The organism is Ruegeria sp. CF1 (genome assembly GCF_056537445.1).
The window spans coordinates 225,522-280,488 of record NZ_JBQFRN010000001.1 but is presented as its reverse complement, the minus strand read 5'-3'; the positions used below and the strand labels follow the sequence as shown (position 1 = coordinate 280,488).

The 54,967-nt window shown below is 58.0% G+C and carries 59 protein-coding genes and 1 tRNA gene (2 of these 60 only partly in view); 34 read left to right on the top strand and 26 right to left on the bottom strand.

The window, feature by feature from the left end:
• Nucleotides 1-317: the beginning of an endonuclease/exonuclease/phosphatase family protein gene (locus tag ACRZ96_RS01405; protein ID WP_170396721.1), read on the bottom strand. The gene continues 388 nt to the left of window position 1, outside the view; the window shows 317 of its 705 coding nt (coding positions 1-317); the start codon lies at nucleotides 315-317; the stop codon falls past the left edge of the window.
• A gap of 152 nt (nucleotides 318-469) precedes the next feature.
• Here ACRZ96_RS01405 and ACRZ96_RS01400 point away from each other — a divergent pair, with 152 nt between their 5' ends.
• On the top strand, nucleotides 470-865 hold the full coding sequence (locus tag ACRZ96_RS01400) for a hypothetical protein (protein WP_170636232.1): 396 nt from the start codon (nucleotides 470-472) through the stop codon (nucleotides 863-865).
• A gap of 62 nt (nucleotides 866-927) precedes the next feature.
• Here the strand turns inward: ACRZ96_RS01400 and ACRZ96_RS01395 are convergent, their stop codons facing one another.
• On the bottom strand, nucleotides 928-2,346 hold the full coding sequence (locus ACRZ96_RS01395) for a protein adenylyltransferase SelO (protein ID WP_480771494.1): 1,419 nt from the start codon (nucleotides 2,344-2,346) through the stop codon (nucleotides 928-930).
• Between the two features lie 86 nt (nucleotides 2,347-2,432).
• Here ACRZ96_RS01395 and ACRZ96_RS01390 point away from each other — a divergent pair, with 86 nt between their 5' ends.
• Both ACRZ96_RS01390 and ACRZ96_RS01385 read left to right on the top strand, forming a co-directional pair.
• Nucleotides 2,433-2,852, top strand: a complete 420-nt coding sequence (locus tag ACRZ96_RS01390; protein ID WP_480771495.1) for a cupin domain-containing protein — start codon at nucleotides 2,433-2,435, stop codon at nucleotides 2,850-2,852.
• 4 nt (nucleotides 2,853-2,856) lie between these two features.
• Nucleotides 2,857-3,747: a fatty acid desaturase gene (locus ACRZ96_RS01385; RefSeq protein WP_480771496.1), complete on the top strand. Its 891-nt coding sequence runs from the start codon at nucleotides 2,857-2,859 to the stop codon at nucleotides 3,745-3,747.
• A gap of 64 nt (nucleotides 3,748-3,811) precedes the next feature.
• On the opposite strand, the gene ACRZ96_RS01380 is transcribed toward ACRZ96_RS01385, so the two are convergent.
• A complete protein-coding gene (locus tag ACRZ96_RS01380) occupies nucleotides 3,812-4,891 on the bottom strand; it encodes an anhydro-N-acetylmuramic acid kinase (protein ID WP_480814290.1) in 1,080 nt (359 codons plus the stop codon).
• A gap of 636 nt (nucleotides 4,892-5,527) precedes the next feature.
• On the opposite strand from ACRZ96_RS01380, the gene ACRZ96_RS01375 reads away from it, so the two are divergent.
• The gene (locus ACRZ96_RS01375) at nucleotides 5,528-6,607 is read left to right on the top strand and encodes a Hint domain-containing protein (protein ID WP_170396711.1); all 1,080 of its coding nucleotides are present in this window, start codon (nucleotides 5,528-5,530) and stop codon (nucleotides 6,605-6,607) included.
• A gap of 298 nt (nucleotides 6,608-6,905) precedes the next feature.
• The gene (tyrS, locus tag ACRZ96_RS01370; RefSeq protein ID WP_480585254.1) at nucleotides 6,906-8,156 is read left to right on the top strand and encodes a tyrosine--tRNA ligase; all 1,251 of its coding nucleotides are present in this window, start codon (nucleotides 6,906-6,908) and stop codon (nucleotides 8,154-8,156) included.
• Between the two features lie 180 nt (nucleotides 8,157-8,336).
• On the opposite strand, the gene ACRZ96_RS01365 is transcribed toward tyrS, so the two are convergent.
• The gene (locus ACRZ96_RS01365; RefSeq protein WP_480771497.1) at nucleotides 8,337-8,981 is read right to left on the bottom strand and encodes a hypothetical protein; all 645 of its coding nucleotides are present in this window, start codon (nucleotides 8,979-8,981) and stop codon (nucleotides 8,337-8,339) included.
• Between the two features lie 352 nt (nucleotides 8,982-9,333).
• Between ACRZ96_RS01365 and ACRZ96_RS01360 the strand changes: the two genes are divergently transcribed.
• Genes ACRZ96_RS01360 through ACRZ96_RS01350 form a run of 3 tightly spaced genes read left to right on the top strand, consistent with a single transcriptional unit; the run spans nucleotide 9,334 to nucleotide 12,366 of the window.
• On the top strand, nucleotides 9,334-10,884 hold the full coding sequence (locus ACRZ96_RS01360; protein WP_480814166.1) for a trimethylamine methyltransferase family protein: 1,551 nt from the start codon (nucleotides 9,334-9,336) through the stop codon (nucleotides 10,882-10,884).
• Between the two features lie 19 nt (nucleotides 10,885-10,903).
• On the top strand, nucleotides 10,904-11,635 hold the full coding sequence (locus ACRZ96_RS01355; protein ID WP_480814165.1) for an SDR family NAD(P)-dependent oxidoreductase: 732 nt from the start codon (nucleotides 10,904-10,906) through the stop codon (nucleotides 11,633-11,635).
• A complete protein-coding gene (locus ACRZ96_RS01350) occupies nucleotides 11,632-12,366 on the top strand; it encodes an SDR family oxidoreductase (protein WP_170406318.1) in 735 nt (244 codons plus the stop codon). The genes ACRZ96_RS01355 and ACRZ96_RS01350 overlap by 4 nt, the downstream gene beginning before the upstream one ends.
• A 12-nt stretch (nucleotides 12,367-12,378) precedes the next feature.
• Here the strand turns inward: ACRZ96_RS01350 and ACRZ96_RS01345 are convergent, their stop codons facing one another.
• Genes ACRZ96_RS01345 through ACRZ96_RS01330 form a run of 4 tightly spaced genes read right to left on the bottom strand, consistent with a single transcriptional unit; the run spans nucleotide 12,379 to nucleotide 16,851 of the window.
• Nucleotides 12,379-13,719, bottom strand: coding sequence for an NAD(P)/FAD-dependent oxidoreductase (locus ACRZ96_RS01345; RefSeq protein WP_480814164.1), 1,341 nt, complete (start codon nucleotides 13,717-13,719; stop codon nucleotides 12,379-12,381).
• Entirely contained in the window at nucleotides 13,716-15,212 is a 1,497-nt protein-coding gene (locus ACRZ96_RS01340) for an aldehyde dehydrogenase (RefSeq protein WP_480814163.1), read from the bottom strand. The genes ACRZ96_RS01345 and ACRZ96_RS01340 overlap by 4 nt, the downstream gene beginning before the upstream one ends.
• A 3-nt stretch (nucleotides 15,213-15,215) precedes the next feature.
• Nucleotides 15,216-16,133, bottom strand: coding sequence for a dihydrodipicolinate synthase family protein (locus ACRZ96_RS01335; RefSeq protein ID WP_170406326.1), 918 nt, complete (start codon nucleotides 16,131-16,133; stop codon nucleotides 15,216-15,218).
• Between the two features lie 7 nt (nucleotides 16,134-16,140).
• Nucleotides 16,141-16,851: a GntR family transcriptional regulator gene (locus ACRZ96_RS01330; protein WP_480814162.1), complete on the bottom strand. Its 711-nt coding sequence runs from the start codon at nucleotides 16,849-16,851 to the stop codon at nucleotides 16,141-16,143.
• A 132-nt stretch (nucleotides 16,852-16,983) separates the two neighbouring features.
• Here ACRZ96_RS01330 and ACRZ96_RS01325 point away from each other — a divergent pair, with 132 nt between their 5' ends.
• From ACRZ96_RS01325 to ACRZ96_RS01315, 3 genes are all read left to right on the top strand, one after another.
• Complete coding sequence (locus ACRZ96_RS01325; protein WP_480771502.1) at nucleotides 16,984-17,934, top strand: GlxA family transcriptional regulator; 951 nt, start codon at nucleotides 16,984-16,986, stop codon at nucleotides 17,932-17,934.
• 74 nt (nucleotides 17,935-18,008) lie between these two features.
• Entirely contained in the window at nucleotides 18,009-18,764 is a 756-nt protein-coding gene (locus ACRZ96_RS01320) for an SDR family NAD(P)-dependent oxidoreductase (RefSeq protein ID WP_480771503.1), read from the top strand.
• A 10-nt stretch (nucleotides 18,765-18,774) separates the two neighbouring features.
• Nucleotides 18,775-19,317 carry a sugar O-acetyltransferase gene (locus tag ACRZ96_RS01315; protein ID WP_480771504.1) on the top strand — a complete coding sequence of 181 codons (543 nt, stop codon included), beginning with the start codon at nucleotides 18,775-18,777 and terminating at the stop codon, nucleotides 19,315-19,317.
• Nucleotides 19,318-19,388: 71 nt separating this feature from the next.
• Here the strand turns inward: ACRZ96_RS01315 and ACRZ96_RS01310 are convergent, their stop codons facing one another.
• From ACRZ96_RS01310 to ACRZ96_RS01300, 3 genes are all read right to left on the bottom strand, one after another.
• A complete protein-coding gene (locus tag ACRZ96_RS01310) occupies nucleotides 19,389-21,197 on the bottom strand; it encodes an ABC-F family ATP-binding cassette domain-containing protein (RefSeq protein ID WP_480705041.1) in 1,809 nt (602 codons plus the stop codon).
• Between the two features lie 68 nt (nucleotides 21,198-21,265).
• The gene (locus ACRZ96_RS01305) at nucleotides 21,266-22,000 is read right to left on the bottom strand and encodes a GNAT family N-acetyltransferase (protein WP_480705736.1); all 735 of its coding nucleotides are present in this window, start codon (nucleotides 21,998-22,000) and stop codon (nucleotides 21,266-21,268) included.
• A gap of 98 nt (nucleotides 22,001-22,098) precedes the next feature.
• Nucleotides 22,099-22,575, bottom strand: a complete 477-nt coding sequence (locus ACRZ96_RS01300; RefSeq protein WP_170396685.1) for an outer membrane protein assembly factor BamE — start codon at nucleotides 22,573-22,575, stop codon at nucleotides 22,099-22,101.
• Nucleotides 22,576-22,659: 84 nt separating this feature from the next.
• Between ACRZ96_RS01300 and ACRZ96_RS01295 the strand changes: the two genes are divergently transcribed.
• The 8 genes from ACRZ96_RS01295 to ACRZ96_RS01260 all read left to right on the top strand — a co-directional run bounded on the left by ACRZ96_RS01295 (nucleotide 22,660) and on the right by ACRZ96_RS01260 (nucleotide 28,001).
• Nucleotides 22,660-23,196 carry a YceD family protein gene (locus tag ACRZ96_RS01295; RefSeq protein WP_480814161.1) on the top strand — a complete coding sequence of 179 codons (537 nt, stop codon included), beginning with the start codon at nucleotides 22,660-22,662 and terminating at the stop codon, nucleotides 23,194-23,196.
• Nucleotides 23,197-23,401: 205 nt separating this feature from the next.
• Complete coding sequence (gene rpmF / locus ACRZ96_RS01290; protein ID WP_008756996.1) at nucleotides 23,402-23,608, top strand: 50S ribosomal protein L32; 207 nt, start codon at nucleotides 23,402-23,404, stop codon at nucleotides 23,606-23,608.
• Between the two features lie 24 nt (nucleotides 23,609-23,632).
• Nucleotides 23,633-24,718, top strand: a complete 1,086-nt coding sequence (plsX, locus tag ACRZ96_RS01285) for a phosphate acyltransferase PlsX (protein WP_480705045.1) — start codon at nucleotides 23,633-23,635, stop codon at nucleotides 24,716-24,718.
• A 24-nt stretch (nucleotides 24,719-24,742) separates the two neighbouring features.
• Nucleotides 24,743-25,714, top strand: coding sequence for a beta-ketoacyl-ACP synthase III (locus tag ACRZ96_RS01280; protein ID WP_480705047.1), 972 nt, complete (start codon nucleotides 24,743-24,745; stop codon nucleotides 25,712-25,714).
• A 96-nt stretch (nucleotides 25,715-25,810) separates the two neighbouring features.
• Entirely contained in the window at nucleotides 25,811-26,113 is a 303-nt protein-coding gene (gene ihfA, locus ACRZ96_RS01275) for an integration host factor subunit alpha (protein WP_008755922.1), read from the top strand.
• 18 nt (nucleotides 26,114-26,131) lie between these two features.
• The gene (locus ACRZ96_RS01270; protein ID WP_480705049.1) at nucleotides 26,132-26,722 is read left to right on the top strand and encodes a MerR family transcriptional regulator; all 591 of its coding nucleotides are present in this window, start codon (nucleotides 26,132-26,134) and stop codon (nucleotides 26,720-26,722) included.
• A gap of 61 nt (nucleotides 26,723-26,783) precedes the next feature.
• Nucleotides 26,784-26,860, top strand: a tRNA-Pro gene (locus ACRZ96_RS01265).
• Between the two features lie 61 nt (nucleotides 26,861-26,921).
• Nucleotides 26,922-28,001: a 2'-deoxycytidine 5'-triphosphate deaminase gene (locus tag ACRZ96_RS01260; protein ID WP_170509858.1), complete on the top strand. Its 1,080-nt coding sequence runs from the start codon at nucleotides 26,922-26,924 to the stop codon at nucleotides 27,999-28,001.
• 3 nt (nucleotides 28,002-28,004) lie between these two features.
• Here ACRZ96_RS01260 and ACRZ96_RS01255 read toward each other — a convergent pair whose 3' ends face one another.
• From ACRZ96_RS01255 to argS, 6 genes are all read right to left on the bottom strand, one after another.
• Nucleotides 28,005-28,244, bottom strand: coding sequence for a hypothetical protein (locus ACRZ96_RS01255; RefSeq protein ID WP_170396673.1), 240 nt, complete (start codon nucleotides 28,242-28,244; stop codon nucleotides 28,005-28,007).
• Nucleotides 28,245-28,309: 65 nt separating this feature from the next.
• The gene (gene scpB / locus ACRZ96_RS01250; RefSeq protein WP_170396671.1) at nucleotides 28,310-28,960 is read right to left on the bottom strand and encodes an SMC-Scp complex subunit ScpB; all 651 of its coding nucleotides are present in this window, start codon (nucleotides 28,958-28,960) and stop codon (nucleotides 28,310-28,312) included.
• Nucleotides 28,953-29,747 (bottom strand): segregation and condensation protein A, encoded by a 795-nt coding sequence (locus ACRZ96_RS01245; RefSeq protein WP_170509855.1) that lies wholly within the window; start codon nucleotides 29,745-29,747, stop codon nucleotides 28,953-28,955. Before ACRZ96_RS01245 ends, scpB begins: the two co-directional genes overlap by 8 nt.
• Nucleotides 29,737-30,744 (bottom strand): beta-N-acetylhexosaminidase, encoded by a 1,008-nt coding sequence (gene nagZ, locus ACRZ96_RS01240; protein WP_170396666.1) that lies wholly within the window; start codon nucleotides 30,742-30,744, stop codon nucleotides 29,737-29,739. The genes ACRZ96_RS01245 and nagZ overlap by 11 nt, the downstream gene beginning before the upstream one ends.
• Nucleotides 30,741-31,832, bottom strand: a complete 1,092-nt coding sequence (locus ACRZ96_RS01235) for an SPOR domain-containing protein (RefSeq protein ID WP_480814160.1) — start codon at nucleotides 31,830-31,832, stop codon at nucleotides 30,741-30,743. Before ACRZ96_RS01235 ends, nagZ begins: the two co-directional genes overlap by 4 nt.
• Before the next feature lie 39 nt (nucleotides 31,833-31,871).
• On the bottom strand, nucleotides 31,872-33,617 hold the full coding sequence (argS, locus tag ACRZ96_RS01230) for an arginine--tRNA ligase (RefSeq protein ID WP_480771507.1): 1,746 nt from the start codon (nucleotides 33,615-33,617) through the stop codon (nucleotides 31,872-31,874).
• Nucleotides 33,618-33,747: 130 nt separating this feature from the next.
• Between argS and ACRZ96_RS01225 the strand changes: the two genes are divergently transcribed.
• On the top strand, nucleotides 33,748-34,299 hold the full coding sequence (locus ACRZ96_RS01225; RefSeq protein WP_480705055.1) for a putative pterin-binding protein: 552 nt from the start codon (nucleotides 33,748-33,750) through the stop codon (nucleotides 34,297-34,299).
• On the opposite strand, the gene ACRZ96_RS01220 is transcribed toward ACRZ96_RS01225, so the two are convergent.
• Nucleotides 34,281-35,438, bottom strand: coding sequence for a deoxyguanosinetriphosphate triphosphohydrolase (locus ACRZ96_RS01220; RefSeq protein WP_480705057.1), 1,158 nt, complete (start codon nucleotides 35,436-35,438; stop codon nucleotides 34,281-34,283). The two genes, ACRZ96_RS01225 and ACRZ96_RS01220, sit on opposite strands and share 19 nt — an antisense overlap.
• A 76-nt stretch (nucleotides 35,439-35,514) precedes the next feature.
• Here ACRZ96_RS01220 and ACRZ96_RS01215 point away from each other — a divergent pair, with 76 nt between their 5' ends.
• Both ACRZ96_RS01215 and xth read left to right on the top strand, forming a co-directional pair.
• Nucleotides 35,515-35,838, top strand: a complete 324-nt coding sequence (locus ACRZ96_RS01215) for a HesB/IscA family protein (RefSeq protein WP_170396659.1) — start codon at nucleotides 35,515-35,517, stop codon at nucleotides 35,836-35,838.
• A gap of 280 nt (nucleotides 35,839-36,118) precedes the next feature.
• On the top strand, nucleotides 36,119-36,898 hold the full coding sequence (gene xth / locus ACRZ96_RS01210) for an exodeoxyribonuclease III (protein WP_480705059.1): 780 nt from the start codon (nucleotides 36,119-36,121) through the stop codon (nucleotides 36,896-36,898).
• Nucleotides 36,899-36,902: 4 nt separating this feature from the next.
• Here xth and ACRZ96_RS01205 read toward each other — a convergent pair whose 3' ends face one another.
• Entirely contained in the window at nucleotides 36,903-38,054 is a 1,152-nt protein-coding gene (locus ACRZ96_RS01205) for an FAD-dependent monooxygenase (protein WP_480705061.1), read from the bottom strand.
• Nucleotides 38,055-38,126: 72 nt separating this feature from the next.
• Nucleotides 38,127-38,549 (bottom strand): RNA polymerase-binding protein DksA, encoded by a 423-nt coding sequence (dksA, locus tag ACRZ96_RS01200; RefSeq protein ID WP_074736317.1) that lies wholly within the window; start codon nucleotides 38,547-38,549, stop codon nucleotides 38,127-38,129.
• 385 nt (nucleotides 38,550-38,934) lie between these two features.
• Here dksA and ACRZ96_RS01195 point away from each other — a divergent pair, with 385 nt between their 5' ends.
• From ACRZ96_RS01195 to ACRZ96_RS01165, 7 genes are all read left to right on the top strand, one after another.
• Nucleotides 38,935-39,780 (top strand): AAA family ATPase, encoded by an 846-nt coding sequence (locus ACRZ96_RS01195; protein ID WP_170396653.1) that lies wholly within the window; start codon nucleotides 38,935-38,937, stop codon nucleotides 39,778-39,780.
• A 90-nt stretch (nucleotides 39,781-39,870) separates the two neighbouring features.
• Nucleotides 39,871-40,320 (top strand): GNAT family N-acetyltransferase, encoded by a 450-nt coding sequence (locus ACRZ96_RS01190; RefSeq protein ID WP_170422139.1) that lies wholly within the window; start codon nucleotides 39,871-39,873, stop codon nucleotides 40,318-40,320.
• Nucleotides 40,317-41,681, top strand: coding sequence for a DUF2927 domain-containing protein (locus ACRZ96_RS01185; protein WP_480814159.1), 1,365 nt, complete (start codon nucleotides 40,317-40,319; stop codon nucleotides 41,679-41,681). Before ACRZ96_RS01190 ends, ACRZ96_RS01185 begins: the two co-directional genes overlap by 4 nt.
• Before the next feature lie 6 nt (nucleotides 41,682-41,687).
• A complete protein-coding gene (locus tag ACRZ96_RS01180; RefSeq protein ID WP_170396648.1) occupies nucleotides 41,688-41,855 on the top strand; it encodes a hypothetical protein in 168 nt (55 codons plus the stop codon).
• Between the two features lie 4 nt (nucleotides 41,856-41,859).
• The gene (locus ACRZ96_RS01175) at nucleotides 41,860-43,044 is read left to right on the top strand and encodes a vWA domain-containing protein (protein ID WP_480814158.1); all 1,185 of its coding nucleotides are present in this window, start codon (nucleotides 41,860-41,862) and stop codon (nucleotides 43,042-43,044) included.
• Between the two features lie 161 nt (nucleotides 43,045-43,205).
• Nucleotides 43,206-45,008: a hypothetical protein gene (locus tag ACRZ96_RS01170; protein ID WP_480814157.1), complete on the top strand. Its 1,803-nt coding sequence runs from the start codon at nucleotides 43,206-43,208 to the stop codon at nucleotides 45,006-45,008.
• Nucleotides 45,009-45,092: 84 nt separating this feature from the next.
• Entirely contained in the window at nucleotides 45,093-45,782 is a 690-nt protein-coding gene (locus ACRZ96_RS01165) for a M48 family metallopeptidase (RefSeq protein WP_170396642.1), read from the top strand.
• Between the two features lie 68 nt (nucleotides 45,783-45,850).
• Here ACRZ96_RS01165 and ACRZ96_RS01160 read toward each other — a convergent pair whose 3' ends face one another.
• The 6 genes from ACRZ96_RS01160 to ACRZ96_RS01135 all read right to left on the bottom strand — a co-directional run bounded on the left by ACRZ96_RS01160 (nucleotide 45,851) and on the right by ACRZ96_RS01135 (nucleotide 52,107).
• Nucleotides 45,851-46,393 (bottom strand): RSP_2648 family PIN domain-containing protein, encoded by a 543-nt coding sequence (locus tag ACRZ96_RS01160; protein ID WP_223117920.1) that lies wholly within the window; start codon nucleotides 46,391-46,393, stop codon nucleotides 45,851-45,853.
• Nucleotides 46,390-47,592 (bottom strand): RSP_2647 family RNA methyltransferase, encoded by a 1,203-nt coding sequence (locus ACRZ96_RS01155; protein ID WP_170635195.1) that lies wholly within the window; start codon nucleotides 47,590-47,592, stop codon nucleotides 46,390-46,392. The genes ACRZ96_RS01160 and ACRZ96_RS01155 overlap by 4 nt, the downstream gene beginning before the upstream one ends.
• A gap of 41 nt (nucleotides 47,593-47,633) precedes the next feature.
• Entirely contained in the window at nucleotides 47,634-47,906 is a 273-nt protein-coding gene (locus tag ACRZ96_RS01150) for a hypothetical protein (protein ID WP_170396636.1), read from the bottom strand.
• A complete protein-coding gene (locus ACRZ96_RS01145; protein ID WP_480705075.1) occupies nucleotides 47,893-50,685 on the bottom strand; it encodes a [protein-PII] uridylyltransferase family protein in 2,793 nt (930 codons plus the stop codon). Before ACRZ96_RS01145 ends, ACRZ96_RS01150 begins: the two co-directional genes overlap by 14 nt.
• On the bottom strand, nucleotides 50,682-51,071 hold the full coding sequence (locus ACRZ96_RS01140) for a DUF4440 domain-containing protein (protein ID WP_480705077.1): 390 nt from the start codon (nucleotides 51,069-51,071) through the stop codon (nucleotides 50,682-50,684). The genes ACRZ96_RS01145 and ACRZ96_RS01140 overlap by 4 nt, the downstream gene beginning before the upstream one ends.
• Nucleotides 51,072-51,183: 112 nt before the next feature.
• The gene (locus tag ACRZ96_RS01135; RefSeq protein WP_480814156.1) at nucleotides 51,184-52,107 is read right to left on the bottom strand and encodes a hypothetical protein; all 924 of its coding nucleotides are present in this window, start codon (nucleotides 52,105-52,107) and stop codon (nucleotides 51,184-51,186) included.
• Nucleotides 52,108-52,454: 347 nt separating this feature from the next.
• On the opposite strand from ACRZ96_RS01135, the gene ACRZ96_RS01130 reads away from it, so the two are divergent.
• The 5 genes from ACRZ96_RS01130 to ACRZ96_RS01110 all read left to right on the top strand — a co-directional run.
• Entirely contained in the window at nucleotides 52,455-52,877 is a 423-nt protein-coding gene (locus tag ACRZ96_RS01130) for a DUF2852 domain-containing protein (RefSeq protein ID WP_170396606.1), read from the top strand.
• 65 nt (nucleotides 52,878-52,942) lie between these two features.
• Nucleotides 52,943-53,374: an RDD family protein gene (locus tag ACRZ96_RS01125; protein ID WP_170396604.1), complete on the top strand. Its 432-nt coding sequence runs from the start codon at nucleotides 52,943-52,945 to the stop codon at nucleotides 53,372-53,374.
• A gap of 74 nt (nucleotides 53,375-53,448) precedes the next feature.
• The gene (locus tag ACRZ96_RS01120; RefSeq protein WP_170396602.1) at nucleotides 53,449-54,273 is read left to right on the top strand and encodes an arginyltransferase; all 825 of its coding nucleotides are present in this window, start codon (nucleotides 53,449-53,451) and stop codon (nucleotides 54,271-54,273) included.
• Between the two features lie 6 nt (nucleotides 54,274-54,279).
• Nucleotides 54,280-54,687: a VOC family protein gene (locus ACRZ96_RS01115; RefSeq protein ID WP_170396600.1), complete on the top strand. Its 408-nt coding sequence runs from the start codon at nucleotides 54,280-54,282 to the stop codon at nucleotides 54,685-54,687.
• A 244-nt stretch (nucleotides 54,688-54,931) separates the two neighbouring features.
• On the top strand, nucleotides 54,932-54,967 hold the beginning of the coding sequence (locus tag ACRZ96_RS01110) for a dicarboxylate/amino acid:cation symporter (RefSeq protein WP_480585317.1). It continues 1,323 nt past the right edge of the window; only the first 36 of its 1,359 coding nucleotides appear in the window; it begins with the start codon at nucleotides 54,932-54,934; the stop codon falls past the right edge of the window.

Genomic DNA, 54,967 nt, shown 5'->3' with positions numbered 1-54,967 from the left:
TCCAGACCCGGCAAATCATGATGACCTGCCTGACGCACCTGAATGGCGTCCCCACGCCAGATCACCGCGTTGCCATGCCAACCAAGACTACCGGCACCGCCCAGGTCCACGATCTGCCACCCGGCCTCATCCAACATGAAATGTGGCAAAGCGGCAGGACGGGGCGGCAATCGTTTGTCCGCCTCCTGCAGAACAACGATATCGGCCTGCATGCTTTCGATGACCTGCAATATCCGCTGCGGCTGCCGCCGGAAATCGAGTCCCACGCATTTCTGAATGTTGTAACTGGCAAGGCGCAAGGTCGAGCGGTAGGTCATCGGCACACTTAAACTGATTTAACCCAAGATCGCCAACTGGTCGGACAAGTGCAAGCCGAACTCAGCGCTGAATGGCAACGCGCCGCTTGCTCCGCTAACATTTGTGCAAAACGGCCTTGAGCCCGCGCAGCCCCTCGGCCACCTTCACGATCATGTTCATAAGGTTTGTCCATCCGATCAAGATAGAAGATATGGACGCGCGTCAGGGGTTCTTCTGCGCGGCCTACCACCTGCGCGACACTGCCGCGCTGGATAAATACACATTCGATCGAATTGAGGCGCTACTGGCTTGGTTCCGGGAAAACCTTGAAATCCCCTATCGTTTCAACAGGACAAAATCTAAAGGCGCCTTTCAGCGCAATACCAAAGGCCTCAGCTGGTTCAAACCCGAAGCCAATGAGGTTTTGGGCAAGTCGTATGAGATGGTCGCACTGCTCAAAGAAAACGGATACCAGATCGATACTCTGCGATCAGACCGGATCGGCTACATTGTCTATGAAGATGCGTGTCAGGTGATCGCCGAGCCCTTTGCAGACACGCCCCGATAGCCTCGAAACCTGAAACTTCAAAAGTTTCAGGCTCAGTTTCTTCATAAGAAACCATCTCTTTGTTACGTACCGCAGAATGTCGCGTGTACGACCTCGTTCTTCGCCGGAGGGCGCATCAGGTCAGCTGATTCTGGTTGATCCTCATACGGCCGTGACAGCACTTCATTCAGTCGATTGAACGGTGCGTAATCGCCCTGCACCGCAGCCTGAATCATCTGCTCCACCCGATGATTGCGTGGAATGAAGGCCGGATTGGCCGCAGCCATCACGTCCGAAGGCGCATCCTCACGCGCCAAGCGTTCCTGCCACCCCTTTGCCCATTCGTCAAAAGCCGCCGGGTCGGCAAACTGGTCTCGCGCGCGGTCGCTGCCCAGCGCGCGGAACGTGTTTGTGAAATCCGCCTGATTCTGCGCCATCCGCGTCAACAGGTCCGAGATCATTTCAAGATCCCTCTCCTCTGCCCGAACCAATCCGATCTTGGCCCTGAAACGTTCCAGCCAATGTGCCTGCATCAACGCAGGCATGGCATGGACAATTTCGGTGGCCTCTTCGACAGCTGCGTCCTTGTCCTCAAACTGCTGAATTAGGGCCGTTGCCAGCTGCGCCAGATTCCAAACCGCAATCTCAGGCTGGTTCGAGTAGGCATACCGCCCCATCCGGTCGATCGAGCTATAGACTGTATTCGGGTGATAGCTGTCCATGAACGCACATGGGCCATAGTCGATCGTCTCACCGGCGATCGAGCTGTTGTCAGTATTCATGACCCCGTGAATGAAACCCACGCTCATCCATCGGGCGATCAACCCGGCCTGCGCATCCCGAACCGCGCGCAACAAACCCATAGCCCCGTCCGCCTCAGGATAGTGGCGCTGAATGGCATATTCAGTCAGCCGTTGCAGGCTCTCTATCTGCCCTCGCGCTGCAAACACCTGAAACGTACCCACCCGCAAATGGCTTTGCGCCACACGTGTCAATACCGCCCCGGGCATCGGACCCTCGCGCAGCACGATCTCTCCGGTTTCAACCGCTGCCAAGGCGCGCGTGGTGGGAACGCCCAGCGCATGCATCGCCTCGGAAACCACATATTCGCGCAAAACCGGCCCCAGCCAGGCACGTCCATCTCCCTGGCGCGAGAAAGGTGTCTGCCCTGAGCCCTTCAATTGAATATCCCGCCGAATCCCGTCGACTCCGACCGTCTCACCTAACAAAACCGCGCGCCCATCTCCTAGCTGAGGGTTATAGGTGCCAAACTGATGCCCGGAATATAACTGCGCCAGCGGCTCGGCCCCCTCGGGCACAGTATTGCCCGCAAAAGCCTGCGCCATCTCTTCAACGTCGCCCGGCGCAATCCGCAACAGTCGCGCCAGATCACTGTTGAAGGCAACAAGCTTTGGTGCACGCACAGGCACGGGCCCCTGCCGCGCAAAGAAGGTGTCCGGCAGGCGAACATAGCTGTTGTCAAACGGGATCATCAAAGTCATGCGGCAAACATATGCTCTGCATACACAATTGCCATAGCAGATCGTGCGCGTGCGTGCATAATCCCACAAACAGACCCGAGGCTCCCATGACCGCGCAAGACATCATCCAACACCTGAACCTGCAGCAGCACCCCGAAGGCGGCTGGTTCAAAGAGACCTGGCGCGCCGACAATCCCGGCCGTGCCACCGGCACTTGCATCTACTTCCTACTGGCAGAGGGTGAGCGCAGCCACTGGCACAAGGTAGATGCGACCGAGATCTGGCTCTACCATTCCGGCGCTCCGCTGATCCTCTCGCTCAGCGCCTCCGATACAGGCCCTGCCAAAGACCACATCCTGACACCTGATCTGACCCAAGGCGCACCGCAGCTTATTGTACCCAAGGGCCATTGGCAGGCGGCGCGCAGCAGTGGAGACTACACGCTGGTCAGTTGCACTGTTTCACCGGGATTTGAATTTGACGGGTTTGAACTCGCGCCACCCGGCTTTGATATTCCAAGAGTGTAATTCCATGGACCACCGCGCCCTGATCGCCGCGATCCCGCCCGACACCAAGGACAGGCTGCAACAGCGGTCAGACATGGCAGGTCTCAGACATCTAGCGATCTATTTCGGCGCTTTGACAGCAACCAGCACCGGTATCATCCTACAGGTTCCCCTCTGGCCACTATTGCTCCTGCCGCAAGGCCTATTGCTGGTTTTCCTCTTTACGCTCAGCCACGAATGCACCCACAAGACGCCGTTCAAAACCCCTTGGATCAACGAAGCGGTTGGGCACCTTGTCTCAATTCCCATCTGCCTGCCGTTCACATGGTTTCGCTACTTTCACCTTGCCCATCACAAATGGACAAACCACCCGACCAAAGACCCGGAACTTGGCGGCAAACCCCGCCCCGAAAACTGGCGCAGCCTTGCGATCTATCTCAGCGGCCGGCCATATTGGACGGGTATGGCCCGTGTGTTGACCGACAACGCGCGCGGCAGGATTGACGCCGCTTACCTGCCAACCCGCCAGCACCGCGCCATACGAACCGAAGCCCGAATATTATCTACACTATATGCCCTGGCCGCACTCAGCCTGTTCTTCAGCCCCTTGTTGTTCTGGCTCTGGCTTCTGCCCGCCCTTATCGGCCAGCCTTTCCTGCGCCTATACCTGCTGGCTGAACACGGCCTCTGCCCGCCGGTGGCAAATATGCTCGAAAACTCCCGTACCACCTTTACCAATCGAATGATCCGATTTCTGGCCTGGAACATGCCCTACCACGCGGAACACCACGCCTTTCCAAACGTGCCTTTCCACCACCTTCCAGCCTTCCACCGCTGGACCCAGGCACACCTGCAATCCACCTCGGACGGCTACACCGAATTCACCCTGGATTACGCCCGCGCCCTAAATCGCTAGATCCGTCCCTTCATCTGGCCAAAAATACCTCGGGGGAGTCGCGCAGCGACGGGGGCAGAGCCCCCTACCCGCTCACCACGACACCCCTCGCCGGAGACGACACGACACCGCCCCCGACCAGCGCACTTACCCCGGTGGTACCCGGGCAAGAGGTCGGCAATCCCCGCGCCACACGCACGGCAAGGTAGGCAAAGGCCTGCGCTTCCAGCATGTCTCCGTCCAGCCCAACCGCCTCAACCGGTTCGACCGGGCAATCCAGCGACACGCGCAGCATTTCCATCAGCACTGGGTTGTGACGTCCGCCACCGGTAACCAGCATGCGCACAGGCGGCTTGGGACAATGCTCCATCCCCTGCAGCACACCCGCAGCGCTCATCCCGGTCAACGTGGCCACCGCATCCGCATCGCTCAGCTCGGTCACCAGACCGATCATTTCCGAGAAATCATTCCGGTCCAGCGATTTGGGCGGCATTCGGTTGAAATAGGGCTCGGCCAGAAACAGCTCCAGTGCGCCGGTCTCGACCGTACCCTCTCGGGCCAGCGCGCCGTCCCGATCCATCGGCATCCCCAACCGCGCCTGCATCAGATCGTCAACCGGCGCGTTGGCAGGTCCGGTGTCGAAAGCCAGCAACGCCCCTGGCGCTTCAGGCCCGTCAAAAGACGGGTCAACATAGGTCAGGTTCCCAACACCGCCCAGATTGAGGAAACACAGCGGCTCTTCCGCCCCGATCCATTTGGCGCAGGCGAAATGAAAGAACGGGGCCAGAGGCGCACCCTCTCCGCCCAGCGCCACATCATCGCTGCGAAAATCCCAGACCACCGGCAGCCCCAAAGCCTGCGACAGACCCAGCCCGTCACCCACCTGCAACGTGCCACGCCCACGCGGCTCATGTGCCAATGTTTGACCGTGGAAGCCGATCAGGTCGACCTCTTCGAACTCTGAAAGAACCTCGGCATGTGCCCGGGTCACCAATTCAGCCGAGATATCAACCTTTGGTCCATGCCAAAGCCCCAGCGCCGCGCGCAGTGTGGCACGCTCTTCCTCGGAATAAGCGCGATACCCGCTGGGACCAAAGCCGAATAACTGCTGCCCATCAGTTTCAACGACCGCAGCGTCCACACCGTCCAGCGATGTGCCCGACATGGCCCCCAACGCTCTGATAGCCCCCGATTTGCTGATGACCCTGCCCACGCCGACCTCGTATTGCGTCTCTCCACCCGTTTCGCCGGGTTCTGGGCACAACCTGCACGGTAATGAGAAGCCAAGGCAAGGCACATCAGGCGTGAGCGGCACTTTTCTTGGAAATGTGCCTTTTTCTTGCCCCTGCCCCCGCCTATACAGTGTACCGAAAGGCATGAGACCGCGAATGAAGGCAACAGGGCGTTCTCAAACGCAGCGCAGTTCCGAGTGCTCATGAAAGAGCTGTACAAAGTCCATTACCACATGTTCGCAGATCGCTACAGCAGGTGCCAAGCTCTCCCAAGAATGCCCATCGCCGGTTTCAGTGTTCCACTTGATCTGAAGCACCTACGATCATTCCATATAGCTCAGCTTCGACAGATTTGCATTGAAACAAGGCGACTGAATAATGGCAGGTATTTTGGGATGTTGAGTGCAATAAAAGCGCAGGCTCAAAACCCAGGATATTCGCAAATGTTGCGCCAATGCTTATAGATGAGATATTAATATGCAGCGAAGCACAGACAACAAATTGAGGACGGGTGAGTAGGTTCATACCGCTTAGTAAAAAGCGGCAGTGAATTGGCCTGAACAGGGTTTATGCCAAACATATACGGTGCATTTCGGACGGACACGACTCTGACTACGAACCAGGCCCAATTCGGCGGCGTTGGAACGACATTTCAGATCTCCGCGTACAATACGATCGAAATTACTGATGGTGTTGACCCCAACACCATCGAGGGAGACGGTGTAAACAACGAATTCCCAGACGACCCCACGCAAACCTATCTGGGGAATGCAATTGCCTGGGATTACAATTACATAGTCACGGATGGCACCAATACCTATACGATTGGCGTTTTCGACTATGATTCCAGCGGCAACGGCGCGTTTGGCGGCGGAGCCGAGCAAGGATTCTTCATCGGCTTTTTGGGGGATGTCCCCCCGCTCAACACAACACTGACGATCACGGCGCTGGGTGACGGTGCCTTCGCCAGTCCAGTCGTAAATCTGCCCGTTGACGACTTTGTTCCCTGTTTCACCAGTGGCACGAATATTCGGGTAAGGGGTGGTCATAAGGCGGTCGAGGATCTGAAAGCCAGCGATGAGATCGAAGTGTTTGATCCCACAGGTGATGGGCCCGGATTTGCCACCCTGCTGCGGGTGTTTCGCCGTACGATATCTGCCCCGGAACTGGCCGCAAACCCCAAACTGCGCCCGGTTCGTATCAGCGCCGGAGCGTTAGGTCTGGGCTTGCCTCAGCGTGATCTTGTGGTGTCCCGGCAGCACCGGATGCTGGTGTCTTCGAAGATTGTCGAGCGGATGTTCAGGACTTCCGAAGTTCTGGTACCCGCCGTCAATCTGACTTCGCTGCCCGGTATTTTCATCGACCAGGATGCCCAGAGCGTCGAGTATTTTCACCTTCTTTTTGGACAGCACGAGGTAGTCTATGCCGAAGGCGCACCATCGGAAAGCCTGTTTACCGGACCGGAAGTGCTCAAGGCCATCAGTCCAGAAGCACGAACAGAAATCCTGAGCATATTCCCCGAGATAGCAGAACTGGAATTTGCCCCCAAGCCCGCCTGCCCGATCCCATCCGGGAAGCTGCAAAAGCAACTGATTGAACGCCACATCAAGAATGAAAAGCCGCTTCTGTCCAGACACACTGCACGCTAGAACCAGAGGTTATCCGGCAGGACTTGGTACGCTTCAAAGACTGACGCGATATTCTGTGTTTCGCTATGCGTTATTTCTTCGCGTTTCCCTCAGAAAGCTTATCCGCAAGATTCTTTCAGTGCGGACTGCACTTGCTCGCCAATGTCTGGACATTCCGCGAGACTTAGGGAATTAGAAGGCCAGTCGCATGAATGTACCTTCCGCCGTGCGACCAAGCGGGTCTGGTTTTGAAATTACTGACCTATGACTTACACCAGCCCTTGCAGAGAGGGCCAGAACACAAGGCCTGTTGAGCGTCATGACCTACCACCCCAAATCGGATTTCATCGCCACGATGATCGAGCGCGGCTTTCTCGCCGACTGCACCGATTATCAGGGCCTTGACGACGCGCTGATCTCTGGGGTGCAGACGGCTTATATCGGCTATGACGCCACCGCACAGTCGCTGCATGTAGGTCACCTGATGAACATTATGGTGCTGCGCTGGTTGCAGAAAACCGGCCACAAGCCAATTACCCTGATGGGCGGCGGCACCACCAAGGTAGGCGACCCCTCGTTCCGTTCAGACGAACGCCCCCTGCTGGGCCCTGAACAGATCGACGCCAATATCGCAGGCATGAAACAGGTGTTCTCGAAATACCTGTCTTACGATGACAGCGACACCGGCGCGCTGATGCTGAACAATGCCGAATGGCTGGATAGCCTGAACTACCTCGATTTCCTGCGCGATATTGGGCGGCATTTCTCGGTTAACCGGATGCTGAGCTTTGAATCGGTGAAATCGCGGCTGGACCGCGAGCAATCGCTGTCGTTCCTCGAATTCAACTACATGATCCTGCAGGCCTATGACTTCCTCGAACTGAACCGCCGGTATAACTGCGTTCTGCAGATGGGCGGCTCGGACCAGTGGGGCAACATCGTCAACGGCATCGACCTGACCCGCCGCGTACTGGATCACGAAATCTACGGTCTGACCACACCCCTGCTGACCACCAGCGATGGTCGCAAAATGGGCAAATCGCAAGGTGGAGCCGTCTGGCTGAACGGCGACATGCTGAGCGCCTATGAGTTCTGGCAGTTCTGGCGCAACACGACCGACGCCGATGTGGGACGGTTCCTGAAAATCTTCACCGAGCTTCCGGTAGACGAATGCGATCGCATGGCCGCGCTGCAAGGGTCCGAAATCAACGAGGCCAAAATCCGCCTCGCCAACGAAGTCACAACTCTGCTGCACGGTGCAGAAGCCGCTGCAACCGCCGAGGCGACCGCGCGCGAGGTGTTCGAAAAGGGCGGCGTTGGCGGAGACCTCCCGACCCTGACCCTCAGCGCATCAGAGCTGGGTGACGGCATGTCCATCGTCCAGCTGATCGTCAAATCCGGCCTCGCCAAATCCGGCAAAGAGGCCAAACGCCTGATCGCCGAAAACGGTGCCAAGCTAGACGATGCTCCGCTGACCGACGCGGGCCTGATGATCGACGCAGGCGCACTGTCCTCGCCCATCAAACTCAGCGCGGGCAAGAAACGCCACGCGCTGGTTCAGTTGGGCTGAGCCAATCAAAGGGCTGCCTTCGGGTGGCCGCGCTCCATGGTAAATCTTGCAGATCGAGTAACTCGAACTGCAACACTTTTTTGGTGCATACTTGGCGAACCTGGCGAAGGTCTGCCTTGAGCCCAAAGTGTTGAATGTTGTGATTGAAAAGAACGTCAGCTTTCAGGTTCGCGTTTTTTGTCACTGCTCGTTTCGCCAAACCATCATTGCGAAGTGCTTCCCGTCACCCAGGTAGTTCGGCAAGGCTATTACATGTTCAAAGCCCGCTTGGAAGGCGATGCCGAGAGGCCGTAGCCCCGACCGCTCCAACGAACCCTTGTCGTCAATTGTCGTCCTTTGAAACTCGGTCGTCCCCGACCGTTCGCGGAACCCAGAGAAGCGTGTAGGGAAAGCAACGCCTTGTAATTTTAGCCTCACGGCTAATTCTTGCAGGGACACAAGGAGCGGACCTATTTCCTTCGATACGTGAGCATGTCCAGGTCCTGCTGTATATGCAAGGCGACTGACATATAACCACGCTCCATTTTTGTCGTGATTTAAAGTCGCTCCATCACCTGTTGCATCCGACCAAACTATTGGCTCTTGTATTGGCTTGCCAGATGTTCGGATCGCACATGCAAAACTGATGATTTGGTCTTCCTCCTCGCTCACAAACATCGCTTGTAGGAAAGTTCCAAAATAAGTCTCTAGCGTTTCTCTACTGTGATTTGGATGGCAGAAAGCTAAGCTTCTCTTGCCTACAGAATTGTGCCCCGGCTTTTTAGGCAGTCGCAACACCGGCTCGAGGTCAACCAATTTTGCCCTTCGAGCTGCTTTGTACTTCAACGGCCTCAATCTCCATTGCTCTTGTTGATGCTAGTCTTAGCTAACCGATTTACGGCGCTCTTGAAAACAGACCTTGGCGCAGATGCAGCGAAAGTTCACTTTCGCCCCGCTTACCTGCCATTGAACAAAATCAAACGCAAAAACCCTCACCGAGGCGTTTTCCGTATTGTCTTTGTCTGGACGTACCAAAGCCCAAGTGGCTGAGAGATCAATAGTACTTCTCTCAAGGGGCGCCCTCCTGTGGCGGTTTTTCCGTGTGCCAACTCAACGTCGCATTTCGCAACAGTCTTTCGCATTCCTGCATGTGGACCTCACCCTTTCCGTTCCACTCTGAACCGGAAGGAGGCACCATATGACCAGAACTGCCACAGCCACACGTACCGGAGGGCGCTCTGCCCGGCGCGCCATGCGCACCGCTCCAAACTTCGAGATGTTGCCGGGCCTGACCCGAGGCATTCCGTTATGCGAAGTGATGGACGGCGCCCAGGTTGAACGCATTGATGCGGCCTCGATGGATATTCTGGAAAACGTAGGCGTTCAGTTCCGTGACCCCATCGCGCTGGAAGACTGGAAGAAGGCTGGTGCCAAGGTCGAAGGCGAACTCGTCTATCTGGATCGCGGTCTGGTGCGTGAGCTGATCGCGACCATTCCGTCAGATTTCACCTACCACGCGCGCGATCCGAAAAAGAACGTGCGGCTGGGCGGTAAACACTCGATCTTCGTGCCGATGACCGGTGCGCCCTTCCTGCGCGATCTGGAAGATGTGCGCCGCAACCCGACGCTGGCCGATCTGGCGATGTTCCACAAGCTCAGCCATATGTTGCCCGCGCTGCATTCCTCGGCCCATCACATCGTGGAGCCCTATGATCACCCGATCAGTCAGCGGCATCTGCGGATTACCTATTCGTCAATGAAGCACTCTGACAAAACCTTCATGGGCATGACCACCAGCCCCAAGAATGCCGAAGACGTCATGGAGATGTGCACCATCCTGTTCGGCGAGGATTTCCTTGAAGATCACCCGGTCACCACTGGTAATTGCAACGGCAATTCGCCGCTGGTTTGGGATGAAACCATGCTGGGCGCGATGCGTGCCTTCTGTCGCCGAAAGCAGCCGGTGTTGTGCTCGCCCTTCGTTCTGGGCGGGGCCAATACGCCTGCCAGCGTTCCGGCGACCGTGGCGCAACTGAATGCCGAGGCGCTCAGCGCGCTTGCCTATACGCAGGTGATCCGCAAGGGCGCGCCCGCGATCTACGGGCACTACCTGTCGACCGTCTCGATGAAATCCGGCGCACCGATGGCAGGCACGCCCGAAATCAGCTTGATGAACTTCATGATCGGCCAGATGGCGCGGCACTACGGCGTGCCATGGCGCACTTCGAACACACTGGGTGGGGCGAAAACTTTCGATGCGCAGGCAGGCTATGAATCTGCCACCACCTTGCAGGCGGTCATCCATGCCGGTGCGAACTACATCTGGCACTCGGCGGGCTGGAACGAGGCCGGGATGCACTGCTCGACCGCCAAGTTCATCGTCGACGCAGAACAATGCGCCATGGCTTATCGCATGGCCGAAGGCCCGAAATGGGGCGATTTCGATCAGGCCGTTTCGGCAGTCGGTGATATCGGTCCGGGCGGGCATTACCTTGGGCATCCGCATACGCAGGACAATTTCCAGAGCGCATTCTTCATGCCGGATATGTTCGACAACAACTCGATCGAACAATGGCAGGCTGAGGGCTGTGTTGAAATCACCGAACGCGCCCTGAAACACGCCCGCAAGCTGCTGGCCGAGTATCAGGAACCAACGCTCGATATCGCCAAGAACGAAGAGCTGCTGGATTACATCGCCCGGCGCGAGCGTGAAATACCGGCTGCGGATGAGCTGAACCAGTCCTACTAAATCCCGGGGAGGTACACGAATGAAGTTCGCCGGAAAAACCGCACTCGTCACGGGGGCGTCGGGCGGGATCGGGGGCGCCATCGTCAGCCAGTTGCGGGCCGAAGGCGCGCGTGTAGCTGTTGCTGACCGCGATGTGGGCAGCCTTGCAGCCGAGGCGCATCTGCCCGGCGATCTGCGCGATCCCGACTATTGCGACGGGCTGGCCTTGGCCGCGCATCAGGCGCTGGATGGTCTTGATATCGTGATCAACAATGCAGGCGTGATTACCCGCGGCCCGGTGACTGAAACATCTGATGAGGATTGGGCCCTTTCCGTCGGAGTGAATGTCGAGGCCCCTTTCCGTATCTGCCGCGCTGCGATTCCAATCATGGCGGCGGCGGGTGGCGGTGCTATTGTGAACACTGCCTCGTGCTGGGGCCTTCGACCTGGCCCGGATCATGCGGTGTACTGCATGACCAAAGCGGCCATTGCCAGCCTCACCCAATGCATGGGGCACGATCACGCCAATCAGGGCATCCGCATCAACGCCGTTTGCCCGAACGAGGTGAACACACCGATGCTGCGTTCGGGCTTTGCCAAACGTGGGTTCGATCCTGATACGGCGATTGCCGAGCTTGGGAAGTCGGTGCCTTTAGGGCGTATCGCCGAACCCGAAGATATAGCCGAAGTGATCCTTTTTCTCGCCTCGGATTCGGCGCGCTACATGTGTGGTGCTCTGGTCGAAGTGAATGGGGGCAAGCCGGTACAATGAAAAGATTTGCAGGAAAAACAGCGCTCGTGACCGGTGGCCGCAGTGGCATCGGACAAGCCATCGCCCGGCGGCTGCGCGAAGAAGGGGCTAATGTCTACACTGCGCAGCGCGGTAAGGATGATGAGTTCCCCTCTATCCCGGCGGATTTTGCAAACCCGGAAAGCCCGGTGCAGATCATCAAGCAGGTTGTGGACAGCGCGGGCCAGCTGGACGTACTGATCAACAATGCAGGCATGATGCAGGAGGCCTCTGTCAACGACATGCCGCTTGAAGATTGGCAACGCAACCTCATGGTCAACCTGACCGCCCCGTTCCTGCTGATCCAGGCTGCACTGCCACATCTGCGCAAAACCAAGGGCAGCATCGTCAATATCGGCTCGGTCGAGGGGTTGGGCAGCAACCCCGGCCATGCCGCCTACTGCGCCTCTAAGGCCGGGCTACATGGGCTGACCCGTGCGGTTGCCGTGGATCACGGAGCAGAAGGCATTCGCTGCAATGCAGTGGCACCGGGCTGGATCGACACAGACCTCAACATCGATTTCATCGAGAGCATGAACGACCCCGGCGCATTCCGCCGGGATATCGCCCGCATTCATCCCGTTGGCCGCACCGGCGACCCGAAAGAAGTCGCCGCACTGGTCGCTTTCTTGGCAGCCGAGGAAGCGGGTTTTGTCACCGGTCAAATTTACACGATCGATGGCGGACGGATGGCAAAGCTCAGCCTGCCCTGATCAGCCTGCAAGCTATTCCGCCCCTGATCGCCACTCTTTCCAGCGCAGATACGTATTGGCCCCAACCGATGCGAAGGGCTCGGGTGGTAAACGCGGTGGCATCGGTTGCGCCAGAAAATGATCTGCAATCTGGGAGTCTTTCCCCAGTACAAGCTCTGCCACGCCCATTCCCTGCAATGTTCCTCGCGCTATACCCAATCCGTTTTGACAGCAGGCGGCATATACACCCTGCTCGATCTCACCGAACGCTGCCGAGCCATTGCGGCTGAGGCACAGCATCCCAGCCCAACGGTGCTGCATCTGTACATTCGGCAAGTTGGGAAATCGCTCCTGAAACTTACGATCGTGCACCGCGCCTGCCCGTTTCAAATGGCTGTCGCCGCTGTGGATTTCAGGATGAAAGCTTGAACAGGTCCGGATCAGAATGCGATCCCCATAACTGCCCGAAACCCGCCGGACCGAAGTGCCCATCGGATCCGCTGGCGTTACCGACCAGCGTGGCTGTCCGCCCAGCGTGGCGATCTGATCTGGCGTCAGCGGTTCCGTTATCGACGCGTAGAGGCAGATGTGCATCAGACGCCGCTGGTAAAACCCAAAGCTTTCCAGGTGACCATTCGTTGCCATCACGATCCGCCCCGTCGAAACCCGCGCCTGTTCGGTCTCGACCACCCAGCCACCGCCTTGTTTGCGAAACCCGGTCACGGCAGAGTTTTCATAAACACCGATCCGCCCAGCCAGATGCGTTGAGAGAGCCCGAACATAGGCTGCTGGCTGGATCATCACCGTCCCGGGCGCAAACAGACCAGATGTGTAATGCGGGCTGCCTGTCAGCGCCTGCATCTGCTGTGCATCAAAAAGCTCGTGGGGCTCTCCCAATCGCGCCAGATGCACTGCGTAGTCTGCGTTGTGCCGATCACCCGCTGCGGTCGCAGCAGCGTTGATCTTGCCGCACGGGTCGAACATCTCCGGCGACAGGTCGCACTCAGCGGCTACCCGGGTCGCAAAGGAAATCGCCTGGCGATTCAGCGCGATTGTGGCCCGATCTGCCTCCAGCCCATCGCTGGCGTAATTGTCCGAGGCCAAGTCATGCGGCAGATCGATCATGAACCCTGAGTTGCGCCCGGCAGAGCCTTCCGCAAAGCGCCCAGCCTCAAGCACCACAACCTTCGGCGTTGGATCAAGCTGATGCAGCCTCAGCGCTGCGGACAGCCCGGCAAAACCACCGCCGATGATGGTCACATCTGCGGTCTGGTCTTGCTCAAGCCGAGGCAGGTCTTGCTGCAGAGGCAGGATGGCATTCCATCCTGCCACTCCGGTTTGCCGGGGCAAACGTTTGGCGGTGTAGATCGTCAATCTACCGCCTCATCTTCGTCATCGGCCAGATCAATCCAGATGGTTTTCAGCTGGGTATACTGATCATGGGCGTGAACCGAGTTGTCCCGGCCACCAAACCCGGACTGCTTGTAGCCACCAAAGGGTGTGGTGATATCCCCTTCACCAAAGCTGTTGATCGTGACGGTACCCGCCCGGATCGCCCGCGCGCCACGGATCGCGCGTTTGGCGTTGGCCGTGAAGATCGAGGCGCACAGCCCATACTCGGTGTCATTGGCAATGCTGATCGCCTCGTCAAAGCCCGAAACTTCGATCACCGACAAAACCGGGCCAAAGATCTCCTCGCGCGCCAGCGTGGCATCGTTTCCGGGCACCTCGACCACCGTGGCTTCAACGAACCCATTCTCCGCCTTGCCACCAATCAGGACAGTCTCGGCCTGATCCAGATAGCCGCACACCTTGGAATAATGCCCCTCGCTGACAAGCGCGCCCATGCGGGTCTCTGGCTCCAACGGGTCGCCTACGTTCCAATGTTTAGCGTGGTGGGCAATACGCTCCAGCAGCTCTGCCTTCACGTCTTTATGCACAATCAACCGCGATGAGGCCGAGCAATTCTCGCCCATGTTCCAGAATGCGCCATTGACGACATGCGCCGCCACCCGATCCAGATTTTCCGCATCGTCCATTACGATGGCCGGGTTCTTGCCGCCCATCTCAAGCACCACCTCCTTGGCATTGCTTTCAGCGGAATAGTTCAGGAACTTCTTGCCCGTCACGGTCGAGCCGGTGAAGGACACCATGTCGATATCCATGTGCCGCCCGATGGGTTCGCCCACCTCGGCGCCACCGCCGGGCACCACATTCAGCACACCGCGCGGCAACCCGGCCTCCGCGGCCAGCTCCGCCACCTTTAGCGCGGTCAGAGAAGTCTCGGCCGCCGGTTTCACCACCACCGAACAGCCCGCCGCCAGCGCCGGCCCGATCTTCCACGCCAGCATAAGCAGAGGGAAGTTCCACGGCAGGACCAGCCCAACCACACCAATGGGCTCGCGCACCACCATGGCAATGTGATCATCGCTGGCGGGCGAGACCTGATCATAGATCTTATCGATCGCCTCGGCATGCCATTTCAGGCAGTGGATCGTCTCAGGCACATCCACGGTTTCGCAGTCATAGATGGTCTTACCGCTGTCGATGCTCTCCATCACCGCCAGTTCCCGCGCGTTGCGGGTAAGCAGCTTGCACAGGCGGATCAGAATGTCCTTGCGATCCGAGGGGGGCATCTTTGACCAACGCCCGTCGTCAAAGGCCTCTCGCGCCTTTTCGACCGCAAAATCCACATCCTCCGATCCGCAGGCAGCAATGCTGGTCAGCACAGCCCCGGTGGCTGGATTGATAGTCTCGAACACCTGCCCTGAGGTCGCCGGGCGGTAGCCGCCATCGATGAAAGCGCCCGTCGGCAGATCCAGATGCGCAGCGATGGATTCGTATTCGTCTTTCGTCAACAAGCCCATGCCTTAACCCTCCGCCAAAATATCTGCGATTTTGCGTTTCAGAACGCGCGTCACCTGTTCCAGCGCGCGTTTGTCATCTTTGTTCAAACCTTTCAGAGGCGGCCTCACCACGCCTGCATCGATCCCGTTCATGGTGACGCCATGCTTGATCGTCTGGATGAATTTGCCGCCCTGCTCCAGCACCCGCATCAGCGGCATCAGCGCGCTCATGATGCGACGGCCCTTGGCAAAGTTGCCCTCGATCACACAAGCCTGATACAGCGCCACGTGTTCGGCGGGCAGAAAGTTCGACCCACCACAGACCCAGAACGGCGCTCCCCAGGCGAAGAACTCCAGCGCCTGATCATCCATGCCGCAGCCCAGCTGAATATGCGGATAATCCCGCGCCAGCAGATGAACCCGGTTGATATCGCCCGAGCTTTCCTTGATGCCACAGAAGTTCCGGCTGCGGCCTACGCGGTCCAGGAACTCTTCCCCCATCATCGTGCCGGTCCGGTGCGGATAGTTGTACAGCATCACCGGCAGGTCAGCCGCCTTGTCGATTGCCAGCGCGTTCAGCGCATTCTCGCGGTCGGTGGGCACCGAATAGGGCGGGCTGGCCAACAAGATCGCATCTGCGCCTAGGTCTCGCGCACCTGAGGCCAAAGCGACGGAGTCCCCGGTCAGCATCGCCCCCGTTCCCACAACCAGAGGCACACGCCCCTTCAGTTGTTCATGCGTAAAGCGCGCCAGTTCCAGCCGCTCATCGACGGTCTGCGCATAGTTTTCGCCGGTGGACCCGCCCGAGATCAGCCCGTGCACACCATTCTCGATCAGGTACTCGATCACCTCGGCCAACGCGTCCCAGTTCACGCCACCATCCGCCGCGTAGGGTGTCACCACCGGCGTATAAATACCCTCAAATCTGAAGATCGGAGTCATGTGTCCCTCATGCAGATGTCATGCCGGGGACCTGCCCCAGCGGAAAATCCAACCCCTCGGGCATCACGAACAGCTCGATCTGATCGCGTGACAGGGTCCAGTGGTCGTCGGCCAGCTGCGCAGCAGCCGCCTCATCGCCCGCCTCGATGGCGGCGATCATGGCGTCATGCTGGTCGCTCGCCTCTGAAAGGTTCTCAGCCATTCGTGCGGTCTGCGGGCGATAAAATGTCATCCCGATCCGCGCGTGATCGATCAGCAACCGGTTGAACGAAGGGGATAAATAGACATTCCCCGCCATCTCTCCGGTCACCTCGTGAAACCGGGTATTGGCCAGCGTCCGCTCCTCAGCCGAGCCTGTACGCAAGGCTTGCCGAAACGTCTCTTGCGCCTCTTTCAACTGATCGATCTGATCGTGCGTCGCATTCGCCGCGGCCAGACGCAGCACCGCGCCATAGACCATCGGCGCAACCAGAAAGAAATCGCGTAGCGTGGTATGAGACATCTCTGACACCCGCGCCCCGCGATGGGTGCGCAGGTCCAGATACCCCTCACCGGCCAACTGCCGGAACACTTCGCGCAAAGGCGTGCGCGACAGGCCAAAGGCCTGCGACAGCTGCGCCTCGTCCAAATCTTCTCCGGGACGCAAACGCAGGGTCAGAACCGACATCTTCAGATGCTCAGCCAACGCCTCTTTCGGTGATTTCCCTTCGTCCCTCATCCGATCCCCTTAATCACGATCCCGCGAATCGATAGCTTGCCCTCTGGTATCGTATAAAAATACATGTTGTATACAGTTAGTTTTCGTGCAGCATGCAGAAAACTGTCAGAACGCCCTGATTCCGGACTATCGATGAACCAAACACAGCACTACGCCTTCATACTGGTCGAGGAATTCTCGCATCTCGCCTTCTCCTGCGCGGTCGAGCCATTGCGGATCGCAAATTTGCTGGCCGAGGAAGATCTTTATCGATGGTCCTTCCTGTCCGAACACGCTGAGCATGCGGTCTGTTCAAACGGATCGGTCACTTTGGTGCATGGCGGATTGGGATCTATCCCAAAATGTGACCAACTGTTTGTTCTGTCAGGAATAAACATGCGCAATCACGTCTCGCGCCCGCTGCTCGCAACCCTGCGCCGAGAGAGGGCACGGGGCACCAATATCAGCGCCTTGTGTTCCGGTGCATGGCTGCTGGCCGAGGCCGGATTTTTGGATGGGATGCAGGCGGCGATCCATTGGGAATACCATGATGCTTTCATGGAGGCCTTCCCCGAGATCAACCTCGTCCGCAGCGTCTTTGTCGCCGACGAAAAACACATGACCGCCTCGGGCGGCACCGCGACCGCCGATCTGATGCTGCACCTGATCGAACGCGACCACGGCCACGACCTGTCGGTCGCAGTGGCCGATCAGATGGTCTATAACGCCGTGCGCAACGCCACTGCCGATCAGCGCGTCTCGTTGCAATCGCGCAACGGGATGCGGAACGCGCATCTGGCCAAGGCGATCCACATCATGACCGACAATATTCAAAGTCCACTGTCGCCCTCGGTCATTGCCAGCGATATCGGTATCTCAACCCGACAACTGGAGCGTCTGTTTGGGAAATTCCTGAACACCTCGCCTAAGAAATACTTCATGGAATTGCGGCTGGACCGCGCCCGCAATCTGCTGTTGCAGACCGAATCTTCGGTGACCGAGGTCGCCTTTGCCTGCGGTTTCGAAAGCGCTGGCCACTTCTCGCGCGTGTACAGGGCTGCCTTTGGTGTCACGCCCATGCAGCAGCGCAGCAGGCTTGATTGATCAAAGCTGTGACTGGACAGAGGGCCATGGTTGGGATTATCTGAACAAGTGTTCAGATCAGGAAGGAACCCGCCATGCAACTCTCAACCACAGCTGCGGTGATCACCGGCGGAGCCTCCGGCCTGGGTGAGGCCACAGCCCGTCACTTTGCCGAGAACGGCGCGCAGGTCACAATCCTTGACCGCGACGCCGAGCGTGGCCCGCAAGTCGCGGCTGAAATCGGCGGACAATTCGCGCAAACTGATGTGACGGATGAGGCCTCGGTCGCTGCAGCGATTGCACATGCGATGGACAAGATGGGTCGCATCACCGCCGCCGTGAACTGCGCCGGGATCGCGATCGGAGCCAAAACGGTTGGCAAAGACGGCCCCCACCCTCTGGAGGCGTTCCAGCGTACCATCGACATCAATCTGGTCGGCTCCTTCAACGTCTCGCGTCTTGCTGCCGCAGAGATGGCAAAGAATGATCCTGAACCGGATGGCGCGCGCGGCGTGATTATCAACACGGCCTCCATCGCCGCCTTTGACGGGCAAAAAGGTCAGGCGGCCTACTCAGCCTCGAAAGGCGGCGTGGTCGGCATGACGCTACCCATGGCGCGCGATCTGGCCTCGACTGGTATCCGTGTGATGGCCATCGCACCGGGCATCTTCATGACCCCGATGCTGGCTGGTCTGCCCGAAGAGGTGCAGCAACAGCTTGCGGCGGACGTCCCCAACCCTGCTCGCCTCGGCGACCCGCGCGAATACGGTCGTCTGGCCGGGTTCATCGTCGAGATGGGCTACCTGAACGGAGAGGTCATCCGCATCGACGGTGCCCTGCGGATGCGCTAAGACGGGTTTCATGACCGAGCGGCAGAAAATGGCAGCAGGCGAGTGGTATTGCTGCCTCGACCCCGAACTGGAAGTGCTTCGTATGAAAGCACGCCGCGCGGTCCATGCCCACAACACCTGCCCGCCCGATGACCGAGGGGCTATAGCTCCCGAATTGGCGGCGCTCTTTGCGGGGATCGGGCAAGATTGCTATTTTGAGGCTCCGTTCCACTGCGCTTATGGAATGAACCTGTCGCTGGGCGACCGGGTTTATCTGAATGCGGGCTGTGTCATTCTCGACACCGCGCCTGTTCGCATCGGCAGTGACTCGATGCTCGGCCCCACGGTGCAGATCTATTGCGCCCAACACGCCAAAGACTCAGCCCTGCGCGCACAGGGTCTGGAAATCGACCACCCGGTGACAATCGGCGAAAACGTCTGGATCGGCGGCGGCGCGATCATAATGCCCGGCGTCACGATCGGAGACCGCGCCATCGTCGGTGCAGGCAGCGTCGTCACGAAGGACGTCCCTGCCCGAGCAACTGTTGTTGGTAACCCTGCCCGCCCCATTTGAGCACGCGCAAACCGGTGCATAGGTTTGTACAACTCAGACAATCTAGTCGATTGAAGTTGTACAACTCGGACTCAACCGGCTTCGGCCTTCTCTTCAAGCATCAGCCACTCTTCCTCAGCCGCTGACAGTTTTTCCTGCCGTTCGACCAGGGCATCGGTTGCCTTCTGGAACTTGATCGGTTCGCGTGTGAACAGCTCAGGATCAGACATCAGTTCTTCGAGCTTGGCGATCTCGGCTTCAAGGCGCGCGATCTCTGCTGGTAGCTTCTCAAGTCGGTGTTTCTCCGAGAACGACAGCCCTGCTTTTGCCTTCGCTTCTTGCTTCACTTTCGGTTTTAAAGGCCTTGCTTTTTCTTCCTTTTTCGCAACTACATCACCTCGCTGAGCGATGTAATCGGACCAACCACCAGCATAGACGGTCGCGCGCCCGTTGCCCTCCATGGCGATGGTTGTGGTCGCAACACGATCCAGAAAATCCCGATCGTGGCTAACGAGCAGCACCGTGCCATCATAGTCGTCCAGCAATTCCTGCAGCAGATCCAGCGTTTCGACATCCAGATCGTTGGTCGGTTCGTCCAGCACCAGCAGGTTAGAGGTTTTTGCCATCAGTTTCGCCAACAGTAACCGGGCTTTTTCCCCTCCGGACAATGACTTAACAGCCGCTCTTGCCTGCGCATCATCAAACAGAAACTCTTTGAGATAGCCCACCACATGCTTGGGCTGCCCGCCGACCATCACCTGATCGGCCTTGCCCGAGACCCGCATCTCGGGATCGCCGGTCAAGCTGTCCCACAGGCTCATTTCCGGGTCCAGCTGTGCCCTCGCCTGATCGAACACGGCGATCTCAAGGTTAGTACCCAGCACCACCGAACCCTTGTCCGGTTCGACCTGACCTAGCAGCATTTTCAGCAACGTGGTCTTGCCCACACCGTTCGGCCCAACAAAGGCCACACGGTCACCGCGCTGAACCAGAAGATCGAAATTGCGCACGATCTGCTGAGAGTCAAATGCCTTTGAAACGCCATTGGCCTCGATGACCTTGCGGCCTGATTTCGGACCGGATTCCAACGTCATGGCAGCCGATCCCTGACGTTTGATCTGCGCTGCACGCTCGGCGCGCAAGGCTTGTAGCGCCCGAACACGACCCTGATTGCGCTTGCGGCGGGCGCTGATACCCTCGACGGCCCATCGCGCCTCGGACTTGATCAAGCGGTTCAGCTTGTGGCGCTGCTGATCCTCCTCTTCCCAGACCTTGTCCCTCCAGCTTTCAAAGGCCGCAAAGCCCTGTTCCTGCCGCCGTACAACTCCGCGATCGATCCACAGCGTCGCACGGGTCAACGCACGCAGGAATGCGCGATCATGCGAGATCAAAACATAGGCGGCGCGGGTCGAGCCCAACTCACGCTCCAACCACGCAATCGCCTCGATATCCAGGTGGTTCGTCGGTTCGTCCAGCAACATCAGGTCCGGCGCCTCGGCCATCAGCTTGGCCAAAGCCGCGCGTCGCCTTTCCCCACCCGAAGCGGTTTCGACCGCACGCTCAGGGTCGAATTTCAGCCCTTCGCCCGCGCGTTCGACCTTATACAGCTCACCCGGCTCCAACCCGCTTGAGGCGTAGTCTCCAAGCGTCGCGAATCCCTGCATTCCGGGATCCTGCTCCATGTAACCCACTGATTTACCAGGAGGGATGACGATTTCACCCTGATCGGCCTCGACCAGCCCGGCCATCACTTTCATCAAAGTGGATTTGCCAGACCCGTTCCGCCCGACCAGCGCCACGCGATCACCGGGTTGAACCACAAGGTCCAGATCGGAAAACACCGGATCACCCCCGAACGTCAGAGAGATACCGGACATCTGCAATAAAGGAATTCTCGCCATACCCGCCAGCTAAACCGGCCAAAGCAAGGCGTCAACGCCCCAACTTCACCTTTTCCCAGATACTCAAATCACCCAGCCACCGCGCGCAGCAACCGTTTACGAGCTGGGGGAATTGCTCCGATTTCAAGGCCGGTGAACACATGCAGGGTGTTCATGTGCCTGTCTACCACCGCATGATCGCTGACCCACCCCCCCATCATCAGATAGGTGCGCAACAAGGGCGGCATCCGAAGCATCGCCTGTTTTACATCGGGGCGTCGGCGCAAACGCGCCGCAAAGCGAAACACATCCGGCGCCTTGACTCGTGGCAACCAACGCCTTGGTGCCAGATGCCGGTGTTTGAGCATCGCAAAAGCGTCAAGATATTCGGCTGTTTCGGTTCCAGCGAATGACGAACAACCAAACAGCATTTCGATCCCGTTCTGATCGACATACGCCGTCATTGCGCCCCACGCGACACGCAAGATATCCGGATCATTGTAGTCCGGGTGGATACAGAACCGGCCCATCTCAACCATCGGTCCCGTAAAATCGCGTAGCGCCGACAGATCATAGAACTGTGCCGAGTAGCTGAGTCCGACTTCAAAGCCGCCCTGCATTGTCAGCATACGGAAACAGCACACCAACGCCCCACCGGCCTGCAGATCTTCGACCAGAACATGGGCGCAGCGTTCGTCAAAAGCATCACAATCCTGACCATCAGTAGCAAAGGTCAGCATCCTCAGCGTCTGCGCCGCCGCCACGTCTTGCTCGGTTTGCGCCAAGCGGGCGCGATATCGGCCCTTGTCCAACAAAACCGCCATGGTCGCATCCTCCTGCGGTTGCTGACCGGTCACATCTGTCTGGTCCTTACTACAGAATGTGTGACTGTCCTGTGACCACTGCAAGAGAATTGGTCGCTTTAGTTGTTTGCGCCAGGAATATTTGCCGGGTTGAAGTTGCCGATGTTACCCAGAAGCTGACGCAGGAAGCCTTTGTCTTCCACGTTGGAATCGGTCACGCGACGATCCAGCACGATGACATAGCCGTCTTCCAGGCCGAACCGCTCGATATTGCGAACGACGCCGCGCTGATCAAAGCTGATCGCGACCAGTTCACGTGAAACGACCTCGGGTCGTTTGGGCCCATAATGACGGACGCGCGAGGCGACATAGTAATAGCCCGAATCCCGCACCACGCCCGCCGAGCTGGGCGCGCCGATGGTTTCTTCAACACTATCGCGGGTATCGACGCCGACCTTGATTTTGGCCAGATCCTCTGGCGGAGGCACGTAGCCGTGATTCTTGAAGATTGGTGAACATGCGCCCGCGACCGCCAGACAGGCCGCAAAGACAAGCGTTTTCGACGCTGGTTTCAACCTGTTCAAACCCTTCAACATGCACATCCTCTTGCCATGGCCCCTTGCGGACCCTATCCGATTACAGAAACCAAGGCTCCGGTTCAACACAGGAAAACCTCACGAATGAGCAACCAGACATCTTTACGCGTCGCAGACCTGCCGCAAAACGCTCCGACCCCGTTTGAGTTGCGCCCGACCGGCGACGCGCTGGAGGTCATAAAACAAGAGCTCGGCCTGCTTGGCCTGCGCAAGCTCAGCTTTGTCGGCGAATTGCGCGCGCAGGGCAAACGGGATTGGATGCTTTCTGGCAAGCTGGGCGCAACGGTGATCCAACCTTGTGTCGTGACGTTGGAACCAGTGACCACACGCATCGACACCCCGGTGAGTCGCGTCTTTCTGGCCGATTGGAGCGATCCGGAAGAGCCCGAGTTCGAAATCCCCGAGGATGACGAGACCGAACCGCTTGGGCCCGAGATCGATCCTGCGCTGATCATGGTTGAAGCGCTGTCGCTGGCCCTGCCCCAATATCCACGGAAGGATGGAGTCGAGCTGGGCCAGATAGACTATACCGAACCGGGCAAACAGGCCCTCACAGATGAGGATGTAAAACCCTTCGCTGGTTTGGCGGGGCTGCGGGATGCGATGAAAAAAGACGAGTGACAGGCGAGGGATTTCCTGTCATAGCAGGCCGTCAGAAAAACCGCTTGAACATGACGAGAATCGCAGTATTTTCGCGCGCTCATTGGAATTTGGGTTGGACATTGCGGGGCAAGCCCCTTAAACGCGCGTCAAACCACGAGAAAACAAAGTACGTAACCCGGCTGACAGCGAATCTGTCAGCCCATATCAGACAAAGGTTGAGACCATGGCCGTCCAACAGAACAAAGTTTCCAAGTCGCGTCGCAACAACCGCCGCGCACACGACGCTCTGGTTGCTGCAAACCCGAACGAATGCCCGAACTGCGGCGAGCTGAAGCGCCCGCACCACGTTTGCGCATCTTGCGGCCACTATGACGATCGTGAAGTCGTCGCTCAGGCCGACGAAATCGACCTGGACGAAGACGCGGCCTAAGCCTGATTGGACGCAGGCCAAGGCATGACGGATCAGCCCACGCAGACCGGACGGATCATCATCTCGGTTGACGCTATGGGCGGAGATTCGGGCCCTGCCGTCGTTGTGGCGGGCATTGCAAAATCTGCGGACAAGAACCCGAAGATCGGGTTCATCCTGCACGGTCAGGAACAGGAACTACGCAAGCTGGTTGCCAAACGGCGTGTCCTTGATGGGCGCGTCGTTTTTCGTGATTGCCCGGACGTGGTCACGATGGAAGACAAACCAAGCCAGGTTGTCCGCAGCGGCAAGAGCACGTCGATGTGGTCCGCTCTGGAAGCGGTGCGTGCAGGTGAAGCGCACGGCGCGGTGTCCTGCGGCAACACGGGAGCGCTGATGGCCATGTCCATGTTGCGGCTGCGCAAGCTGCCCGGCGTGAACCGCCCTGCCATCGCGATCCTGTGGCCCTCGCGCAATCCGCATGGGTTCAACGTGATGCTGGACGTCGGCGCAGATGTGCGCGCTGATGCCAAGGACCTGTTGCAATACGCGCTGATGGGGGCTTCATACGCGCGCAACGGTATGGCGCTCAGCCGCCCTCGGATCGGGTTGCTGAATGTCGGCACCGAAGAACACAAGGGCCGCGCCGAACTGAAAGAAGCCCACGCGATGATCTCGGACTTTGCCGATCAGGCGAATTTCGAATTCGTGGGCTTTGTCGAAGGCAGCGATATCCCCGGCGACAAAGCTGACGTGATCGTGACCGACGGCTTCACTGGAAATGTCGCCATTAAAACCGGCGAAGGCACCGCGAACCTTATCGGTGATTTGCTTCGTGAAGCGTTCAAATACTCGCCCCTATCCCGGCTGGCCTCGATCCTGGCAATCACCTCGTTGAATCGTCTGAAAAAGCGGATAGACCCGCGCCGCGTCAATGGCGGCGTGTTCTTGGGACTCAACGGAACCGTGGTGAAATCCCACGGCGGAGCGGACGCAACCGGCGTTTCCGCAGCGGTTAAGCTGGCCTTCACTCTGGCTGAATCCGGTTTCGCCGAAAAATTGGCGGCACGGGTTGCATCAACAGCCGCACTTGCACAAGATGCGGCCCATTCCGTGACTCAATCGGAATAATAACAAAAAAGGCAGTACCCCAGCATGGCAGGCCGCTCAGTTGTTGTAGGTGTCGGGCATTATTTGCCAGAGCGCGTTGTACCGAACTCTGAGTTCGAGAAAACGCTGGATACGACGGACGAATGGATTCGCACCCGGTCCGGGATCGAGCGGCGACACTTCGCGGCCGAGGAAGAAACCACTTCCGATCTGGCCACCAAAGCGGCCGAAGCCGCACTGGCTGATGCCGGACTGACGGCGGATGATATCGACGCGATTGTACTGGCAACCTCCACAGCTGATCTGACCTTTCCTTCGGCGGCAACCATGGTACAGGCCCGGTTGGGCATGACCAAAGGTTTTGCCTTCGATGTACAGGCGGTCTGCGCAGGGTTTGTCTTTGCGCTCAGCAACGCCAACGCCCTGATCCTGTCCGGTCAGGCCAAGCGCGTACTGGTGATCGGCGCCGAGACCTTTTCACGAATCATGGACTGGACCGACCGGTCGACCTGCGTGCTGTTTGGCGATGGCGCGGGCGCACTGGTTCTGGAAGAGCAAGAGGGTCAGGGCACTTCGGATGATCGCGGTATTCTTGCGACCGACTTGAATTCGGACGGACGCTACAAAGACCTTCTCTATGTTGATGGCGGGGTTTCGACCCAATCCACCGGCCACTTGCGGATGCAGGGCAATCAGGTCTTCCGTCATGCGGTCGAGAAACTGGCCCGAACTGCCGAAGTCGCGCTGGAACGAGCCGGTTTGTCCAGCGATGATGTCGACTGGATCGTGCCGCATCAGGCCAATATCCGCATTATTCAGGGCACCGCCAAGAAGATGGGCCTGCCGATGGATAACGTCGTCGTCACCGTTCAGGACCATGGCAACACATCGGCAGCCTCCATCCCTCTGGCCCTGTCGGTGGGCAAGCAAAACGGCCAGATCAAAACCGGCGATCTGATCGTTACAGAGGCGATTGGTGGCGGTCTGGCCTGGGGGGCGGTCGCACTGCGTTGGTAACCGGCACAATCCGGCTTACAGAGCCTCCTGCAATTCATTGATATTGACAGCGAATTTTGCATAGCCATATGCTCAGACATCAACAGGGGAAAAAGCATGGGCGACAAAACACTGACCCGAATGGATCTGAGCGAGGCCGTCTTTCGTGAGGTTGGCTTGTCACGCAATGAAAGCGCACAGCTGGTCGAAAGCGTTCTGAACCACATGTCTGACGCGCTGGTGCGTGGCGAACAGGTTAAGATTTCGTCATTCGGCACCTTCAGCGTTCGGGACAAAACCGCCCGTATCGGTCGCAACCCTAAAACCGGTGAAGAGGTTCCGATCCAGCCCCGTCGTGTACTGACATTCCGTCCGTCGCACCTGATGAAGGATCGCGTCGCCGCAGGGAACCGCAAGTAAGTTCAGGACATCCAGGTTATGAGTAAGTCCCCCGATGCCTTTCGCACCATAAGTGAAGTTGCGGACTGGCTCGGAGTTCAGGCTCATGTGCTGCGTTTCTGGGAAAGCCGGTTTACCCAAGTCAAACCCGTCAAACGCGCCGGTGGGCGGCGATATTATCGCCCCAATGATATGCGTCTGCTGGGCGGTATCAAGAAACTGCTGCACGAGGACGGGATTACCATCAAAGGTGTTCAGCGTATCCTTCGGGAACAGGGCGTTGCGCATGTTGCATCGCTTTCGCCCAATTTGGATGAAAACGCGCCCGCACCCAGCATCGACGATACTGTGGTTCCGTTCGCTTCAGCGCCGGAACCATCCGCAAACCAGATCGACATGGATTTGGGCGAAACCGCCCATTCCCCTGCCCCAGAGGCTCCGAAACCCGTCGCAACCCCCGAACCCAAACCGATACCGGCTGAGCTGGATGCAGCGCCGCTGATGGGTGGTATTGCCTCGCTGGCATGGAATCGTGACGAGTATGACGATGAGCTGTTGCACCAGATTGCACCCATCGCCAAGGACCTGCGCAGGTGGCTGGATCGCGTCGAACACCACACGGCGGGATAGCAAAAAAGGCGATGATTTCCTCTTGCCCCCGCCGGGAAAGTCTTTATGAACACCTCAACGTCGGGCTATGGCGCAGCCTGGTAGCGCGTCCGTCTGGGGGACGGAAGGTCGCAGGTTCGAGTCCTGCTAGCCCGACCAAATCACACCGACGTTTATGGCACATAGGCCAGATCCCGCTCTGGCAGCAGAGGGGATCGAGATGACAGGTGTTTGCCCAAATCAACAGCTTGAGGCGATGATTGCACGCGGTGAGATCGCCGCAAGCCCAGACATCATCCCTGCACAGGTGCAGCCGGCAAGCCTTGATCTACGTTTGGGAACAGTGGCTTACCGGGTGCGCGCGTCGTTTCTGGCAGGCGAAGGACGGTCTGTCGCAGACCGGCTGGCCGAGTTTGAGATGCACCGCATCGACATCACTGAAGGCGCTGTTCTGGAAAAGGGCTGTGTCTATCTGGTGCCGCTGATGGAATCACTCGCCCTGCCCGATGACGTCAGTGCGGTGGCCAATGCCAAAAGCTCGACCGGGCGGCTCGACTTGCTCACGCGCACGATCACCGATGGCGGAACCGAGTTTGATCGGGTTCCCGCAGGCTACACAGGTCCGCTTTATGCCGAGATCTGCCCGCGATCGTTCTCGGTTCTGGTGCGCCCCGGAATGCGTCTGAATCAGATCCGTTTCCGCAAAGGTCAGGCGGTACTCAGCGACGCCGAGCTGACCGCGTTGCATGGTCAAACGCCGTTGGTTGATGGGCCAGCCGTCATTCAGGACGGGTTGGGGTTTTCGGTCGATCTGCAACTGCCCGATACCGATCTGGTCGGCTATCGTGCCAAGCCCCATACCGGGGTGATCGATCTGGATCGGATCGGCGAATACGACCCGCAGGAATACTGGGAAGAGGTGCATACCAAGGATGGTCGCATCATCCTCGACCCCGGCGCGTTCTACATTCTCGTCAGCCGCGAAGCGGTGCATATCCCGCCAATGTATGCTGCTGAAATGGCCCCTTATCTGGCTATGGTCGGCGAGTTCCGGGTACATTACGCCGGATTCTTTGACCCGGGCTTTGGACATGCCGAAGCAGGCGGCGCTGGATCACGCGGGGTGCTGGAAGTGCGCTGCCACGAAGCGCCATTTGTGTTGGAACACGGACAAGTCGTCGGGCGCCTGGTTTATGAGAAGATGGCAGAAATGCCGACACAGCTATATGGTGCTGGGATTGCCTCGAACTATCAGGGTCAAGGCCTGAAACTGTCCAAGCATTTCAAAGCTGTGGGCTGAGTTTCAGAACTTCATGAACCGACGCATCTGACGCGACACCTGCCGCATCTGCTTTGCGCTTTGATTTTGGCGCTTGGTCGCATCGCGCATCTGGCGATCCGCCTCGGGGCCATTCTCAACATCAGACTGACCCGGTTTGCGGCCCACCTTGCTGGCCATATCAATACCCTTGTCCACACCGTGGTTCACCAGGCGACGCATCACCCGGCGCACGATCATATCGATGATCCGATTGGCATTCATTGGCTCAACTCCGTTTCCTGCACCCTATGATAGGCGGGATCTGCGGCAATAAAAGGGCTGTCCGATCACTCTTCTTCGAACAGTTCGGTTTGATCTTCGTCCTCGTCATCACCCTGCCCTTCGCCCAGCGGCACAGCACCAGGGGGTGGGCGATTCTCCAACAATCCGGCTGCGCGCAACTCCTTCAGGCCCGGCAGGTCACGGGCGTTTTCCAGCCCGAAATGATCCAGAAACTCAGGCGTTACGACGAATGTCACCGGACGGCCTGGTGTCATGCGACGGCGGCCCAGTCGGATCCACTCCATCTCAAGCAGTTGGTCAATGGTGCCGCGCGAAACGGACACGCCCCGGATTTCCTCGATCTCCGCACGCGTGCAGGGCTGGTGATAAGCCACGATCGCCAGCGTTTCGATGGCCGCCCGGCTAAGCTTGCGGGTCTCAACCGTTTCCTTCTGCATCAGGAAGCCAAGATCGGGGGCTGTGCGGATCGCCCAAGCCTCACCAACGCGCACCACACGCACCCCGCGCCCTTCGTATCGTTTCTGAAGCGATTCAACAGCTTGCGCGGCATTGCTTCCATGGGGCATCCGCGCTTCAAGATCACCAATCGTCACTGGCTCGGCGCTGGCAAACAGCACGGCCTCGACCATACGTTCCTGTTCCGCCAAGGGCGGCGCTTCGAACAGTGTGCCTGTCTCTTCGTTGGCGTCAGTCACGTGTCTCAGTCCTCTTACGCAGATGGATCGGCGCAAAGGTCTCGCTTTGCTTGATCTCCATATGTCCTTCTTTCACCAGCTCAAGCGAGGCTGCGAAGGTTGCAGCCGTGGCCGAGCGTCGCCGCACCGGATCAGCATCCCAGCCTTCGGGCAGGTAGGTCTCCATATCCGTCCACGCACCGGCAAAGCCTATCAGGGGTCGCATCCGCTCAAGCGCTTGTTCCATGGTGAAAACGGCGTCGCGGTCCATGACGAAGGGGCGGAACTCGTCGCGCGTGCGGATACGCGCATAGCCCTGCATCAGGTCCAGCAATGTGGCGGAATAGGTCACGGTGCGGATTCGCGTAACATCCTCACCCTGCCCGCGTTTGAAAAAATCGCGGCCCAATTGATCACGCGCCATCAGGCGCGCAGCGGCATCGCGCATGGCCTGCAGACGCTCCAATTGGAATGCGAGGTGCGCGGCGAGTTCCTCGCCCGAGGGGCCTTCATCATCCGGGTCCGGGGGCAGCAGCAAGCGGGATTTGAGGAAAGCTAGCCAAGCGGCCATCACCAGATAGTCGGCGGCCAGTTCGATCCTCAACTGACGCGCTTTTTCGACAAATGTCAGATACTGTTGAGCCAGCGCAAGAACCGAGATTTTGCGCAAGTCCACTTTTTGCGTACGCGAAAGTGTCAAAAGCACATCGAGCGGACCCTCAAACCCGTCGACGTCCACAATCAAAGCCTCGGCGGCCAGCCGATCGGCAACCGAGACCGGGTCTTCGCTGAAAAGGTTATCCTGCATATACCTGCCCGCCCATTAGGGCAGATAGTTCCGCCTCGGCGGCTTGGATGTCAAGTTCCTGTGGCGGTTGTCTCCGGGCCAGCGCCCGATCTGCGCGGGCTTGTGCCGCATCCGACATCTCACCAGCGGCTTCGAGCACCTTAGCACGCTCTTCAAAGGCCCCGTTGCAGTGCAAAGTAACATCGCATCCAGCGTCCAGTGCCTGTCGGGCCAAGTCGGCGGGCGCGCCGTTCAGGGCTTTCATCGTGATATCGTCGGTCATAATCAGACCGTCGAAACCGATGCGCTCCCTAATCAAAGTCATCATTCCAGCAGAAATCGTTGCGGGCCGTGGATCGATCTGGTCATAAACCAAATGCGCCGTCATCCCCATCGGCAAGTCGTTCAGCGCGCGGAATGGTGCAAAATCTGCTGCTTCCAGTGCACTTAGAGAAAGATCCACATGCGGCAACTCGTGATGACTGTCGAGCGTCGACAGACCGTGGCCGGGCATGTGCTTTACTACCGGCAACACTCCGCCATCAAAGTGTCCGTTGGCAACGGCTCGACCAATCGCGGAAACCTTTTCGGGATCAGACCCATAGCAGCGGTTCTTCAGGAACGCATGAGTACCCTCGCGGGCCAGATCGACCATCGGCGCACAATTGCTGTCGATGCCCAATCCCAGCAGTTCATGCGCGATCAGACGATAGCGCAGATACATCGCGCGCTCGGCCTGATCTCCGGCATGCGCGACATGATCCAAAGGGGGCAACCATTCACGGGCTAAAGGTGCGCGCAGACGTTGTACGCGGCCACCTTCCTGATCGACTGTGATTAGGCAATTTCGGCCAACCGCCTCGCGGAAGTCCTCGCACAAGGCGCGGGTCTGGTCAGCGGATTCGATGTTGCGGGCAAACAGAATGAACCCGAACGGGTTCATCTCTTTGAACAAAGCTTTTTCATCCGGCGTCAGGCGCAGCCCTTCGGCATCGGTGATAACCGCGCCAAATCTCACCGGACGGCGACCGGGATACAGTCTGCACCCTGCGCGACTAGGGCCGCGCAAAACTGGCGCGAGTCGCTCAGGTCATCAAACCCCATGACACGCAGGCGATAGAAGGTTCGTCCTCCGCTTGAGGTCTTCTGTATAACACGCTGTTTTCCATCCATATATTCTCCAAATCGGCCATTCAAACGAGCCCATTCGGCCTGCGCCACATCGGCGCTTTCGTATGCCCCAAGCTGAGCAAGTCGCGTGCCTTTGGTCAATGTATCGGGATCAACGTCCAGACCAACAGCAGCCTTTACTGCAGCATTGATCGCAGCTTCCGTAGCGCTGTTGGACGAAATAGAACTTGGCGTAGCGCGGGCTGGACGCACATGCGGACGCAGCGACCGGCGCACACCAGGCAGTGCAGCAATCTTAGGGTCGGGCTGTTGCGCGGCGTAATCAGCCGGATCAATCGCGGGCTCTTCTTCGGGCGTGACCAGGGAAGCCAATTGCACGCCCTGCTCAGGCGTCTGTTCAGGCAGAGGTTCGGCGGCGAGCCCTTCGGCCAGAGCGTTCACGATCGCCTGATCAGTGGCGGGTTCCTCAATCACTTGCACTGCATTTGTGGCCTCAAGCGCGGTCATGGGCGTGTCTTCATCAGTCAGAGACACGGGGCGCGGTGCGAGGATCAGACGATCTGCCGGCGGTGCAGCAGTCCCGACAGCGGCAACTGCATTCACCGCTAGGCCCTGATTATCAGCAGGCGTCCCGCCGGGATTTTCGGGCTGCACGCGCATGGGTCCTTCGGCGGCGCGCACGACCGGTACCCCGCTGACGTCGCGCATGATCAGTTGGTAGCCCCAAACGCCGACTCCGGCGACCAGCGCCAAAGACGCAACCGCCCCAAGCACGTTGACAATACGGCCCAGCCCAGCGCCTGCGCGCGGGGCGTCATCATAGCTATAGCTTTCATCAGGATAATCATACGCATCTTCAGGATGCGATTGATTCGAGTAATGCATCTGCTCGGGGCTATGCTGCCCCGAGTAATCGTAACGTGCCATTTCCGCCTCACCGCCCGATTGCGCCGTAAAAAGTGGCGCGCGGGTCATTTCTTGTCTGCCTCAGACCGGCGGTTCGGGCGATATTTGTTATCGCATCTCCTGCGCCGGGGTAACGCCAAGAATACCCAAGCCCGCTGAAATCACAACAGAAACAGCCCGGGCCAGTGCGATTTTCGATTGGCTTGTGGCAACATCGCCATCCTGAATGAAGCGCAACTGGGTTTCGTCATTGCCCTTGTTCCACAGCGCGTGAAAATCTCCTGCTAATTCATAGAGATAGAAGGCAACCCGGTGCGGTTCATTTGTGCGAGCGGCGATTTCAACCAGACGTGGCCATTCTGCCAGCTTCTTGGCAACGGTCAGCTCAGAGGCGTGGTCGATCTTTCCCAGATCTGCCCCAGATAGCGTAGCATCATCGGCAGAAATCCCGGCCTCAGCGGCGCGGCGCAGCACACTCATGACGCGGGCATGGGCGTATTGGACGTAGAACACCGGGTTTTCGCGGCTTTGTTCCAACACCTTGTCGAAATCGAAATCCAGCGGTGCGTCGTTCTTGCGGGTCAGCATCACGAAACGGGTTACATCAGGCCCGACCTGATCGACTACATCGCGCAACGTGACAAAGTTCCCTGCCCGCTTGGACATCTTGAATGGCTCGCCATTCTTCCACAGCTTCACCAATTGGGTAAGCTTGATATCCAGCGGCACCTTACCATCGGAAAGGGCCGAAACGGCCGCCTTCATCCGTTTGACATAGCCGCCATGGTCCGCACCGAACACATCGATTAGCGCGTCAAACCCACGGCTCACCTTGTCATAATGATAAGCGATATCCGGGGCGAAATAGGTCCAGCTGCCGTCCGATTTCTTGACCGGGCGGTCGACGTCATCCCCGTGTTCGGTCGACTTGAACAAGGTCTGCTCGCGCGGTTCCCAATCCTCGGGTTTCTTACCCTTGGGCGGCTCAAGAACGCCTTCGTAGATCAGGCCCTTGTCGGTTAGCGACTGAAGCGCAGCCTCGATCCGCCCTGTGCCGTAGAGCGACTTCTCTGAGAAGAACACATCCATCTCAACACCCAGCGCCTTCAGGTCGGCGCGGATCAGGTCCATCATAGCGTCGGTTGAGAATTCGCGCAGCTCTTCCAGCCATACGCTTTCTGGCTTGTCGATCAGGCTGTCGCCGTATTTCTCTTTCAGCGCCTGACCGATCGGGATCAGGTAATCGCCGGGATAGAGACCTTCGGCGATCTCGGGACTGAGCCCGTTGGCCTCGCGATACCGTTCATATGCCGACCGCGCCAGCACATCCACCTGCGCGCCGCCATCGTTGATGTAGTATTCGCGGGTCACCTCATGGCCCGAATAGGCCAGCAAGCTTGCCAGCGCATCACCGAACACAGCCCCCCGCGTGTGGCCCACATGCAGCGGGCCGGTCGGGTTGGCCGAGACATATTCCACGTTCACCTTCTGACCATGTCCCATGGTCGAACGGCCATAATCGGTGCCCTTTTCCAGCACCGCAGCCAACACTCCCTGCCAAACCGAAGACGCAAGCCGCAGGTTTAGAAAGCCCGGGCCCGCCACCTCGGCGCTGGTGATCCGGCCGTCTGCAGACAGCTTGCCCGCAAGCACATCCGCAATGTCCCGCGGCTTCATCTTCGCCGGTTTCGCCAGTACCATCGCCGCATTGGTCGCCATATCGCCATGCGCCGCATCGCGCGGAGGCTCAACCGCCACGTTGTCAAAGCTCAGCCCCTCAGGCAGCGCGCCTTCGGACTGCATCTGCGCCAGCGCGTCCAGTACCAGGCCGCGGATCTCGGAAAACAGGTTCATTTCGGATGTCCTTTTGCTTGCCGCGGGGTTTACCACGCAAAGCGCCAAGGTCAATGGACGCCTAAATTTTGCGCTTGGATTAACCGCTATCAGGGCTAAGGTCGGGGAAAACCGTGACCGGAGCCCCTGAATGCGCCTTACCTTGCCCTTTGCCCTGTTGCTGACCACCGCCCTGCCCACATGGGCCGAGATGCCCTCACCTCAAGGCCACGTACTGCTGACGCTCGGTGGCGCCATCACCGAAACCAATCTGCCCGCGCGCGCTGAGAACGACGGTGGGCTGTTGGGTTTTCTCGAAGTCACACATGACGGTGCAGCAGGCTTTGACGCTGCCATGCTGGACGGGTTGGATCAGGTCGAGATCACCATCCCCTACGGCCCGCCAGAGAACCAGCGCGACTATACCTTTTCCGGCCCACTGTTATCCGACGTGATGACGATGGCAGGTGCCAGGGGCAAATCCGCCCTGCCCATGGCTATGGATGGCTATCAGGCTGAAATCCCATGGGAAAGCATCGAGACACATCAACCCATCGTGGCCACCCACGCGGATGGCGTGCCGATGGGCATTGGTAGTTACGGCCCCACGATGATCGTTTTCCCGCCCACGAATGATGCTGAACTGGCTCAAACACAAGCCAGCCAACAGGTCTGGGCCATCGCCTATATTGCGATCGAGTGATCTCCGGTCAGCCGGGCATGGTCTTGCAGCGCAAACCTGTCGGTCATACCCGCGATATAATCCGAGACGATGCGGGCCAGCGCGGTCTCATCCTTTGCCGTCTCGATATCGACATGCCAGTGCCTGGGCATCTGTTTCGGGTCGGACAGGTAAATCGGAAACAGTTCCTCAACCACCTTGCTGACACTGGCGCGCACTTCCATCACGCTCGGTGCGCGATACATGCGCGAAAACAGGAAGGCGCGGATCTGTTTGAGCTTCGCCCAAAGATCATCCGAGAATTGAATGACCGGATAACCCAGATGGCGGATATCCTCGACCGACCGCGCCCCCGAGGCCGCTATCAACGCGCGTGAGGTGTCGATAACATCCGAAACCATGACGCCAAATACCCGTCTGAGCGCCTCGTGCCGACGGCGATAAGGGTCAAGACCCGGAAATTTGGCATCCACTTCGGCGAAACAGGCATCAATTATGGGAAGCTGCTGAATGTCTTCATCTCTGAACAATCCCGCCCGTAATCCGTCAAACAGATCGTGGTTGTTGTAGGCAATGTCGTCCGACAACGCCGCGACCTGCGCCTCAGCGCTCGCATGAGTATGGAGTTCGAGGTCAAAGCCCTGGTTGCATTCGGCCAATGCCCAAGGCAATGCACCAGTGACCGGCCCGTTGTGCTTGGCTATCCCTTCCAGACATTCCCAGGTCAGGTTGCACCCATCGAACTCGGCGTAGTGACGCTCGAGTTTGGTCACGATCCGAATGGCCTGTGCGTTGTGGTCAAAGCCACCATATGGCTCCATCAACGCATGCAGAGCATCCTCGCCCGTGTGGCCAAACGGCGTATGCCCGAGGTCGTGCGCCAACGCGACCGCTTCGGTCAATTCGCCGTTCAAGCCTAAGGCCCCGGCAATCGTTCGAGCCACCTGAGCCACTTCTATGGAATGCGTCAGGCGGGTTCGATAACTGTCGCCCTCATGCTCAACAAACACCTGAGTTTTGTGTTTGAGGCGCCTAAACGCGCTGGCATGAATAATCCTGTCACGGTCGCGCTGAAAGCATGACCGAAAACTGCTTTCCTCCTCAGGTACAAGCCGCCCCCTCGCGCGGCCTGGGTCCGAGGCAAAACCCGCTCTGTCCAAAGGTCTTGTCCTTGTCGCCTGTCGTCAGGTTCCATATATTGTACGATGCTAAGGAAATAAACCTTTGGAGACCGGCATGAATCTGCCCCCAACAGTCACAGAACGCGCCTTTGAACGCCTGGCCGAAATCGGTGCCGCAGATCAGGGCCAGGCCCTGCGTGTCGCTGTGGAGGGTGGCGGATGTTCCGGTTTTCAATACGAGATCGCCCTGGATGTGCCGAAAGAGGACGATTTGGTGCTAGAGGGCAAAGGCCAAAAGGTCATCGTCGACTCGATCTCTCTGCCGTTTCTGGAGAACGCGGTAATTGATTTCACACAGGAACTCATCGGCGCGCGCTTCGTGATTGAGAACCCCAACGCCACGTCTTCCTGCGGCTGCGGCACATCGTTCTCGATGTAGCGTCAGTGGGGGCTTTGCCCCCACACCCCCAAGGTATTTTTAGCCAGATGAAGAGAGATCCACTCTCTGAAAGTCAAAGTCAGAGAGCTTCACCTGGCGCGGTCATCGGCGCCTCCGCCTGTACCGCATACTCAGATTTGACGAATATGGTTAAGAATCCGTTTCTTCATCTGGCCCAAAATACCTCGGAGCGCGAGGCAGAGCCTCGCTTACTTATTCGGCAACTTGCCGTTGCGTGTATTCTGCGCGATAGGTTGCCAATGGCACCGGAGGATCACGCATGAAAATCGCCACATTCAACATCAACGGTATCAAGGCAAGGGCCGAGGCGTTACCTCGCTGGTTGGATGAGGCGCAGCCCGATGTCGTGTTGCTGCAGGAAATCAAATCTATTGATGAGAATTTCCCCCGCGAGATTTTCGAGGAGCGCGGATATAACGTTGAAACCCACGGTCAAAAGAGCTTCAACGGCGTTGCAATCCTTTCGAAATTGCCGCTTGAGGATGTCTCCCGTGGGTTGCCCGGTGATGAAAGTGATGAGCAGGCGCGCTGGATCGAAGCTACTGTCACAGGAAAGAGAGCACTGCGCATCTGCGGATTGTATCTGCCAAATGGCAATCCGGTGCCGGGGCCGAAATATGACTACAAGCTTGAGTGGATGGAACGCCTCTATGATCGTGCCCGCGATTTGATGGCATCAGAGGAACCCGCGTTGATGGCCGGGGATTACAATATCATCCCGCAGGCCGAAGATGCCAAGCGCCCCGACGCCTGGCGCGAGGATGCGCTATTTCGACCCGAAAGTCGCGCTGCATTCCGTAAGGTATTGAATCTGGGCTTCACCGAAGCCTTTCGCGCACGAACGCAAGGCCCCGGTCATTACTCATTCTGGGATTATCAAGCCGGCGCGTGGAACAGAAACGACGGGATTCGCATCGATCACTTTCTTCTGACGCCGCAAGCTGCAGATTTGATGCGTGATTGCAGGATCGATGCCGAAGTGAGGGGGCACGAAAAACCTTCGGACCATGTGCCGGTCTGGGTTGATCTCGACCTGTGAACGCTTACGCGGTCGCGTCGTAGCTATAGATCCACTCGTAGCGCCGTGCCAAGCGTGGACCAACCGCCATTAAGGCGGCCTGCGCGGCCAGCCTCATTGGCCCACGAAGGTGGAAATTACGCGCATTTGCGCCTGCAGCGCCAACCACTTGCCTGGCACGCGGTCGTCGAGTGGCTTCATAGGTAGCCAATGCGCGGGCGACGCCTGAGTTGTCCTGGAACGCGCGTGTCAGGACCCAGGCATCTTCCAGTGCCAGGCAAGCTCCTTGGGCCATAAAAGGCAACGTCGGGTGCGCCGCATCCCCAAGTAAGGCCAATCGCCCATTCTGCCAGATTTGCGCCACGGGGCGCAGAAACAGCGCCCAAAGGTGAACCTCGTCAATCTTTGACAATATGTCACCAACCGGTCCGCCAAAATCGGCGAACCGGGTTCGCAGGTCGTCGGGATCACCCTGACGTCGCCAGCCTTCCTCTTGCCAGTCGGAACGCTCTTCTATGGCCACGATGTTCACGAGGCGTTGATCGCGCAGCGGGTAGGTTACCACGTGCCGGCCTGGCCCCATCGTCAAGGACGCGCATGGCAGTTCTTCTGGCTGGGTCCAGGGGATCGTAGCTCGCCAGGCAACCTGATGGGTGAACACCGGGACCTCGGGGCCATTCAAGATCGGGCGGATAGCGCTGCGCCCACCGTCTGCGGCGATCGCGCATTCCGCACGCAGCCTTTCGCCGCTTTCCAGAACGATCTCGGCTTCGCTTGGGTGTTTATGAACCGTCGCGACAGGTGCATCCAGCCGAATATCCACCCCAGAGCGCAAGGCGGCTTTGTGTAACAGGTCCAGCAGATCTGCCCGGTGATAATAGTAAGTCGACCCAGCGGCAGGGACCGGGACTCGACTGATCACGCGCCCATTACGGTAATCGCGCAGAACGGTCCCACCCGAGATTTGTCCAGCTTCCGGGACCTTACCAGCAACGCCTAGCGCACGCAGTACCGCCATCCCGTTCGCACTGATTTGCAATCCAGCACCAACTTCGGTCAGTTCTGGGGCCTGCTCCAGAACCGTCACCTGAGCACCCTGACTTCGCAGTGCGAGTGCCGCCGCCATGCCCCCAATGCCGCCGCCAATGACGCAGAAATTCAGACCATTGATATTCATGGACCTGCCATAACGCAAAAACGCCGAGGCGACAGGCCCCGGCGCAGTTGTTTTGTTGCAATTTCCCAGCGATCAATCGTCGCGGTGGACCTTTTCGCGGCGCTCGTGACGCTCTTGCGCCTCAAGCGTCATAGTCGCGATAGGACGCGCATCCAGGCGCTTGAGCGAGATCGGATCACCGGTCTTCTCGCAATATCCATACTCCCCTTCTTCGATCCGACGCAGGGCCGAGTCGATTTTGGCCACCAGCTTACGCTGACGATCCCGGGTGCGCAGTTCCAGCGCACGGTCGGTCTCTTCGCTTGCGCGGTCAGCGACATCGGGTATGTTTCGGGTGTTGTCCTGCAGACCTTCGATCGTATCACGGCTGCCTGCGAGTAGTTCTGTCTTCCAATCCATCAGCTTGCGGCGAAAATACTCAAGCTGGCGGTCATTCATGAAAGGCTCATCTTCGGCCGGACGATAATCTTCCGGCAGAAAAACTTCCTGCTTCATATTTGCTCCCTCGGTATGGCCTGAAACGTCGGTTGCGATTGTATTACCTGACATTCGGCACCCCCTTCTGCGGAGCGTGTAACCGACGGGGCAGAGATTGTCACTACACAAACGTATGCCTCGCCGCCGCGTCACTCCGACTGCTCTAATATTGAGACTTGTAACAACAAAACCTTGTTTTTCTGTGGTTCTCGCAAGGCGTTTTTCAGGCAGCTTCAACCCCTGCGATACCCCGCCCCGAACGAATCGCCCAAAACAGATTGGACTTACAGCCCATCCCATCCTCTCGCGACGCTGCGGCCCGGCTTGTAAATAACCTTGCCTCTCTGTAACCCGAGCAGAGCAAACCCAGCCCGCATTCCGCGGAAACCACATGAGGGGTCCCATGACCGCACGTTTTCAAGGCACCGCAGAATATGTTGCCACCGACGATCTGAACATTGCCGTGAACGCTGCCGTCACGCTGGAACGCCCCTTGTTGGTCAAGGGCGAGCCCGGAACTGGCAAGACCGAGCTGGCGAAACAGGTCGCAGGCGCGCTGGGGCTGACGATGATTGAGTGGAACGTGAAATCCACCACCCGAGCGCAACAGGGGTTGTATGAATACGATGCGGTCAGCCGTTTGCGCGATAGCCAGCTTGGCGAAGAGCGCGTGCATGATGTCTCGAACTATATTCGCAAGGGCAAGCTGTGGCAGGCATTCGATGCGGATGAAAAGGTCGTGCTACTGATCGACGAGATCGACAAGGCTGATATCGAATTCCCCAACGATCTATTGCAAGAACTCGATAAGATGGAGTTCCACGTCTACGAGACTGGCGAGACGATCCGTGCCAAGAACCGCCCTATCGTCATAATCACGTCGAACAACGAAAAGGAACTACCTGACGCATTCCTGCGCCGCTGCTTCTTTCACTACATCCGCTTTCCAGACGAAGCCACGATGCGCCGTATCGTCGAAGTCCATCACCCCGGCATCAAAGATGCGCTGCTGACCACCGCGCTGACCCAGTTCTACGAAATCCGCGAAACGCAAGGTTTGAAGAAAAAGCCCTCGACCTCGGAAGTGCTGGACTGGCTGAAACTGCTCTTGGCTGAGGACTTGAGCGCTGAGGACCTTAAACGCGACGGTGTGAATGCACTGCCCAAGCTACATGGTGCGCTTCTAAAAAATGAGCAGGACGTACACCTGTTTGAACGGCTGGCCTTTATGGCGCGTAGCAAGCGGTGATCACAGCTTGTCATCGGTACGGTCGGGTGTCAGCATTACATCAACGAAAGACCCCGCGCCAATCGGGCCTCCAGAGCAGGAAATAATAAAATGTCTAACGCCCTCACAATTCGCCCCTTGCGACCAGAAGACCGGGATCAATGGGCCGAAATGTGGCGTGACTACCTGGCATTTTATGAAACCGAAGTGCCGGATTCGACTTTCCAAAGCACCTTTGCACGGCTCTTAGGTGATGATCCGAATGACTTTTCCTGTTTTGTCGCGGATTTGGATGGGCAATTGCTTGGACTGACCCACTACCTGTTTCATCGCCACGCCTGGAAGGAAGAAAGTGTCTGCTATCTGCAGGATCTCTATGCCCGCCCAGAAGCGCGAGGCACCGGAGTTGGACGCGCCCTGATTGAGGCCGTCTATGAAGAAGCGGACAGGCAGAAAGCCCCCTCAGTCTATTGGCTGACGCAGGAAAACAACCATACCGCACGCAAACTCTATGACCGCATCGGCAAGTTGTCGCCGTTCCTGAAGTATCAGCGACCATGAGGCTTTTGGGCGCAACCCTCCTTCTGGCGGCGCTGTCTGCCTGCACCACGGTCGACCGGATCGAGACGCCGACTCGTACCCAGGTGATTGAAGCTTCGCTGCCGCCGTCTAAATCCTTCGGCGCTGCTCGTCCAAGCCCGCCTGCCCGTTCAAACAAGAACATCGCCGCAGATTTCCTATCGCTGCATTTCGCACTTGAGAGCGGCGCAGAGTTGCCCGTTTTCACCCGGTTTGATGGACCCATCACGGTGCGTCTGACTGGGACACCGCCACCAACGATGCAGACCGACCTGAGCCGGCTACTGACCCGGTTGCAACGTGAGGCGAAGATCGACATCCGGCAGATTCCAGAGGGTCAGGCGAACATCACGATCGAGGCTGTAAGCCAGAAACAGATCCGCCGCATCCTGCCGCAGGCCGCCTGTTTCGTCGTGCCCAACTCTTCAAGTCTGGAAGAATACCGCCGTGACAGGCGCAAAAGCAAAAGCAACTGGACCGAACTGCGAAAACGTGAACGGATCGGGATATTCATCCCCTACGATGCCAGCCCACAGGAAATTCGGGACTGCCTGCATGAAGAATTGGCTCAGGCACTTGGACCTCTGAACGACCTCTATCGCCTAACCGATTCAGTATTCAACGACGACAATTTCCACACGGTTCTGACCGGATTCGACATGTTGATCCTGCGCGCAGCCTATGCGCCTGAGTTGCAAAATGGCATGACACGCGAACAGGCGGCGGCGGTTCTGCCCGGCGTACTCAGCCGGCTGAACCCCAGAGGGGATCGGGTTGCGCCACAACAGGTTACTGAGACGCCTCGGGCGTGGATTAACGCAGTTCAACGCGCTTTGGGGGCTGGCGCTGGTACGGCCAAACGCGTCAACGCTGCGAACGAGGCAGCGCGAATTGGTCAACAGCAAGGCTGGACCGACCACCGCCGCGCCTATCCGCATTATCTGCTGGGGCGCATGGGGCAATTCGACGACCCTGAGGCGGCGCAGCAGCAATATGAAATTGCCCTGAAATACCTGAACGCCATCCCGGGAACAGAAATTCAGCGCGCTCATATCACGGCACAAACCGCAGCCTTTGCTTTGGCACAGGGTCAGGGCACCGAGGCCCTGCCCGAATTGAACAAAGCAATCAATGTCATGACCAAGGCCGAGAACGCCGCCCTTCTGGCCACTCTGCTGCTGCTCAAATCCGAGGCACTGCGGCAGTCCGGTCAACTAGATCAGGCACGTCGCGTTCGGCTGGACAGTATCGGATGGGCACGTTACGGCTTCGGCTCGGATTTGGTGGTGCGCTCGGTCACACAAGACATCGCGCAGTCAGCCGCCACAAGCACGGGTGGATAACGTCACATGATAGTGGTTCTGGGCATGGCTATTCTGGGCGCGATTCTGGGCGCGTTGACAGCACGCAAACGTAACGGAAGCGGTGCGGATATGGCGCAATACGCTGCGGGCTACGGCATTGCCTTTGCGTTGGTCGGGCTGGTGATTTCACTGGTCATTGTCCGTCTGGTATAGAACGATGTTCCTGCCCTTCTTCGAAAACCTCCGAAACGCTGGCATTCCCGTATCTCTGCGCGAGTACCTGACGTTTCTGGAAGGGATGAAAAAGGGCTTGGCGACATACGATGTCGAGGCGTTTTACTATCTCGCCCGCGTTTCGATGGTGAAAGACGAGCGCAACATCGACAAGTTCGACCGTGCCTTTGCCGCCAGTTTCGAAGGGTTGGGTGGAATCAGTTTCGATCAAGTACTCGAGGCGGTCGATATTCCTGCCGAGTGGCTTGCAAAGATGGCCGAAAAGCACCTGTCGGATGAAGAAAAAGCCGAGATCGAGGCGCTTGGTGGCTTTGAGAAGCTGATGGAGACGCTACGCGAGCGCCTCAAGGACCAACAGGGTCGCCATCAGGGCGGTAACAAGTGGATCGGCACCGCGGGCACCTCACCTTTCGGCGCCTATGGCTACAACCCCGAAGGCGTACGCATCGGCCAGAAAGAAAGCCGCCATCAGCGTGCCGTAAAGGTCTGGGACAAGCGCGAATTCAAGAACTTAGATGACACTGTTGAACTAGGCACCCGGAACATCAAGGTTGCCTTGAAACGCCTGCGCCGCTGGGCGCGTGAAGGTGCAGCGGAAGAGCTTGATCTGGATGGAACGATCAGGGCTACGGCTGAACACGGATATCTGGATGTCAAAACCCGACCCGAACGACACAACGCCGTCAAAGTGCTTTTGTTTCTGGACGTGGGCGGATCGATGGACCCGCATATCAAGGTCGTCGAAGAACTGTTCTCAGCGGCCCGAACCGAATTCAAACATCTGGAATACTACTACTTCCACAATTGCCTCTATGAAGGCGTCTGGCGCGACAATCGCCGCCGCTGGGATCAGCAAACTCCGACGCACGAGGTCTTGCGCACATACGGGCCGGACTACAAATGCATCTTTGTCGGCGATGCCTCGATGAGTCCCTACGAGATCGCTTATCCCGGCGGTGCAAATGAGCATTGGAATCAGGAATCTGGCCAAGTCTGGCTGGGCCGTGCACGCGAACAGTGGACATCGAACCTGTGGATCAATCCAGTGCCAGAGAAGTATTGGGAATATACCCATTCGATCGGTATGATCCGTGAGATATTCGAAGATCGCATGGTACCCATGACGCTGGCGGGTTTGGAACAAGGTATGCGGGAACTGACGCGCTAGCCACCGTCGGAGTCCTGGTTGACTCAGAAACCGGAAACAATAGGCCTAGTTTTCAGAGATATTCGCGTCAAAAGCACCACCAAAGAAACAATCTCGGCAAAATTCCCTGCCTCTCTCGAATTCGTGATATACGACAAAGGGATTGAAGCTGGGGGGCTGAGATGACCATTTCAAAACTACGAAATATCCTGACATCTGTTTTGACCATTACAGCGTTCGCAATTGCATCGGGTGCGACCGCGACATTGGTACTTTCCCCTGACGCCGCTTATGCCAAGAATGATAATGGCAATGGAAAGGGCCGCGGCGGCGGCAAAGGTAATTCTGGAAAAAGCAACGACGGCAACAAAGGCAAGGGAAAGTCCGGAAAAGGCAACGACGGCAACAAAGGCGGCGAAAAGGGAAAATCCGGCAAAGCTAAGGGTTCCAAAAGCGCGGGTAAAGATGCCGGCAAGGCCAACTCCAAAACGCACCGCGTGGAAAAGGCTTTCGGGTTTAACAAGAAGCAAAAGGCAAAACACCACCGGTCAGCCAAAACCTCTGCTAAAGCTAAGGGACGGAACGGCAAGGTACAAAAGACCACACTGGCGGGCTTTGGAAGAGAGTTTAAACGCGATGTCGAGCAACTATTTGGCAAGCGTTCGCCGGTAAAAACCAAGTCAAGCGCGAACCGGGTAAAGAAATCGTACCGCAAGGCCTCGGTTGCTCCTGTTGAGTATTCCCCGCGACCTGTTGCTCGCACAGATTATAAATCCAAGCACTATGACAATAAGAAGCCCGGCAAGCGTCGCTATCGCGACCCGCTTGTTGCAGCGATCACCGATCCCTATGGCTCGGACAAGCTGCGTAACCTGAATGCGTCTAAGGCAGCGGCCCCGGCGTTCCGCAATGCTTCACCCAACAGCAATGTCGGCAAGATCGCGACCTACCAGGCGGCGGCGGAAACCTATTACGACTTACGCGGTGACCTCTATGAGGCGCGCCGTGAACTGCGTGATCTGAACGAAGACTACGATGGCCGCAGCAGCGAAGATATCGCCGATGATATCGCCGCGCTTGATCCTGCGGACCCGGACTATGATGACAAGCTGAGTGCGCTTGAGGATGAGCTGCGAGACGCTGAAACCTACGAGGAGGCGCGCGACGATCTGCGCGCGGATCTGAGGGATCTGAAATACGAAACCCGCGACGCGTTGCAAGATGCGGAGGCTGCCTTTTATGACGCTTCGAGAGGGCGTACATTGACCAAGGCGACGCTGGGCGAGTTCCACGGCAATCTCGATCTGCCACAGCCAAACCACCGGCACAAGGACTGGGCAACGATCCAGCCGGTGCCTTACGATCCTGACGGCTACCGCTATTCGGATGATAAGAAGTTCTATGATGAAACCGACTATCGACTGCGATACGACAAGCCATATTCCGATCGCAAGAAGGACCGCTACCGCTATTACCGCGACCCGCTTGTTGCAGCGATCACCGATCCCTATGGCTCGGACAAGCTGCGTAACCTGAATGCGTCTAAGGCAGCGGCCCCGGCGTTCCGCAATGCTTCACCCAACAGCAATGTCGGCAAAATCGCGACCTACCAGGCGGCGGCGGAAACCTATTACGACTTACGCGGTGACCTCTATGAGGCGCGCCGTGAACTGCGTGATCTGAACGAAGACTACGATGGCCGCAGCAGCGAAGACATCGCCGATGATATCGCCGCACTTGATCCTGCGGACCCGGACTATGATGACAAGCTGAGTGCGCTTGAGGATGAGCTGCGCGATGCTGAAACCTACGAGGAGGCGCGCGACGCTCTGCGCGCGGATGTGAGGGACCTGAGAGTTGATGCTCTGGTCGCAGAAAAGGAAGCTGAACGCGCATTTTTTGAGGCTTCGAAGGGCGAGGTCTTAACCAAGCAGTCCCTTGCCGAGTTTCATTCGAACCTGCACCTGCCCTCGCCAGGCAGGTAAGGCTGGATTGAGCCGCATAACTGATCGGGCGTGAAGGGCGAGTTACCGCTTGCCTCCTCGGGGTGGGCCGCCCATATCTAACTCATGCTTCGCTTAACACCCATCCTGCTGGCCATAGCCTATGCCGTTGTGATGTACCGGATATCCGTCTGGCGCACGCATCGTGAGTTGGATGCGAAGTCCACCGAACTGGCCGATCCTGCGCTAAAACGCATGACGGACCGGCTGGCTGCAGCCTTGGAAATTGATCGAGTCCCAGTCTACATCTACGAAATCGATCCGGTGAACGGGCTGGCCGCGCCGGACGGGCGCATTTTCATCACTCGCGGTTTTTATCGCAAATTTGGCAACGGCGAAGTATCAGCGGAAGAAATGGCAAGCGTAATCGCGCATGAATTGGGCCATGTCGCCCTTGGCCACGCCCGGCGGCGGATGATTGATTTCTCGGGTCAAAACGCCCTGCGTGCTGCGCTGATGATGCTATTGAACCGCTTCATCCCGTTCATTGGAGCCTGGATTGCAAATATGCTGACTCATTTGCTGGCCTCCCGCCTGTCGCGGAGTGATGAATATGAGGCGGATGAATATGCGGCTGCGCTTTTGACAAAAGCCGGGATCGGGATTGGTCCACAGAAGTCTTTGTTCCACAAGCTTGAGGATCTGACACAGCAGCGCGCGGGCGTTGTGCCCGCTTGGTTGATGAGTCATCCAAAGACGGATGAGCGGATCGCAGCTCTGGAAGTACTTGAACAAAAGTGGGGCGTGGGAGTTTAGGATAGGAGCGAAGGGCCAGCCCCTCGCGCTCCCCGAGATTTTTTTGGCCAGATGAATGGGATCCCGAATTAAGTACTCAGGGCTTTGCCAAGGCGCGGCAGGCGGGCTTTTTTCATTAAGCTGCGCAAGGTCCATTGAGCACCGGATAGCCGGTTGGCTTCAGCAAGGACCGCTTTGGAAACCTGCGTCATGCCTTCGGGGTCGGACAGCCAGAGTTCATGCAGCAGCCCGTCCGGATCGCGCCGCTCAAGCCCTTCGTCGGCCAAAATATTCTTGGGAAAGTCCTTGGCATTGACGGTGACAATGACATCTGCCGAGCTTGTGACCGCCGTTGCGAGAACGTGGATGTCGGCGGCATCCGGCAACCATAGGCGCTGTTCAACACCGAGGTTGGCGGGTTGCTCGGCATTTGGCCAATGGGCCTGAACCAGCGCGATTTCGGCGCGCGCCTGCGCCTCTCCCTCGGGGCCGAGTTTGCGGGCGGCACGGGCCCATTCTTCGAGGATACGTGCAGACCAGACGGGTGTGAAATAGTTAAGCCTCGCAGCGCCCAACAGCATCTCTCGCATCACCGTGGGATAGATGACGCAGGTATCAAGAACCGCCTTCACAGACGGTAAAACACGGCTTTGAGGTAGCCGCTTTCTGCCAGCTGCGGCAGTTGTGGATGGTCCGGCCCGGCAAAGCCAGTTCGGATCAGTTGGGCCTGTCGTCCTGCCCGTCCGATCCCACGGGATGAGGCATCGCGGAAGCGGCCCAGATCAGCGGCATGAGAACAGGAGCAGAGGCCAAGATACCCGCCCGGTTTGACCAGCGGAGCCGCCAGACGTGCGGTACGCTCATAGGCGCGCAAACCTGCATCCAACGCCTGTTTCGAAGGTGCAAAAGCCGGGGGATCACAGATGACGACGTCGAACAACGCGCCCTCTTCGCCGAGTTTGGTCAGTATATCAAAGGCGTCGCCTTGTCGGGTCTGGAAACGGGCAGAAAATCCTGAGGCTTCTGCGCCCTTCGCCGCCAGTTCGAGCGCCGCTGCCGAGCCGTCAACGGACAATGCCTGTGCTGCGCCGCCCGCCAGCATGGCCAGACCAAAGCCTCCGACGTGGCTGAATACATCCAGCACCTGCGCCTCGGGGTGAACCAACTTGGCGGCAAACGCGTGATTGGGGCGTTGGTCATAGAACAGGCCGGTTTTCTGCCCACCAGTCAGGTCAGCCATGTAGGTTGCGCCATTCATTGGCACCGGCAGAGGCTTATCGGGCGCGGTGCCGCGCAAGGTCAGATTGGTGTCGTCCAACCCCTCGAGCACACGCGTGCGCCCTGAGGCGTTCTTCAGCACTGTGTCGACCCCGGTCACCTTGACTAGCGCGTCGGTCAGAGATTCAAGATGTGCCTCAGCCCAGACTGCGTTGGGTTGGATCACGCAGGCGTCGCCGAACCGGTCGATGATCACCCCAGGAAACCCATCCGCCTCGGCATGGATCAGGCGGTAGTACGGCGCATCGAACAGTCGCTCGCGCATCTCAAGCGCGCGGCGCAGACGGGTTTCAAACCAGTCCGCATCCAACTGCGCGCCGATATCGCGATCAAGTACCCGGCACATGATCTTCGAGACCGGATTCACCGCGACCAGAGCGATTGGCGCGCGCTTCTCGTCTTCCAGCACAGCCAAGGACCCCGGCCCGATTTTGCGGGTCCGGCGGTCGGTGACGATGTCATTGGCATAGACCCAGGGAAACCCGTGGCGCAGGCCACGCGCATTGGCCTTGGGTTTCAAACGGATACGGGGGCGGTCAGCTACGGGTGTCATGGCGCCCTCATAATCGTGAATGCACGGGGGTGAAAGCCCCGTTAACGATTGCGCTTGCGCCAGCCGCCACGACGCTTGGGGGCTTGGGCCGCCTGCAAACCCTCGGTCAGGACCTGCGTCATCGGATGATCAGCAGCCTGTTCCGAATAGACTGCGTGCAGGTTGGTCAAGGCCTGATTTTGATCAAGCTCTCCGGGCAGGCTCAGCGCCCAATCCAGAAAGATGCTGCGACACTCGGGCAAGGTGATGCCTTCAATGCGATACGCCTCGCGGATCAGGCCTTTGTGGTCATTCGGATCATCACTGCGTGCCATCTTCAACCCTTCCGACAACTGCGCCAATCAACGAGGCCGCAGTGCTGTAATTGTCTTGCAACGCGGATTGCAGCTGTTCGACCTGATCGAACCCGGTCGCCCGACACAGAAAGGCCGTACCGCCTTCACCGATCTTGTCGGCCTCGATCACCTTTCCCGACAGCAGACGCGCCGCACATTGCACCGACCAGCATAAATCGTAACAACCCTTCAGGGTTTGCGCCTGTGCGACATCCAGCAGCCCGACAGCGACCGCCCCGTCCAGACCCGAATGGACATCGCGCTGGGGGAATCCGGCCAGCAATGCGCCCGTCTCTGCCATCAGCTCGATATCCATCATGCGGCCCGGCCCATTCTTTGCGTCCCAAACGCCCGCTGGTGCTTTGGCTGCGGCCAGTCTTTCGCGCATCTCGGCGACTTCTTTCAGCACCTTCTGGCGGTCGCGCGTTTGCGACAGGAAATCGGCGCGGAAGCTTTCGATATCCTCGGCCAGACCGGCGTCGCCTGCGACCACATGGGCGCGGGTCAAAGCAAGGTGTTCCCACACCCAGGCCTCATTCTGCTGATAGTTGGTGAAGCTGACCCAGCTTGTAGCCACCGGCCCCTGATTGCCCGACGGGCGCAGACGCATGTCGACCTCATAAAGCCGTCCCTGCGACATTGGCGCGCTGAGCGCCGTGATCAGAGCCTGGGTGAAACGAGCGTAGTATGTCCGCGTTGCCAGCGGGCGAGGGCCATCGGACATGTCCTGATCCTGAGGATCGTAGATGACAATCATGTCCAGATCGGATTGCGAGTTGATGCGCCCTGCCCCAAGTGACCCCATGCCCAAAACCGCAGCGCCGCGCCCCGGCACCGGTCCATGCTTTTTGGAGAACTGGTCGACAACGCAGGGCAGAACCGCCGCAATCACGGCCTGCGCCAGTTCGGCATATTGCTGCCCGGCCTGCGCCCCATCGATCAGTCCGCGCAGATGATGCACACCGATGCGAAAGTGCCACTCCTTGCACCAGCGACGTGCGAAATCGAGCTGTGTTTCATAGTCGCTTTCCTCTGCCAAGGCCTGCGTCAAGTCCAACTGCAAGGTCGCCTGCCCGGGCCAATCGCTGAAGAAACTGCCACCAATCACCGCATCAAAAACCGAGGCGTTGCGCGACAGATGGGTGGCGAGCGCATGTGACGTCCCAACGATATCGACCAGCAGATCAATCAGATGCGGGTTCGCTTCGAACAGGGAAAACAGCTGCACCCCAGCGGGTAATCCTGCCAAAAACCCATCCAGCGCCAGCAATGCTTCGTCGGGTTTCGCAGTTTTCGCCAATCGCGCTAAAAGTTCCGGTCTGAGCCGCTCGAATATCCGTGCACCACGCTGCGATCGAAGCGCCGGGTAAGTCGGCCAACGGGCCAGCACACCCTTGTCAAACTCAACCTCCTGAAGCGGCACGGGTGCCGCGCCTGGTCCAGGGGCGAAGAACCCTTCGGTCAGTTCGTGCACTTCGGTCAGGCGGCGGGTCAGTTCGGCGGTCAATTCGGCGCTGCTGATCCCCATCAAGCACGCGACCCGTTCGAAACCGTCCTCTGAATTTGGCACCTTATGGGTCTGCGCGTCATGCACCATCTGGATTCGATGCTCGACCTCGCGGTGGGCACGGTAATGATCGGTCAGCTTCTCGGCGACATCTTCGGGCACCCAGCCTTTTGAGGCCAGCGCCGCCAGACCGGGAACGGTGCCCCGGACGCGAAGGTCTGGATCACGTCCGCCCGCGATCAATTGACGGGTCTGAGTAAAAAACTCGATCTCTCGAATACCGCCCTGCCCCAGCTTCATATCGTGGCCGGGAATCGAGAGACTTCCGCCCGTTCCCTTGTTCTCGCGAATGCGCAAGCGCATGTCATGGGCGTCTTGAATGGCGGCAAAATCCAGATGCCGCCGCCAGACGAACGGGCGCAATGCATCGAGGAATCTTTGACCTGCCGCGATGTCCCCGGCGCAGGGGCGTGCCTTGATATAGGCCGCGCGTTCCCACGTGCGCCCAAGGCTTTCATAGTAGCGCTCAGCCGCTTCCATCGCCAGACACACAGGCGTCACCGCCGGGTCGGGGCGCAATCGCAGATCGGTGCGGAACACATAGCCATCCGCCGTCTTGTCGCTAAGCGTGGCACAGAAATTCCGCGTGGCGCGCACCATGCCCTGTCGCGCTTCGTAGAAATCATCGGGATCAAAGCGGGTTTCGTCGAACAGCACGATCAGATCGATATCTGAGCTATAATTCAGCTCATACGCGCCCATTTTGCCCATCGCCAGAATGACCATTCCGGCAGCGGTATCGACATCATCTTCGGTCATACCCGGCAGCTTGCCGCGCCGGATCAGCGCAGCAATTTCGGCCTTCGCTGCCACATCTGCGGCCAAAGCGCCAAAGTCGGTCAGCGCGGCGGTTACCTTTTCCAACGGCCACGCACCTGCCAGATCGGCCAGCGCCGTCAGCAAGGCCATGCGCCTCTTCGCTTGCCGCAAACCGGGTTTCAACTGATCCGATGGCAGCGCGCGCGCCGCGTCCATCACTTCCGACAATGCCTGGTCCGGTTGCTGCAACGCTTGTGGCAACCAGTCCCTTTCTTGGTCAATCAACCCTTTCAGGTAGGGGCTAGAGCCCGCAGTTCCCGCGATCAACTCCCCCTGCTCGGCAGTCAAATCGGGCAGCGCCGCGCGTGTTTCGTCACCCAGATCGGTATGAAAAGCGCGCGGCAAGCGGTTGATAACAAGAGACTGGCTCATGACCGTTCCAGTGGTGTGTCCTGGCTGAAACTGTTGATCCAGACATCGTGACGCCGCTCCCACAGGGATGAGATCAGCATCGCCTCCCATTCCTGTGCTTCGGGTCGCAGATAATCTGCCCTGTATGAGAGTAAAACCAAATCCGCCGATAAAACGCGCAACCTGGTATCGCTGAGTTCATATTGCGCCATCGTAGGCGCATCGGCGAACTGGCCAACATGATCGTCGCGATTGGCAAAACCCGTTGGATACACGCCCAGAAAATCGGGGCTCAGCAGCGCCCGGTCGGCCTGTGCATTGCCTTCGACCAGCGCAGTCCATACCTGTTTTTCCAGCGAGAGGATCTGATCCAGTGACGGTGGGCTGGTGTTTTCAATATCTTCCATTTGCCTATGACTTGTGACGGCCGAAAATCAGATGCGGCCAGCGCACATGATCGGACAGAGTTGGCTTAGCCCTGTCCGATTGAACAGCAGAAAGGGCCGAATGTCCAAATCGTTATAGCCACTGATCCACTGGCGGCAAATCGAAAGTGAACGGATTTTCAATCCCCTGCCCGGCCAAATCCCACTCATCATAGTGCTCGTCTTCACGAAGCCGCAGAAACACCGCCTCAAGCTGATCGTTCAAACTCACCAACTCGTCCCAGGCGTCACCCATATGAGCCTGAAACATCGCCAGTTGTTGGAACAAACCATCTGGCAAAGGGCCAAATTCCACACTCCCCAGATCGCGAGCTGGGAAATACATATCCTCTTCAAACTCAAAGTAGCGCGACATTCCGTCGTTAAAGTCAATTTGGCCATCGAACGAGACCGCAGCAAATACTTCATAAAGACCGGTCTCATTCATTTCGAGCTCGAACGACACCTCGAAACTAAGTGCAAAATCAGAAATTCCGTTTTGGTGAAGCTTGCCTGCGATCTCGACGACCTCGTAATAGCCGTATGACGCCAAAACCAGATCGCCATTTGTATCGAACCCATGCACATCGAACATCTCCCCCTGTTCGCTGGCTATAGACAGATGCTGAAACTGTGCTGCCTGACCAATGTGAACGCCCTCAAATCCAAAGGCGGACCGGGCCTCATAAGAAACAGGTATGTCCGTTCCATGCATGCTTATGGTTTCAAGCGCGACTTGCTGTGTATGGTACAGCTCGGAAATGAGCGTGGCGCTTCCGCGTGTCGCGATCTCGTGGTTCACCATCCAAAGATTGAACTCAACCTCGTGAGACCCAGCACCTTGATACGCGCTGACCGTGCTGTCGATCACCCCGTCCCAAAACCCGCGCAATTCGATATCCGGCAGATCTTCTTTCCCTTCGAGATCATGGGGATCGAGGTTCAAAAAAGGCAAATCGACTTGATCAATCGAACTAGATACGCCGCCTTGCGAAGCTAGGCCTGGTTCGGTCGACAAGATGAAACTCTCCTCTGACCCGAACGGCCAATGAGTTGTGTTCACAACATTCATTTCAGCGACCTCCCTTGATTGCTCCTCGGAAAACTATGTATGCAGCCATTGCGCAAACCCTATGGAAGGGTTTGATTATTAAGCGTTCTTAATGAAACGTTTAACCGATGGGCTGCGTCGCTCGGCCTGAAATACTGAGACGCAAATCCGCCTTACCCCGCTGATTGATTCGCCCGGTCAGACGCTGGATTCGGAAAAATGTAAATCTTTTTCACATACCCCCTTGCAACCACCTATCCCCCCTCCCATCTTGGTAATGTGAAAAGCATTTACATCCTAACTGGAGAGAGCACATGACCGCATTGTCCGACCACGCCGTTCCCCAAAATCCGGGATGGCTGCACCGAAGCGAAGCCTGGCTTGATAGCAAGGGAAAAGGCGCCTGGATCGCCGCAATGGTCCTTGGCTTTATCTTCTTCTGGCCCATCGGCCTGGCCTTTCTTGCCTATATGATCTGGAGCAAACGCATGTTCAGCAAATCCTGCAGCCGCCGTTCGTCGTGGAACAGCCACATGAGCGCCATGAAACCTTCGGGCAACAGCGCGTTCGACGCCTACAAGGCCGACACACTGGCGCGTTTGGAGCGTGAACAGAAAGACTTTGAGGCGTTCCTGCACCGCCTGCGTGAAGCCAAGGACAAGGCCGAGTTCGACGAGTTCATGGATGAACGCGCCCGCGATAATCGTGATGACGAAAACGGCGAACAACCTGCCTAATCGTGGCTTGCCCTGTCCCGGCCATCGGGACAGGGTGTTACCGTACAAGACCCGGACCACAGTATATGTCTCATCTGCCTGACCCTGACAGCCAACCCGAATTCTATCAGTCCGTAGCGACCAAGCGCTTTTTTGCGTGGCTGTTCGATATCGCCTTTATCTCATTGCTCTGCACGGTTGCGATCCTGCTGACCTTTGGCATGGGCTTCTTCATTCTGGCGCTGATCTACGCCGTCATCAGCTTTGTCTATCGCGTCGTCACCATCGCCAACGGCTCGGCCACACTGGGGATGCGGTTCATGGGGATCGAGCTGCGTGACGCGTTTGGCGCCCGGATGGATACGGGCAAAGCCATTGCACATACGGCAGGTTACTTTGTCAGCATGGCGATCCCGGTACTACAGATCATTTCGGTCATCATGATGATGACCAGCGCCCGCTGTCAGGGCCTGACCGATGCCTTCCTCGGCACCGTGATGATCAACCAGCGCGCCTAAAAACACCTGAGTGAAACACTTGGCTGCGCCAAAAACCGTTGCTATCATCGGTTCCGAGGAAATGCGGGACCTTCATGCGACACACGCTGCCAATTGCGCCACAATTCTATGTGACGGCACCCCAGCCCTGCCCTTACCTTGAGGGCAGGATGGAGCGCAAACTGTTCACCGCCCTACAGGGGGAAGGTGCGGATCAATTGAACAATTGCCTTTCGCAACAAGGATTTCGCCGCTCGCAGAACGTTCTGTATCGCCCGTCCTGCACCGACTGCGCCGCCTGTCTGTCTGCCCGTATCGATGTGTCAGCCTTTCAGCCAAGCAAAAGCCAAAAACGGGCCCACAAGCGCAATTCCTACTTGATCCGACGTGCAACATCGCCCTGGGCAACGGATGAGCAGTTCGACCTGTTCCGTCGGTATCTGGACGCGCGCCATGCGGATGGCGGCATGGCCGATATGGATGTCTTCGAATTCGCCGCGATGATCGAGGAAACCCCGATCCGCAGCCGAGTCGTAGAATATGCCGATCCCGAAACCGGCGAGCTGATCGCCGTCAGTTTGACCGATGTACTGGATGACGGGCTGAGCATGGTTTACTCATTCTACGATCCAGAGTTCCAGCAAAGCTCGCTGGGCACTTACATGATTCTCGACCATATCGAGATCGCGCGCGAGGCTGGGTTGCCCTATATTTATCTGGGCTATTGGGTGCCCGGCAGCCCCAAGATGGGGTACAAGGCCAAATTCGCGGGCTTGCAGGTCTATATGCAGGGTGAATGGCAGCGAATTAAAAATCCCGAGCAGTGTGACCATACGGCCCACCACCCCCTATCGTCGGCCCCGATTGCCGAGCAGGTGGCCAACATCCAACTGCCTGACCGCCACCCCACCAAAGGTTAATCTATCATGCGTCAGAGCCTTCATGCGGTGACGCTGGTCGTCCCGGATTATGACGCAGCGATCGCGTTCTACACCAAAGTGCTGTGCTTTACTCTGACGCAGGATATTGATCTGGGCGATGGTAAACGCTGGGTGCGGATCACGCCTCCGGGCTCGGATGGTGCTTCGTTGTTGCTGGCCAAGGCGGTGGGCGCGGAACAGATCGCATCGGTCGGCAATCAAACCGGTGGGCGCGTTGGCTTTTTCCTCGAAACAGATGATTTCTACCGCGATCACGCGGCGATGCTGGAAGCAGGCGTAGGATTTGAAGAGCGCCCGCGCCATGAACCCTATGGAATTGTCGCCGTCTGGCGGGATCCTTTCGGAAATCGTTGGGATTTGATCGAATTTTCAGCACCTGTATCGACAAAATAAATACATTTTTTTCATCACGTTAAACTACCTTCCGCCATGCTGCGCCCAATTGTTAAGCAATCTTAATCGACCTTCCCCCACCCGTGCGATTGAAAGTTGACGCTAGGTCACCAAATTAGCCGCACTTCTAAACGTCCAGCCCAAACCTGAAACCCGCAGCTCAATCAGACGCTGACCGGGCTGGCTTTATTGTCGCTACGGCAGGCCTCCCACCCTGTCGCAGAGGTTCTGAAGGAGGGGGAAAATGACATATGCCGCACGCCGACTGGTTTCGGCCACG

What these genes read in the sequence shown, in the direction of transcription:
- ACRZ96_RS01185 (WP_480814159.1), top strand. Translation starts at nt 40,317, where the DNA reads ATGAGGCTTTTGGGCGCAACCCTCCTTCTGGCGGCGCTGTCTGCCTGC.
- ACRZ96_RS01170 (WP_480814157.1), top strand. Translation starts at nt 43,206, where the DNA reads ATGACCATTTCAAAACTACGAAATATCCTGACATCTGTTTTGACCATT.
- ACRZ96_RS01395 (WP_480771494.1), bottom strand. Translation starts at nt 2,346, where the DNA reads ATGACTTTGATGATCCCGTTTGACAACAGCTATGTTCGCCTGCCGGAC.
- ACRZ96_RS01280 (WP_480705047.1), top strand. Translation starts at nt 24,743, where the DNA reads ATGGCAGGCCGCTCAGTTGTTGTAGGTGTCGGGCATTATTTGCCAGAG.
- ACRZ96_RS01400 (WP_170636232.1), top strand. Translation starts at nt 470, where the DNA reads ATGTTCATAAGGTTTGTCCATCCGATCAAGATAGAAGATATGGACGCG.
- ACRZ96_RS01270 (WP_480705049.1), top strand. Translation starts at nt 26,132, where the DNA reads ATGAGTAAGTCCCCCGATGCCTTTCGCACCATAAGTGAAGTTGCGGAC.
- ACRZ96_RS01215 (WP_170396659.1), top strand. Translation starts at nt 35,515, where the DNA reads ATGAATCTGCCCCCAACAGTCACAGAACGCGCCTTTGAACGCCTGGCC.
- ACRZ96_RS01350 (WP_170406318.1), top strand. Translation starts at nt 11,632, where the DNA reads ATGAAAAGATTTGCAGGAAAAACAGCGCTCGTGACCGGTGGCCGCAGT.
- ACRZ96_RS01375 (WP_170396711.1), top strand. Translation starts at nt 5,528, where the DNA reads ATGCCAAACATATACGGTGCATTTCGGACGGACACGACTCTGACTACG.
- ACRZ96_RS01195 (WP_170396653.1), top strand. Translation starts at nt 38,935, where the DNA reads ATGACCGCACGTTTTCAAGGCACCGCAGAATATGTTGCCACCGACGAT.
- plsX (WP_480705045.1), top strand. Translation starts at nt 23,633, where the DNA reads ATGACGGATCAGCCCACGCAGACCGGACGGATCATCATCTCGGTTGAC.
- ACRZ96_RS01380 (WP_480814290.1), bottom strand. Translation starts at nt 4,891, where the DNA reads ATGTCGGGCACATCGCTGGACGGTGTGGACGCTGCGGTCGTTGAAACT.
- ACRZ96_RS01165 (WP_170396642.1), top strand. Translation starts at nt 45,093, where the DNA reads ATGCTTCGCTTAACACCCATCCTGCTGGCCATAGCCTATGCCGTTGTG.
- ACRZ96_RS01125 (WP_170396604.1), top strand. Translation starts at nt 52,943, where the DNA reads ATGTCTCATCTGCCTGACCCTGACAGCCAACCCGAATTCTATCAGTCC.
- ACRZ96_RS01360 (WP_480814166.1), top strand. Translation starts at nt 9,334, where the DNA reads ATGACCAGAACTGCCACAGCCACACGTACCGGAGGGCGCTCTGCCCGG.
- ACRZ96_RS01300 (WP_170396685.1), bottom strand. Translation starts at nt 22,575, where the DNA reads ATGTTGAAGGGTTTGAACAGGTTGAAACCAGCGTCGAAAACGCTTGTC.
- ACRZ96_RS01325 (WP_480771502.1), top strand. Translation starts at nt 16,984, where the DNA reads ATGAACCAAACACAGCACTACGCCTTCATACTGGTCGAGGAATTCTCG.
- ACRZ96_RS01175 (WP_480814158.1), top strand. Translation starts at nt 41,860, where the DNA reads ATGTTCCTGCCCTTCTTCGAAAACCTCCGAAACGCTGGCATTCCCGTA.
- ACRZ96_RS01260 (WP_170509858.1), top strand. Translation starts at nt 26,922, where the DNA reads ATGACAGGTGTTTGCCCAAATCAACAGCTTGAGGCGATGATTGCACGC.
- ACRZ96_RS01330 (WP_480814162.1), bottom strand. Translation starts at nt 16,851, where the DNA reads ATGAGGGACGAAGGGAAATCACCGAAAGAGGCGTTGGCTGAGCATCTG.
- ACRZ96_RS01355 (WP_480814165.1), top strand. Translation starts at nt 10,904, where the DNA reads ATGAAGTTCGCCGGAAAAACCGCACTCGTCACGGGGGCGTCGGGCGGG.
- argS (WP_480771507.1), bottom strand. Translation starts at nt 33,617, where the DNA reads ATGAACCTGTTTTCCGAGATCCGCGGCCTGGTACTGGACGCGCTGGCG.
- rpmF (WP_008756996.1), top strand. Translation starts at nt 23,402, where the DNA reads ATGGCCGTCCAACAGAACAAAGTTTCCAAGTCGCGTCGCAACAACCGC.
- ACRZ96_RS01190 (WP_170422139.1), top strand. Translation starts at nt 39,871, where the DNA reads ATGTCTAACGCCCTCACAATTCGCCCCTTGCGACCAGAAGACCGGGAT.
- ACRZ96_RS01205 (WP_480705061.1), bottom strand. Translation starts at nt 38,054, where the DNA reads ATGAATATCAATGGTCTGAATTTCTGCGTCATTGGCGGCGGCATTGGG.
- ACRZ96_RS01245 (WP_170509855.1), bottom strand. Translation starts at nt 29,747, where the DNA reads ATGCAGGATAACCTTTTCAGCGAAGACCCGGTCTCGGTTGCCGATCGG.
- ACRZ96_RS01340 (WP_480814163.1), bottom strand. Translation starts at nt 15,212, where the DNA reads ATGGGCTTGTTGACGAAAGACGAATACGAATCCATCGCTGCGCATCTG.
- ACRZ96_RS01235 (WP_480814160.1), bottom strand. Translation starts at nt 31,832, where the DNA reads ATGACCCGCGCGCCACTTTTTACGGCGCAATCGGGCGGTGAGGCGGAA.
- ACRZ96_RS01225 (WP_480705055.1), top strand. Translation starts at nt 33,748, where the DNA reads ATGCGCCTTACCTTGCCCTTTGCCCTGTTGCTGACCACCGCCCTGCCC.
- ACRZ96_RS01155 (WP_170635195.1), bottom strand. Translation starts at nt 47,592, where the DNA reads ATGACACCCGTAGCTGACCGCCCCCGTATCCGTTTGAAACCCAAGGCC.
- dksA (WP_074736317.1), bottom strand. Translation starts at nt 38,549, where the DNA reads ATGAAGCAGGAAGTTTTTCTGCCGGAAGATTATCGTCCGGCCGAAGAT.
- ACRZ96_RS01255 (WP_170396673.1), bottom strand. Translation starts at nt 28,244, where the DNA reads ATGAATGCCAATCGGATCATCGATATGATCGTGCGCCGGGTGATGCGT.
- ACRZ96_RS01305 (WP_480705736.1), bottom strand. Translation starts at nt 22,000, where the DNA reads ATGGCGGTTTTGTTGGACAAGGGCCGATATCGCGCCCGCTTGGCGCAA.
- ACRZ96_RS01315 (WP_480771504.1), top strand. Translation starts at nt 18,775, where the DNA reads ATGACCGAGCGGCAGAAAATGGCAGCAGGCGAGTGGTATTGCTGCCTC.
- ACRZ96_RS01145 (WP_480705075.1), bottom strand. Translation starts at nt 50,685, where the DNA reads ATGAGCCAGTCTCTTGTTATCAACCGCTTGCCGCGCGCTTTTCATACC.
- ACRZ96_RS01120 (WP_170396602.1), top strand. Translation starts at nt 53,449, where the DNA reads ATGCGACACACGCTGCCAATTGCGCCACAATTCTATGTGACGGCACCC.
- ACRZ96_RS01320 (WP_480771503.1), top strand. Translation starts at nt 18,009, where the DNA reads ATGCAACTCTCAACCACAGCTGCGGTGATCACCGGCGGAGCCTCCGGC.
- ACRZ96_RS01390 (WP_480771495.1), top strand. Translation starts at nt 2,433, where the DNA reads ATGACCGCGCAAGACATCATCCAACACCTGAACCTGCAGCAGCACCCC.
- ACRZ96_RS01150 (WP_170396636.1), bottom strand. Translation starts at nt 47,906, where the DNA reads ATGGCACGCAGTGATGATCCGAATGACCACAAAGGCCTGATCCGCGAG.
- ACRZ96_RS01180 (WP_170396648.1), top strand. Translation starts at nt 41,688, where the DNA reads ATGATAGTGGTTCTGGGCATGGCTATTCTGGGCGCGATTCTGGGCGCG.
- ACRZ96_RS01335 (WP_170406326.1), bottom strand. Translation starts at nt 16,133, where the DNA reads ATGACTCCGATCTTCAGATTTGAGGGTATTTATACGCCGGTGGTGACA.
- tyrS (WP_480585254.1), top strand. Translation starts at nt 6,906, where the DNA reads ATGACCTACCACCCCAAATCGGATTTCATCGCCACGATGATCGAGCGC.
- ACRZ96_RS01140 (WP_480705077.1), bottom strand. Translation starts at nt 51,071, where the DNA reads ATGGAAGATATTGAAAACACCAGCCCACCGTCACTGGATCAGATCCTC.
- ACRZ96_RS01130 (WP_170396606.1), top strand. Translation starts at nt 52,455, where the DNA reads ATGACCGCATTGTCCGACCACGCCGTTCCCCAAAATCCGGGATGGCTG.
- ACRZ96_RS01295 (WP_480814161.1), top strand. Translation starts at nt 22,660, where the DNA reads ATGAGCAACCAGACATCTTTACGCGTCGCAGACCTGCCGCAAAACGCT.
- ACRZ96_RS01115 (WP_170396600.1), top strand. Translation starts at nt 54,280, where the DNA reads ATGCGTCAGAGCCTTCATGCGGTGACGCTGGTCGTCCCGGATTATGAC.
- ihfA (WP_008755922.1), top strand. Translation starts at nt 25,811, where the DNA reads ATGGGCGACAAAACACTGACCCGAATGGATCTGAGCGAGGCCGTCTTT.
- xth (WP_480705059.1), top strand. Translation starts at nt 36,119, where the DNA reads ATGAAAATCGCCACATTCAACATCAACGGTATCAAGGCAAGGGCCGAG.
- ACRZ96_RS01385 (WP_480771496.1), top strand. Translation starts at nt 2,857, where the DNA reads ATGGACCACCGCGCCCTGATCGCCGCGATCCCGCCCGACACCAAGGAC.
- ACRZ96_RS01310 (WP_480705041.1), bottom strand. Translation starts at nt 21,197, where the DNA reads ATGGCGAGAATTCCTTTATTGCAGATGTCCGGTATCTCTCTGACGTTC.